This window comes from Variovorax sp. GW822-FHT04E09 (genome assembly GCF_058800845.1).
The window spans coordinates 1-54,310 of record NZ_JBXAMR010000012.1 but is presented as its reverse complement, the minus strand read 5'-3'; the positions used below and the strand labels follow the sequence as shown (position 1 = coordinate 54,310).

Here is a 54,310-nt window from a genome sequence, read left to right as displayed (position 1 = left end):
CGGGCCGCTGGTTCACCGCGAAGACCACGGCCTCGCCCTGCGCGAGCGACACCACCTCGGCGCGCGACTGCATGCGCGGGCGTTGCTCGGTCAGCACGAACTCGCCGCCCGTGAAGTCTTCGCCGGGCCGGCTCAGCAGCACCGTGAGCTGCAGCGGAAATTGCAGGTCGCCGTACAGGTCCTGGTGCAGGCAGTTGTAGTCGCCCTCGCCGTAGCGCAGCAGCAGCGGGGTGGGGCGCAGCTGGCCCGCCGCATGGCAGCGCGCGAGGTAGGCCGCGTGGTCCGGCGGGTAGTTGGCCGGCTGGCCCATGGCCGCAGCCCAGGCATTGGCCAGCGGCGCGAGGCGTTCGTACAGCGCGCTGCGAAACGCCACGAGCCTGGACGGCAGCGGGTTCGCGAAGTACTGGTACTCGCCCTGGCCGAAGCCGTGGCGCTGCATGACCACGCGGCTGCGAAAGCGCGCGCCTTCGTCGTACATGGCCGTGAGCGCGGCGCATTCCGCGGGCGTGAACAACGCCCCGATGACGGCGCAGCCGCGCGCGGCGAGGTCGGCATCGATGCGGGGCCAGTCGAGGGCGTGGATGCGGGCGGTGACGGAAGAACTCATGCGGGCAGTGTCGCGTGGCGGCCGGGTGCGGGCTCGCCGTTTTCGGACGCGGTTTTCGATGGGGCAGGGCCCGGCTTGAGCGATCATCCCGGAGACCCAGCCTGAAAGCATTCACATTCAATGAGCACCCAGAACCACACCCCCCAAGACACCGCCAACGACTGGCAACTCCCCTGGACCGGCGGCTGCCGCTGCGGCCAGGTGCGCCTGCGCATCACCGCACCGCCGCTGCTGGCCATGGCCTGCCACTGCACCGGCTGCCAGCGCATGAGCGCCAGTGCGTTCTCGCTGTCGTTGGCCATCCCCGCGCCGGGCTTCGAAGTGGTGTCGGGCGAGCCCGTCATCGGCGGGCTGCACGGCGAGGAGTCGCACCACTTCTTCTGCCCGCACTGCAAGAGCTGGATGTTCACGCGCACCGAGGGCATGGACTATTTCGTCAACCTGCGCGCCACCATGCTCGACCGGCACGAATGGGTCGCGCCCTTTGCGGAAACCTGGACCGACGAGAAGTTGCCGTGGGCCACGACGCCCGCGAAGCACAGCTTCGGCACCTTGCCTGCGATGGATGCCTTTCCGGCGATGATCGAAGCCTATGCGCGGGAAGGCGCCCGGCCCGCGAAGGGCTGATCACGCCGCGCCAGCCAGTTGCCAGCCCGCGCCTTTCAGAGCGACGCGATCGGAATGCAGATGTCGCATTCGAACGCACTCGTCTTCTCGTCGAAGGCCATGTCGGGCGCGTAGTACTCGAACGCGGGCCGGCTGTCGAACTGGAAGCCGCTCGCGGGCAGCCAGTCGCGCATGAGGCGCGTCCATGCGTCGTTGATCTCTTCGGGCAGGCCCTGGAACCGCAGCGCGGCATAGCGTCCGCCCGGCAGCACCGTCTTCTGGAAGCCGCCATCGGGCACGAAATCGTCGGGCACTTCCACGCAGGCGTCGTAGCGCGAGTGCTCGGGCGCGGTGATGCTCGGGTCGTCGTGGCTGATGCCGTAGCGCGCACGCGACCACAGCTTGTGCGCGCCGATCCAGGGCGCGGCCTTCTCGGCCCAGAACGCGCCCACCGGCGCGCCGAACGGGCCGGTGTAGCGCAGGTAGGCGATGGTGACGGGAGAGCGGGTGATCAGTTGGACATTCACGGGTGGCTCCTGATGATGCGCGGCGTTGCGCGTTGGAGATCCATTCTTCGCGAAGCCATGCAGGGCGATCTGATCAGGATTGCTATTGCGTGACGGGTCGTCGCAGGGCAAAGACCAGTCGTGCGATGCACGCCACGCGCTGGGCGTGCTGCCGAAATGCGCGCGGAACGCGCGGGTGAACGCCTCACCCGAACCGAAGCCCACCGACACCGCCGCTTCGAGCACCGACAGGCGCGGCTGTGTCGCGAGCCGCAGCGCGCCCACTTCCACGCGGCGGCGCCGGATGTAGTCGCCCAGCGTCTCGCCGGCCCACGCCGCGAAGAGGCGATGGAAGTGGTACGCCGAGAAATGCGCCACGTCGGCCAGCGCCGCGAGATCGAGTGCCTCGTCCAGGTGGTCGTCGATGTGCGTCAGCACCTTGTGCATGCGCCATTCGTACTCGGAGCGGCTGTCGTGCGGCATGGCGCGCATTCTCAACCTTGGCGGGCCTGCGCGAGCAACCAATCACTGAACAACTTCAACAACGGCCGCTGATCCGCCCGCTCCGGCGTCACCAGGTAGTAATTGCGCTCGCCCGACAAGGGCCGCGGGCAGGCCACCACCAGTTCGCCGCGCGCCAGCTCGTCGGCCACCAGCATGGTCGGCATCAGCGCCACGCCCAGGCCGTGCGAGGCCGCCGCGGCGAGGATCGAGAACAGCTCGTAGCGCGGGCCGCCACGTGCGGTGGGCGCGTCGACCTGCTGCGCGTCGAACCACTGGCGCCAGCCGTCGGGGCGCGTGCTCTGCTGCAGCAGCGGCATCTGTGCGATGGCTTCGGGCGATACGGCCTTGCCGTGGGGCAGCAATGAAGGGCTGCACACGGGCACCACGTCTTCATGCATGAGCAGCAGCGCGCGCGTGCCGGCCCAGTTCTCGACCTGCGCGGGTGTGCCGGCGTACAGCGCGGCGTCGAATTCCGCGTCGGCGAAGAGGAAGGGGCGGGTGCGCGTCTCGATGTGCACCACCACGTCGGGCTGCAGCGCCGCAAAACCGCGCAGGCGCGGCACCAGCCAGCGCGTGGCGAAGGTGGGCACCGCGGCCAGCGACAGCGAGCCGCCTTCGCCCTGGTGCGCCATGGCGTCGAGCGTGTCGCGCTCCATGGCCTCCAGGCGGCGGGCGATCTGGCGCGCGTAGGCGGCGCCGCTGGCCGTGAGCGCCACGCCGTGCCGCGTGCGGCGAAACAGCGCCACGCCCAGGAAGGCCTCGAGCGCCCCGACCTGGCGCGACACCGCGCTCTGCGTGAGCGCCAGTTCCTGCGCGGCGCGCGTGTAGCTCTCGTGGCGCGCGGCGGCGTCGAAGCACACGAGGGTCTGCAGGGGCGGGATCTTGCGGCGCATGTATGCCGGGAGTGTATGACTGGCGGATTGGTTTCACCAGTAAATCAACAAGATGTATCTCTCAAGATGTGCGTTGGACGCATATCTGGGTGAGGATTCATCGTTTGCGCCGGGCCTCCTGCGTGGCTACGATCGACCGCATTCCCCTTCTTTTGTTTCTTCTTCCTTTTCCGGAGACATCCACATGGCCGCCAAAGCGCAATTCCACTGGGACGACCCCCTTCTTCTCGACCAGCAGCTGACCGACGAAGAACGCATGATCCGCGACGCGGCCAACGCCTACTGCCAGGAGCGCCTGGCGCCCCGCGTCATCGAAGGCTTCCGCACCGGCGAAACCGACCCCGCGATCTTTCGCGAAATGGGCGCGCTCGGCCTGCTCGGCCCGACGATCCCCGAGCAGTACGGCGGCCCCGGCCTGAACTACGTGGCCTACGGCCTGATCGCCCGCGAAGTCGAGCGCGTCGACTCGGGCTACCGCTCGATGGCCAGCGTGCAGAGCTCGCTGGTGATGGTGCCAATCTTCGAATTCGGCACCGAAGCGCAGAAGCAGAAGTTCCTGCCCAAGCTCGCCACCGGCGAATGGATCGGCTGCTTCGGCCTGACCGAGCCCGACCACGGCTCCGACCCCGGCAGCATGGCCACGCGCGCCAAGAAGGTGCCGGGCGGCTACTCGCTCAGCGGTTCGAAGATGTGGATCAGCAACTCGCCCATCGCCGACGTGTTCGTCGTGTGGGCCAAGGAAGTCAGCGAAACCGGCACGGTCGGCCCGATCCGCGGCTTCGTGCTCGAAAAGGGCATGAAGGGCCTGACGGCCCCCGCCATCCACGGCAAGGTCGGCCTGCGCGCCAGCATCACCGGCGAAATCGTCATGGACGGCGTGTTCTGCCCTGAAGAAAACGCCTTCCCCGAAGTGCAAGGCCTCAAGGGCCCGTTCACCTGCCTGAACAGCGCCCGCTACGGCATCTCGTGGGGCGCCATCGGTGCCGCCGAAGACTGCTGGCACCGTGCCCGCCAGTACACGCTGGACCGCAAGCAGTTCGGCCGCCCGCTCGCCGCCAACCAGCTCATCCAGAAGAAGCTGGCCGACATGCAGACCGAGATCACGCTGGGCCTGCAAGGCAGCCTGCGCCTGGGCCGCATGAAGGACGAAGGCATCGCCGCGGTGGAAATCACCTCGATCATGAAGCGCAACAACTGCGGCAAGTCGCTGGACATCGCCCGCATGGCGCGCGACATGATGGGCGGCAACGGCATCAGCGACGAGTTCGGCGTGGCCCGCCACCTGGTGAACCTGGAAGTGGTCAACACCTACGAAGGCACGCACGACATCCACGCGCTCATCCTGGGCCGCGCCATCACCGGCATCGCCGCTTTCGCGAACTGATCAGACGCATGAGCACCAAGCCCGCAGCACTCGACGGCATCAAGGTCCTCGATCTGTCCCGCGTGCTCGCGGGCCCGTGGTGCACGCAGATCCTCGCGGACCTGGGCGCCGATGTCGTCAAGATCGAACGCCCCGGCGTCGGCGACGACACGCGCACCTGGGGCCCGCCCTTCGTGAAGGACGCGAACGGCCACGACACCGACCAGGCCAGCTACTTCACCTCCTGCAACCGCAACAAGCGTTCGGTCACCATCGACATGGCCACGCCCGAAGGGCAGGCGCTGCTGCAGCAGATGGCGGCGCAGGCCGACATCGTGGTCGAGAACTTCAAGACCGGCGGCCTCAAGCAGTACGGCCTCGACCAGGAAAGCCTGCGCGCGGCCAACCCGCGCCTCATCTACTGCAGCGTGACCGGCTTCGGCCATGACGGCCCCTACGCCGAGCGCGCGGGCTACGACCTGATGATCCAGGCCATGACCGGCATGATGAGCATCACCGGCCGACCCGACGGCGAACCCGGCGGCGGCCCGCTGCGCGTGGGCGTGGCGCTCACCGACCTCTTCACCGGCGTGTACGCCAGCACCGCCATCCTCGCGGCGCTGCAGGTACGTGACCGCACCGGCGAAGGCCAGCACATCGACATGGCGCTGCTCGACGTGGGCATGGCCATCCTCGCCAACCAGGCGAGCGCCTTCCTCAACACCGGCAAGGCGCCGGGCCGCCAGGGCAACACGCACCCGAGCCTCGCGCCTTACCAGGACTTTCCGACGCAGGACGGCGCGATGCTGCTGGCCATCGGCAACAACGGCCAGTTCGCGCGCTTCTGCGAAGCCGCCGGCCACGCCGAATGGGCCGCCGACGAGCGCTTTGCGACCAACACGCTGCGCGTGAAGCACCGCGGCGTGCTGATCCCGATGATGGAAGAACTCACGCGCACCCGCACCACCGCCGACTGGGTCGCGCTGCTCGAAGACAAGGCCGTGCCCTGCGGCCCCATCAACGACATCGCGCAGGCCTTCGACGACGCGCAGGTCCAGGCGCGCGGCTTGGCCGTCACGCTGCCGCGCGATGCGGGCGACGGCATCGCCAGCATCACCGGCGTGGCGAGCCCGCTGCGCCTCACGGCCACGCCCCCCGTGCTGCGCCGCGCACCGCCCGCGCTCGGGCAGCACACGCAAGAGGTGCTGGCCGAGATGGGCGTCGACGCCTCGCGCTTCGAGGCATTGCGCGCGGCCGGGGTGGTCTGACACACTGGCGGGCATGACGCGCCCGCCTGCTTCGCCTCCTGTTGCTTCCGCAGCCGATGCGGCCCCGTTCGCGGTGCTGCGCATCGACCACGTCGTGCTGCGCGTGCGCGACGCCGCGCGGTCCATGGCCTTCTACTGCGACGTGCTCGGCTGCACGCTCGAGAAGCGCCGCGACGACCTCGGCCTCGTGCACCTGCGCGCCGGCAGCAGCCTCATCGACCTCGTCACGCACGACGGCAAGCTCGGCAGCCAGGGCGGCGCGTTGGCCGGGCGCGAAGGCCGCAATGTCGATCACCTCTGCCTGCGCATCGAGCCTTTCGACGAAGCGGCGATCCGTGCGCGCATGGCGCGGCACGGTGTGCCGGTGCACGGCGAGGTGCAGAACAACTTCGGGGCCGAGGGCAACGGGCCTTCGATCTATCTCGAAGATCCCGATGGCAATGGCGTAGAGCTGAAGGGCCCTGCGGCCTAAGCGCCGCGCCCCATCACCGCCACCGCGAACACCACCACGCCCAGCGCGAGGTTCAGCGTCACCAGCTGGCGCACGGTGTTCAGCCGCGCGGCTGCCACGGGCCAGGCGCTGTCGTCCACCGCGCGGCGCAGGGCGCGGAACACCGAGGCGCGGATGTAGACGTAGATCGCCGCCATCACGAGCGCGATGCCCATCATGGCCTCGACGCGCCAGTGCACGGCGCGAAAGCCGCCGGTCGCGAGGATCATCGCGAAGCCGCTCACGAACAGCAGCGTGACCGACGCGTCCACCCCGATGAAGAAACGCCGCAGCGTCGCGGCCATCATGCGCAGGCGCAGCGGCGGCTCCAGCGTGGCGACGGCGGCGGGGCGCACGGCGAAGTGCATGACGGCCATGCCGCCGACCCAGAAGGCGGCGCACAGCAGGTGGACGAAGAGGGGAGCGAGGTAGGACATGGGCTCCGATCAGAACACCGAACCGGCCGCGCACGCAACGCAAGCCCCCATGCCCTTCAACCCGTCGCGCCGCGCCCGCGCGTGCTCGCGCGGGGCTTGCCGGTGCCGGTGCCCGTGCCCGCGATCGAATCGGCATAGCGCTTCATGTCCGCCACCACCTGCCGCAGCAGCGCCGCCGCGGCCGGCGGCAGCAGGCGGCCGTGCCGTGACACGATGTGCGAGCGCCCCTGCGACAGCAGCGGGTTCTTCATCGGCAGCTCGACCAGCGACGGGTGGTCGGCATTGGGCGTGAGCGAGATGCGCGTGCCCAGCGTGTAGCCCAGGCCCGCCGACACGAAGTGGCCCAGCGCGCTGAACGAGGTGGTGGTCAGCAGCGCGGGCAGTCGCACGCCCTCGCTGATCTCGGCCGCCTCGATGTGCTGGCGCACGCCGAAATTGCGATGCAGCGTGGCGCCGGGGTAGGGCAGCAGGTCGGCCAGCTTCAGCGGGCGCCCGAGCTGCGCGAGCGGGTGCGAGGCCAGCACCATGGCCTGGATCGGCTGCGCATGCGACTGGTGCGAGGTGAGCCGCTCGTCCTTCGGCGGCTGGAACAGCATGCCGATGTGGGCGCGTTCCTCGATCACGCGGCGCACGATCTCGTCGGTGCTGGCCACGTCCAGGTTCACCGTGATCTTCGGGTGGCTGGCCATGAAGATGCGCAGGCTGTGCCGCATGAGCCAGTCGACATAGCCTTCGCCGGCCACGATGTCGATGTGGCCGCTCTCGATCTTGCGGATGCTGTCCATCTGCGCCAGCAGGTGCTGCTTCTGCCCCTGCTGCCTTCGCACATAGCCGGCCAGCAGCTGGCCTGCGTCGGTGGGCACCACGCCGCGTCCGTGGCGCTCCAGCAGCGGCAGGCCGCACTCGGTCTCCAGGATGCCGATGGCGCGGCTCACGGCCGACGGGTCCATGTCGAGCACGTCGGCCGCGCCGCGCACCGAGCCGCTGTCGAGCACCTGCATGAAGTAGCGCACCCGGCGGGTGTCGAGCTTGTCGTCCATGGCGGTCGTCTCCGAGTGTTGCATTCAATGCAACGAATATCCTTATTTGCGGTCATTGATGCAAGAGGCTCGCCGCCCGAAACTCGCCGGCACCCCTCGAAAACGCCCACCCATGACCTCCGCTGCCTCCACGATTGCAGCCGTAGCGCCTTCCAGCGCCGCCGGCAAATTCAAGCTCCTCGTCGTCACCCTGGTCCTCGTGGCCGTGGCCGAACTCATTGGCCCGACGCAGTTCAGCGTCGGCCCCGGCAAGGTGGTGCTGCTGCCGATGCTGTGGGCGCTGCTCATGGCCGCCGCCTGGGGCATCGCGCACCGGCGCGTGCCGGGCGTGGTGCGCGTGGCCACGGCGCAGCAGTCGCTGGCCGGTGGCCTGCTCAACGCGGGCCTGCTGCTGTTCGTGGTGAAGCTGGGCCTCACGGTCGGCGCCGCGCTGCCGCAGGTGAAGCAGGCCGGCTGGGCGCTGCTGTTCCAGGAGTTCGGCCATGCGCTGGGCACCCTGGCATTGGGCCTGCCGCTGGCGCTGCTGCTGGGCATCAAGCGCGAGGCCGTGGGCGCCACCTTCTCGGTGGGCCGCGAGGGCAATCTCGTGATCATTGGCGAGAAGTACGGCATGGCCTCGCCCGAAGGCCGCGGCGTGCTGGCCGAGTACATCACCGGCACCGTGCTGGGCGCGCTGTTCATCGCGGTGCTGGCGGGCTTCATCGCCAGCCTGCACATCTTCGACCCGCGCTCGCTGGCCATGGGCGCCGGCGTGGGCTCGGGCAGCCTGATGGCGGCGGCGCTGGGCGCCATCGCCGCGCAGAGCCCGCCCGAGATGCTGCCGCAGCTCACGGCGATTGCCGCCGCATCGAATCTGCTGACCACCGTGGCCGGCTTCTACTTCACGCTGTTCCTGTCGCTGCCGCTGTGCTCGTGGCTCTACGGCAAGCTGGAGCCGGTGCTGGGCCGCTTCTCGAAGCATGGCGCGCAACAGGGTGCCGCGGTGGACGCGGGCGCGAACGTCTCGAGCGCCGACGTGGCCCACGCCGCGCCGACCTCGCTGCGCGACACGCTGCTGGCCTGGCTGGTGGTGGGCGGCGGCGTGCTCATCGGCAATGCCGTGACCTACAAGGTGCCGGTGCTGGTGTCGCTCGAAGGCGTGCTCGCTGTGGTGGCGATTGCCGGCGCCGTCGAAGCCATCAAGCGCTTCGTGCCGCGCCTGCCGATGGTGCTGGTGCTCTCGGTGGTGGCCACCGTGGTCGGCATCCCGGGCCTGTTTCCGTTCTCCGACGCGCTGATCGCGATCACCGCCAAGCTCCACTTCCTGGCCTTCACCACGCCGGTGCTGGCGCTGGCCGGCTTCTCGGTCGCCAAGGACCTGCCCGTGTTCCGCCGCCTCGGCTGGCGCATCGTGGTGGTGTCGCTCACCGCGACGGCCGGCACCTTCCTCGGCGCCACCTTCATCGCCGAGTTCTTCCACTGATTTCATCCCACGAGAGATACACGCCATGTACCGCGACCCCGAGATTGCCGAAGACACCCGTGCCCGCATGCTCAGCTGGCGCCGCGACATCCACGCCAACCCCGAGACCGCCTTCGAGGAACACCGCACCGCCAACGTGGTGGCCAACGCGCTGATGCTCATGGGCCTGCCCGTGCACCGCGGCCTGGCCGGCACCGGCGTGGTCGGCACGCTGAAGAACGGCGACGGCCCCAGCATCGCGCTGCGCGCCGACCTCGACGCGCTCAACATGCAGGAGCTGGGCACACAGGCGCATGCCTCGAAGTGCGCCGGCAAGATGCACGCCTGCGGCCACGACGGCCACACCGCGATGCTGCTGGGCGCGGCCGAGCACCTGTCGCGCCACAAGCCTTTCCAGGGCACGGTGCACTTCGTGTTCCAGCCCGCCGAGGAAAACGAAGGCGGCGGCCGCGTGATGGTGGAAGAGGGCCTGTTCGAGCAGTTTCCGGCCGACGCCGTCTACGGCATGCACAACTTTCCGAGCCTGCCGCGCGGGCGCTTCGCGATCCGCAAGGGCACCATGACGGCCTTTCTCGACACCTTCGAGATCGTCATCACCGGCAAGGGCGCCCACGGCGCCATGCCCGAGAACGGCATCGACTCGGTGGTGATCTCGGCCCAGCTCATCAACGCGCTGCAGACCATCGTGAGCCGGCGCACCGGCGCCACCGACGCGGCCGTGGTCAGTGTCACGCAGATCCACGGCGGCGACACCTGGAACGTCATTCCCGAAACCGTGGTGCTGCGCGGCACCGTGCGCACGCTCGACGCCGCCATCCAGGACAAGACCCAGGCGGCGATGCAGCAGATCTGCGACGGCGTGGCCGCCACGCACGGCGCCAAGGTGGCGCTGGAGTACCGCCGCGGCTACCCCGGCGTGGTCAACACGCCGGCCGAGACCGACGCGGCCATCGCGGCGGCGGCCAGCCTGGTCGACATCGAGCAGGTGCACACCGACATCCCGCCCGCCATGGGCTCGGAAGACTTCGCCTTCATGCTGCAGAAGCGCCCCGGCGCCTACATCGGCATCGGCGCGGGCGAGGGCCCGAACGACCCGAACGTGCACAACCCGTACTACGACTTCAACGACAACATCCTGCCTCTCGGTGCGGCCTACTGGGTGGCGCTGGTCAAACAGCAGCTTCCGGTCGCATGATGCGCTGATGCTCTCCGCCTTCGACATCTTCAAGATCGGCATCGGGCCGTCCAGTTCGCACACCGTCGGACCGATGCGCGCGGCGCTGCTGTTCGCGCAATCGCTCGAACGGCGCGGCCTGCTCGCGCAGGTGGCGCGCCTGCACGTCGACCTGTTCGGCTCGCTCGGCGCCACCGGCCACGGCCACGCGACCGACCAGGGCGTGATCCTCGGGCTCTTCGGCGACGCGCCCGACACCGTGCGGCCCGAGACCGTGCAGCCGCGCCTTGACGCGCTGCGCCGCACCGGCCAGCTGAGCCTGCTGGGCACAACGCCCATCGCCTTCGACCGCGTGCGCGACATCGCCTTTCGCGGCGAAGAGTCGCTGCCCGAGCACCCGAACGCGATGCGCTTCACCGCCTTCGCGGCCGACGGCGCCGTGCTCGCCGAAGGCACCTACTTCTCGGTCGGCGGCGGCTTCGTCGTCGAGGGCGGGCAGGCCGTGGCGCAAACGGCAGCGACCGCAGCGGCCGTGCCGCATCCCTTCACGACCGGCGACGAACTCATGGCGCAGTGCCGCGCGCACGGCATCTCCGTGGCCACGCTGGTGCTGCGCAACGAATGCGTGTGGCGGCCCGAGGCCGAGGTGCGCGCGGGCCTGCTGCGCATCTGGGGCGTGATGCAGCAGTGCGTGCAGCGCGGCTTCGGCATCGACAACCCGCTGGCCGCGCAGGCGCTGCCCGGCCCGCTGCGCATGCGCCGCCGCGCGCCCGAGCTGCACCGCGAGCTGCTGGCGCAGGCCGGCGCCGCCGATCCGCTCGCGGCCATGGACTGGGTCAACGCCTTCGCGATGGCGGTGAACGAGGAGAACGCGGCCGGCGGCCGTGTCGTCACCGCGCCCACCAACGGCGCGGCCGGCGTGGTGCCCGCCGTGATGCACTACTACCAGCGCTTCGTGCCGCAGGCCAGCGACGAGGGCATCGTCGACTTCCTGCTCACCGCCGCGGCCATCGGCATGCTCTACAAGACCAACGCCTCCATCTCGGGCGCCGAGGTCGGCTGCCAGGGCGAGGTCGGCGTGGCCTGCTCGATGGCGGCCGGCGCGCTCGCCGCCGTGCTCGGCGCTACGCCCGCGCAGGTCGAGAACGCGGCCGAGATCGGCATGGAACACAACCTGGGCCTGACCTGCGACCCGGTCGGCGGCATGGTGCAGATTCCCTGCGTGGAGCGCAACGCGATGGGCGCCGTGAAGGCCATCAACGCCTCGCGCATGGCGCTGCGCGGCGACGGCAGCCACTACGTCTCGCTCGACGCCGTGATCCGCACCATGAAGCAGACCGGCGAGGACATGAAGGCCACGTACAAGGAGACCTCGCTGGGGGGGCTTGCGGTGAACGTGGTGGAGTGCTGAGGCAGCAAGGCTGGCGTCGCTGCGTCAGAATGCGAGGCTCGTCGCGCCGGGCCCCGCAGCCCCCAGGTTCCCACGTCGTTTCCAAGGCGCACGACTTTCAGGAGTCGAGATGCCCATGGCCGGTCTTCCGCGCAGTTTCTTGCCCGGCGTGTTGCGCACCGCGCTGTCTGCCGTGCTGCTGCTGTGCGCCGCGCACGCCGTGCCCGCGGCCGGTGTGTTCCCCGCCGCGCAGTGGGCCACCCCGAGCGTGGCTGAACCGAGCCACTGGTCCGAAGCGAAGCTCAAGGTGGCCGATGCGTTTGCCGCATCGATCAAGTCCGACGCCTACCTCGTGATCGACAAGGGCGTGCTCGTGCATGCCTACGGCGACATCGACAAGCCGATGAACCTGGCCTCGGTGCGCAAGAGCGTGCAGAGCGTGCTCTACGGCATTCACGTCGGCCGCGGCGAGATCGACCTGGACCAGACGCTGGGCCAGCTCGGCATCAGCGACAAGGACGGGCTCAGCGACACCGAACGCACGGCCACCGTGCGGCAGCTGCTGCAGCTGCGCTCGGGTGTCTACCATCCGGCCGCCTACGAGACCGCCCAGGCCAAGGCCGAGCGACCGGCCCGGGGCAGCCATGCGCCGGGCGAGTTCTGGTACTACAACAACTGGGACGCCAACGTGCTGGGCACCATCTTCGAACGCCGCACCGGACGCAGCGTCTTCGAGGCGCTGAAGACCGACCTGGCCGAACCGCTGCAGTTCCAGGATTTCCGCTATCCGCAGGACACCGAGTCCCGGCTCGAACGCAGCTCCGAGCACCCGGCCCAGGTGATGCATCTGTCGGCGCGCGACCTGGCCCGCATCGGCCTGCTGATGGCGCGCGACGGCATGTGGCACGACAAGCGCATCGTCCCGGCCGGCTGGGTGACCGAAAGCACCACCTCGTACACGACCGTCGGACCCGGCTGGAGCGGCTATGGCTATCTGTGGTGGGTGCCGCTCAAGGGCTTCCCGTTCTGGCAGCGCGGGCCCAATCAGCTGCTCCTGGCCGTGGGTGCCGGCGGCCAGTTCATGATGGTCGATCGCAAGCGCGACCTCGTCGTGGTGCACCGTGTCGACAACAGCAAGGGCTGGTTCCAACGCAGCGAGGTCCGCACCGACCAGTTCGCCGTGCTCGCGGCACACATCCTCGCGGCTGCACCGGTGGCCTCACCTGCGGCCGCCACCCCTCCCTGAACCCCAAAGGAAAGATGAGGCTCTCATGACCCGCTCCATCGCGCAGAAGCGCGCAGACTTTCGCGCGCTCCACACCCAAGGCTGCTTCGTCATTCCCAACCCCTGGGACACCGGCAGCGCGCGCTACCTCGAAGGCCTGGGCTACCAGGCGCTGGCCACCACCAGCTCGGGCTTCGCGTGGTCGCAGGGCCATGCCGACGGCGCCCTGTCGCGCGACCAGATCCTCGCGCACCTGCGTGAACTTGTGGCCGCCACCGACCTGCCGGTGAACGCCGACTTCGAGAACGGCTTCGCCGCCGACGCGCAGGGCGTGGCCGAGAGCGTGCGCCTCGCGGTCGAGACCGGCGTGGCGGGCCTGTCGATCGAGGATTCGACCGGCAACCCCGACGATCCGCTGTTCCCCATCGACGTCGCGGTCGAGCGCCTGCGCGCCGCGCGCCGGGCCATCGACGCAGCGGGTGGCGACACGCTGCTCGTGGGCCGCGCCGAGAACTTCTTTGCCAACCGCCCCGACCTGGACGACGCCATCGCGCGCCTGCGTGCGTACGCCGAGGCCGGCGCCGACTGCCTCTACGCGCCCGGCATCAAGACGCGCGAGCAGATCGCCGCCGTGGTGGCCGCCGTCGCGCCAAAGCCGGTCAACCTGCTGGTCGGCGCGACCAGCGAGCTCACGATGGCGGACATTGCCGCGCTCGGCGTGCGCCGCGTCAGCGTGGGCGGCGGCATGGCGCGCGCGGCCTGGGGCGGCTTCATCCGCGCCGCGCGCACGCTGGCCGAGCAAGGCCGCTTCGACGGCTTTGCCGATGCCACGCCGGGCACCGAGCTGAACGCCTTCTTCCGCCCGTTCGCCGACTAGCCTCAGCATCGTGGATGCGCTGCTCGCCGAAATCCGCGCCTGCCGCGCATGCGAGGCGCACCTGCCGCTCGGGCCGCGCCCGATCGTGCAGGCCAGTGCGAGCGCGCGGCTGCTGATCGTCGGGCAGGCACCCAGCCTCACGGTGCACCAGACCGGCGTGGCGTGGAACGACAAGAGCGGCGACCAGCTGCGCCGCTGGCTCGGCATCGACCGCGAGCTGTTCTACGACGCTGCGCGCATCGCGATCGTGCCCATGGGTTACTGCTACCCGGGCCGGGGCAAAAGCGGCGACCTGCCGCCGCGCAAGGAGTGCGCGCCGCTGTGGCACGACCGCCTGCTGGCGCAGATGCCGCACATCGCGCTGACGCTGCTCATCGGCCAGTACGCGCAGCGCCACTTCCTCGGCAAGGCCGCGCGCGGCGGCGTGACGGAAACCGTCGAGGCCTTTGCGGACTACGCGCCGCGCTTCGTCCCGCTGCCGCATCCGTCGCCGCGCAACACCGCGTGGTTCCAGCACCACCCGTGGTTCGAGCGCGACGTGCTGCCGGTGCTGCGCGAGCGGGTGCAGCAGGCGCTCAGCGCGCCTTTTTCCTAGTGTGGTGTCCCGCAAATATCTGCGCATGAAATCGCGCCTTTCACGCCAGGGCGGCGTTGCAAATCCTCGCGATACCTACGGGTATCGCTGCGGTTTGCGCCTTGCCCTGACGCGAAACGCATCGATTTCATTTTGCGCAGCTATTTGCGGGACACCACACGAGGTGCCGACGGCCGCCTCGGCGGCTTCGCCTCCAGCACCAGCTCGGCCGGCAACGCATCGTTCCACGACTCGGTGAAGTAGGCGCGGTCGCTCGGCACCAGCTGCGGAAGCACTTCGCGCAACAGGCCCAGCGAGTGCTCGGCCGCCTTCAGGTCGCCCGCATGCGCCGCGTACCACGCGTGCTCGAACAGCAGGCTGCCCTGCTGCAACCCGGGGTAGCGGCGTCGCCCCGCCTGGTGGTCGGCCAGCCGCGCCTGCGCCACGTCGACCCAGCGCGCGGGCCAGTTCGCGGTGTCGAAGGCGTCGGCGAGCGGGCCCGCGAGCTTCGACATCGCGGCCGGGTCGAGCGGCTTCTGTGCGCGGAACTGCGCCAGCGTGGGCTGCGTCTCTGGCTTGCAGTGGCCGCGCGCGATGCGCATCAGGTAGATCGCGTTCCATGCCGAGCGGCCTTGGCCGTCGGTGTGGCCGCACAGCCATTCGCTGAAGGCGATCCATTGCACCGCGCGGCGCGTGGTGTCGGCCCGGTGGCCGTCGTGCGCGAGCGCCGGCAGGTCGCCCAGGCCCACGCGGTCGAACAGCCACGCGGCCATGCCCATGTTGGCCGCCACGTGCTGCGCGGCGTCGAAGGAGTGCGACTCGAAGGCCGCCGCCAGCGCCTCGCCGAAGCGCTGCAGCGACTCTTCGGCGAGCGCGGCGGCGGCCGGGCGGTCGTCGGCGGCCAGCGCGAGGGCGCGCGAGCGGCAGGCCAGCGCCCACAGGTTGCACCACTCGAAGCGCACGTCGGGGTGGTGGCGCAGCACCAGCGCGCGCGCCGGGTCTTGCGCCATGCCGCCCAGCAGCGATTGCGCCAACGGCAGGTCGCGCGCGGTGTAGGCGCACCAGGCCGAGACGATGCACTCCATCGCGCCCAGGTAGTCGTTGCCCGCCACGTGGTGCGCAAGCCGCTGCTTCTTGAGCGCCTGCAGCCGGCGGCGCGCCTGCTCGTTGTCGCCGAGCCGGCGCCACAGCATGGCCTCGTTGAGCGTGACCAGCGCGCGCTGGAAGTCGCTCGCGGCCAGCGTGCCGGCCAGGCGGATGGCTTCGAGCGCGCTGCCGCCGGTCCCGCCCGCCACCGGCGACATCAGCCGGCCCTGTCGCGCGGCCTGCTGCGAGGCGACCAGCTGCTTCCAGAAGGCGGCGTCCTGCAGGTGCACGGCGTCGGGCGGCGTGATCGCGCCGGCGGCCTGCGCCTTGCGGGCGCGCAGGCCGAGGAACGAGGCCACCTCGGCGGCGGTCGCCGGGCGGTTGTCCACGAGCAGGCGCAGGCGTTTGGCCTGCGCGGCCGGCAGCCAGAACGGGCCCTGGCTGCGCCTTTCGGCGTTGAGAAAACGCGGCTCGCGCTGCAGGTCTTCGCCCCAGCCGACCTCCAGGCCCCAGGCCTTGAAGTCGCGGAACGCGCGGCTCACGACCATGCGCAGCGTGCTGGCGTCGGACACCTCGCCGCGCAGGTCGGCCAGCCGCACGACACCGCTGCCGCCGCCGTGGGCATGGGCGTGCTGCATGCGCACCAGCAGCCACAGCGACTGGAAGGCCGCGCGCCGTCCGTCGACGGACTGCGGCGAGGTGAGTTCGATGGAAAGAAAGGCAGGGGAGGCGGTGGAGGGCACGCCCCGGATTGAACCTCAAATTGCCCGCGGCTTCCTGAAGAAACCGCAGGCGAGGTCCAGCGGGTCAGTAGCGGCTGCGGTCGACCAGCTCGGGCACTTCGCTGCGGCCGATGCCCAGGTCGCGCAGGTCGTGGTCGCTCATGCCGGCCAGCAGCAGCACGTCGTCGCGGGCGCGGCGGCGTGTCACGGCGCGGCGGCGCCAGTTGTGCAGGGCGTGCAGCAGGCGTTGATGAAAAGACGGTGGCTTCGTCGCGGTCACGGTGGGCTCCTGGTAGGGGAGCGCTCATCTTCCGGCGGCGCGTGCTATTGTGGAAGTTGAGATTTCTGACACCTTCAATCAGTATTCCTGATGCGACAGCTCAACCTCGACCAACTGCGCACCCTCATCGCCATCGCCGACCTGGGCACCTTCTCGGCGGCGGCGCAGGCGCTGCACCTGGCGCAGCCCACCGTGAGCCTGCACATCAGCGAGCTCGAATCGCGCCTGGGCGCGCAGCTGGTGGTGCGCGGCAACCGCCGCGTCACGCCCACCGCGGCCGGCGCGGCGCTGGTCGAGCGCGGGCGCAAGCTGCTGCGCGACACCGACGAGGCGGTGGAGGCCGTCAAGCGCCAGGCCGAGGGCCGCACGGGCCGCGTGCGGCTGGGCACCTCCACCGGCGTGGTGGTCGACCTGCTGCCGCAGGTGCTCGAGGCACTGGGCGTGGGCCATGCGGGCATCGACGTCGAGGTCAGCATCCTCGGCTCGGCCGAGGCGATGGCGCGGCTGGCGGCGGGCACGCTCGACATCGGCCTGGTGGCGATGCCGCAGCCGCTGCAGCGCGAGCTGGTGGTCACGCCGTGGCGCACGCAGCCCATGATGGCCTTCGTGCCGCCGCGCTGGAAGGCGCCCAAGCGCGCCACGCCGGCCTGGCTGGCGACGCAGCCGCTGATCTTCAACGACGCGACCACGCACATGTACCGGCTGTCGATGGAGTGGTTTGCCGCGGCCGGCTTTGCGCCGCGCGCGCGCATCGAACTCAACTACGACGCCGCGATCCGCAGCCTGGTGGCGGCGGGTTATGGCGCGGCGCTGCTGCCGCTGCAGCAGACCACCGACGCGGCGCTCAACGAGCGCATGCAGATCGTGCCTGTCACGCCCAAGCTCACGCGCCGCCTGGGCATCGCGCACCGCCCGCACGCCACGCTCGACGGCGCCACGCAGAGCGTGCTGAAGGTGCTGACGGCGTTCCGCCAGCTCTGAGTGCCGTCAGCCCGGCCCGGGCTTGGGGCCGCGCGTGCCCAGCGAGAGGATCTCGTTGGCGTTGACGATGGCCGCGGCAATGTCTTCCATGGTGGTGCGCTTGCTCATGGCCTGTTCGCGGATCAGGTCGTGGGCCTGGCCTTCGGACACGTCGTGCGTCTTCATGAGGATGCTCTTGGCCTCGGCCAGCTGGCGCACGCCGAGCAGCTTGGCTTCGGTCTTGCGCAGGCGCCGCGCGAGCGAGCGGCTTTCCTTGTGGGCTTCGCGCGCGACCACCAGCGCCGACAGCAGGCCGAACGAGCGCACCGGCGACGGCAGCACGGCCTTGGCGCGGATTTCGAGCACGGCCTCGACGATGGTCGGGTTCTCGTAGGTCACGACGGCGATGACGGCGGGGGCGTCCTCGCTCTGGGTCCATTCGAAGCGCAGGTTGATGAAGTCGGGCTGCACGGCCATGAAGGCCACGTCGATGCCCTCGGGCAGGTGCTGCACGGGCGGCCAGAAGGCCTGCACCTGGCAGCCGATGCGCTGCAGTTGCTGGGTGAGCTGCCGGCCGTCTGCGTCGTCGGGGTGGATCACCGCGATCTTCAGCAGCCGCAGCTCCTTGAGCTGCGGTGGCGTCACCCGCAGGGTGTGTCGCTTGGGGGCTGTGCTGTCCACGGTCAGGGCTTTCGCGGGACGCGCCTTGAAGCCTCGCCGGCAACGGGAAGAAAGCAGCGCGACCTCATCCTAGAGCTCCAGCGCATCGAGCCGTGCCGTCCAGTCGCCCAGCGAGTGGGTGACGAGGTACGGGTCCGGGTACACCGGGCGCGTCGCCTGGCGCACGATGGTGAACTGTCCGTGCGCGTCGACGCGGCCGATGCGCGGGTACAGGCAGGTGTGGTGGTTGGTCGGGTCGATCTTCACGCGGCCCTGCGGCGCATCGAATTCGCTGCCCAGGATGTGCGGCAGGATCTCCGCGATGCCGTCGGTGCCCGCCTGCCGGAAGGCGTTGGCGAAGATGTGCATCTGGAAGTACGAGGCCTCCCAGCACAGGTTGGGCACGCAGCCGTCGCCGAAGCGCGCGCGCAGACGCGCCAGGCAGCGCTGGTTGGCGGGCGAATCGATCGACTGGAAATACGGCGCCGCCGTGAAGTGGCCCGTGGCCACGCCGGGGCCCATCTGCGAGATCTCGGCCTCCGAGGTGGTGAGGCTTGAGATGGGCATCGTCTTCGGGTCGAAGCCGGCCTCGGCATAGGCGCGGTACAGGCTCGCGGTGGAATCACCCACCACCGTCGAGAAGATGAAGTCGGGCCGCTTGTCGCGGATGTCGTCCATGATCGCGCGGTAGTCCTTCTCGGTGGCGTCCAGCGCCACGTAGCGCTCGCCGAGCTTTTCGCTGCCGGGGCGCTGCATCACCAGCTCGCCCATGATGCGGTTCGACTCGTAGGGGTAGATGTAGTCGGAGCCGATCAGGTACACGCGCGCACCGAAGTTCGTGGTCATGAACTCGGCCAGCTGCACGCTGTTCTGGTTGGGCGCCGCGCCGGTGTAGATCACGTTGCCCGAGTACTCGAAGCCTTCGTACAGCGTGGGGTAGAACAGCAGCTTGTTCCACTTCTCGATCACCGGGATCACGGCCTTGCGGCTGCTCGACATGTAGCAGCCGAAGAGCACGTTCACGCGGTCCTGCACGATCAGCCGCTCGGCCAGCTGGGCGTAGCGCACGGGGTTCGATTGCGGGTCGTAGCGCACGGCCACGAGCTCGCGGCCGTCGACGCCGCCGGCCGCGTTGATCTCCTCGATGGCCAGCAGCGCGCCCTGCAGCTGCGACAGGCCGATGGTCGAGGTGACGCCGGTCTCGGAATACAGAATGCCGACGCGAAGAGGGTCCCTGTCAGCCACTGGGGTGTCTCCTGGATGTGTGGGCCCTCATTGTGTGCTCCTCCCTGGCTTTCTTCATTCCGTCGGTCAATGGGCGGCGGCCAGCCGCGTGCTCATGCGGGCCAGCCGTGCGGGCAGGCTGCGCGCGTCGTCGGCGATGCAATAGTTGCGCCAGCCGAAGATGCGCCGCACGTACGCATCGGCCGCGCCGTCCACCGCGATGCAGGCGCTGCGCACGCCGGCATCGCGCGCCTCGGCCACGGCCTGGCGGGCGTCTTCGATCAGGTACTTCGGGTCGTGCACGTCGATGTCCGACGGCGCGCCGTCGGTCACCAGCAGGATCGCGCGCGGCCCGGCCGGCTCGGCCTGCAGGTGCGAGGCCGCATGGCGCAGCGCGGCGCCCATGCGCGTCGAGTAGCGCCCGCGCACCGCGCCGATCATGGCGCGAGAGGGCGCGGCCAGCGGCTGGCCGAACTCGAGCAGGCGGTAGTAGTACACCTCGGCGCGCGTGTTCGACGAGAAGCCGTGGATGGCGAGCCGGTCGATGCCGCGTGCGTTCGAGGCGGCGAGCAGCAGCGCAGCCTGCTTCTCCAGATCGAGCAGCGACACGGCGCCATCGCCGTGGCCCGCGTCGTTGGCCGACTCCGACAGGTCGAGCAGCACCAGCACGCTCGAGGGGCGCGGTCCCTTGCCGGGGCGCATGAACAGCCGCGCATCGGGCCGCAGGCGCAGGCGGCGATCGACCAGCACCTCGATGGCCGCGTTCAGGTCGATGTCGTCGCCTTCCCACTGCCGGCGCAGGCGGTGCGTGCGGTCGAGGTGGCGTGCGCGGGGCAGGGCGAGCGGCACGATGCGCTCATGGCCCGCCGCTCCCGAAGTGCCCGCCGCACCCAGGCCCTGCCACGCGGGCAGCTTCTCGATCACCGTGCACCAGTCGGGGCGCAGGCGCTCCTGCGTGCGGTCCCATTCGGGGTAGGTGTAGCGGCCGAGTTCCATGTCGGCGATGCCTTCGGGCGGCGCGTCGCTGCCTTCGTTCGGTGCATCGGAAGGTGGCGGTGGCCGCACGCCCGTCTGCTGCAGCGCGATGGCCTCGTCGGGCGGCGTCTCGGCCTCGCCGAAATCCCACAGGTAGCTGTTGTCGTCGCGCCAGGGCGCGGGCACGGCGTAGTCCTGCGGCTCGAAGCGCACACGCATCTGGCCCAGGTCGTTGGCGAGGATCGAGGCGACGGCGCGGAAGGCGTCGTAGTCTTCCAGCCCCGCGCGCGAGACCGTCTCGTCGAACAGGCGGCGCGCCTTGTTCACCCAGTGGTTGTCGTCCTGCGCATTGGCGCGCAGCAGCACGCGGTCCATGCGCGCGACCAGCGCGGCAAAGCGCAGGTCGAGCGGATCGGGCGCGGGCGGCAGCGCGGCGACGAACCAGCCGTGCAGGCCGGGAAAGTCGCGGCACAGCAGCCGCTCGACGCGCGCATCTTCAAGGGCCGAGACCACCGCGATGCCCATCGGCTTGAGCGTGCGCGCCGGCCGCGCAGGCGTCGAGTGGCGCAGGTGCGCGACCGCATGCGCCACCATCGCGCGGTGCAGGCGCACGGCCTCGTCGCCCTCGGGCAGCAGCAGCCGGCGCCCCGTGAGCACCGCCCGTGCGCCGGCCAGCGGCTGCACGTCGACATCGACGCCGGCCAGCCCGCGCGCCAGCAGCGAGAGGGCGCCGTGCCGGTCGTTCATCCGAACTGCGCCTCGACAAAGCCTTGCAGCGCGCTCGCCATGTCGGGGTCGTCGGTGAGGGCGCGCGTCATCGTCATGTCGCAGCTGTCGCGCGGCGACACGCCGTCGCGGATCAGCACGCCCGCGTAGATCAGCATGCGCGTCGACACGCCCTCGTCGAGCCCGCGGTGCTTGAGCTCGCGCGAGCAGTGCGCAATGGCCACCAGCTTCGCGGCGAGCGCGGGGTCGACACCGGCCTCGTGCGCAACGATCTCCGCTTCGAGCGCGCCGTCGGGGTAGTCGAACTCCAGCGCCGCGAAGCGCTGGCGCGTCGAGGGTTTCATGTCCTTCGCGCTGCTCTGGTAGCCGGGGTTGTACGACACCACCAGCTGGAAGTCGGGGTGCGCGTGCACCAGCTCGCCCTTCTTGTCCAGCGGCAGGATGCGGCGCGCGTCGGTCAGCGGGTGGATCACCACCGTGGTGTCCTGCCGCGCCTCCACCACCTCGTCGAGGTAGCAGATGCCGCCGTGGCGCACTGCGAGCGTCAGCGGCCCGTCGTGCCAGGCCGTGCCGTTCGCGTCGAGCAGGTAGCGGCCCACGAGGTCCGACGCCGTCATGTCCTCGTTGCAGGCGAGCGTGACCAGCGGCCGCCCGAGCGACCACGCCATGTGCTCCACGAAGCGCGTCTTGCCGCAGCCCGTCGGCCCTTTCAGGATCAGCGGCATGCGGTGGCGGTACGCGTGCCGGTACAGCGCCACCTCGTGGCCCGCGGGCCGGTAGAAGGGCTCGGTCTCGATGCGGTAGGCGGCGAGCGGATCGTGCACGGGAGCGTTCATGGCGTGGCGAGCAGTTCCTGCAGGGCGTTGTCGATGAAGCGGGTGTCGACCGGGCTGCTGCCGCCGCCCGCGAAGTGGCCCCACACGCCGGGGATCGGGCGGCACTCGGCATTCGGCATGTGCGACACCTCCCACGCGTTGTCGGCCACGGGAAAGTACAGGTCGCGCTCGGCCGGCATCACGATCGCGCGCGCCTGGATGGCGCCCAGCGCCTTCTTGAAGTCGCCCTTGAACACCGGGTTGTCGCTGATGTCGCCGTGCTGCCACGACCACAGCATCGCCAGCAGGTTGTTGGCGTCCTTCTTCAGGAAGAAGCCTTCCCAGTAGCCGACCAGGAAATCTTCGAGCGAGCTGAAGCCCAGCTCGCGCCACAGCTCTTGCATGTAGAAGGGTTGCGACAGGCCCCAGCCCGCGTACACGCGCCCCACCGCGCGCAGCCCGCGCGTCGGCGGCGTGGTGTACCAGCCGCCGTTCCACGCGGCATCGGCCGTGAGCGCGGCCTTCACGCCTTCGAGGAACACGATGTTGTGCGGCGCCGTCTTCGCCGAACCGCAGAAGGGCGCGATGCGCTTCACCATCTCGGGGTACAGGCACCCCCACTGGTTGGTCTGCTGCGCGCCCATCGACCAGCCCACCACCAGCGCGAGCTGTTCGATGCCGAACTGCTCGGTCACCAGCCGGTGCTGCAGCGTCACGTTGTCGTAGAGCGTGACGTTCGGAAAGCGCACCAGGTTGTAGGGCTCGGGCGTGTTGCTCGGCGAGGACGAGAGGCCGTTGCCCAGCATGTTGGGCACGATGATGAAGTACTTCGCCGGGTCCAGCGCCATGCCGGGGCCGATGAGCCACTCGTTGTCGTAGTGCTGGCCCGAGTACCAGGTCGGATAGACGATGGCGTTGCTCTTCTGTGCGTTGAGCGTGCCGTAGGTCTTGTAGGCGAGCTTCGCGCCGCGCAGGGTGGCCCCCCGCTGCAGCGCGACATCGCCGAGTTCGAAGATGTCGTGGTCCATGGGGCGGCGCTTCAGCGGTGCTTGGCCGGTTCGTTCGGAATGCCCTCGATCGGGCACTCGGGCGTGCCGACCGTGCTGCGCGTGAACGACTCCACCATCTCGCGCGTGCCCTCGGGGTCGTTGATCCACTGCGTGTAGAAGTTGTAGGGGCAGGCCGCCACGCCCTTGTCGCCGTCGCCCGAGTTGATGGTGCCGGTGTAGCCGCGGTGCACCAGCTTGAACAGGTGGTTCTGCGACTGGCCGTTCTTGCGCGCGTCGCGGATCAGGCCCATCGACAGCTCGGCGTAGTTGATGCCCATCTCTTCCTCGCCGCATTCGCCGAGCGTGCGGCCGTCGAAGCCGATGAGCGCCGAGTGGCCGAAGTACGAGTACACGCCGTCGAAGCCGGCCGCGTTGGCCACCGCCACGTAGGTGTTGTTCATGAACGCCATGGCCTTGGAGACCATGATCTGCTGCTCCTTGGCCGGGTACATGTAGCCCTGGCAGCGGATGATGAGCTCGGCGCCGCGCATCGCGCAGTCGCGCCAGATCTCGGGGTAGTTGCCGTCGTCGCAGATGATCAGGCTCATCTTCATGCCCTTGGGGCCTTCGCTCACGTAGGTGCAGTCGCCCGGGTACCAGCCCTCGATGGGCACCCACGGCATGATCTTGCGGTACTTCTGGACGATCTCGCCCTGGTTGTTCATGAGGATCAGCGTGTTGTAGGGCGCCTTGTTCGGGTGCTCCTCGTGGCGCTCGCCGGTGAGCGAGAACACGCCCCACACGTTGGCGCGCCGGCACGCGTCCGCGAAGATCGCGGTCTCCTCGCCGGGGATGGCCGAGGCGGTGTCGTACATCTCCTTGGCGTCGTACATGATCCCGTGCGTGGAGTACTCGGGAAAGATCACCAGGTCCATGCCCGGCAGGCCTTTCTTCATGCCGACCAGCATCTCGCCGATCTTGCGTGCGTTGTCCAGCACCTCGGCCTTGGTGTGCAGGCGGGGCATCTTGTAGTTGACGACCGCGACGCCGACGCAATCGTTGCTGCTCGAAATATCACCATGTCTCATGACGCTGCTCCTGAAGGGGTGGTTGAAGAAAAAGAGGAAGGGCTCACACGGTCAGGAAGGACCTGACCTTGTCCTGGTCGAGCGTGGCCCGCGCTTCGTCGTGCACGATGCGGCCGCGGTCGATGACGAGAAAGCGGTCGGCCAGGTCGAGCGCGAAGCTCAGCACCTGCTCCGACACCACGACGGCGAAGCCGCGTTCGGCGCGCAGCACGTTCAGCGTCTGCGCGATCTCCTTGATGATCGAAGGCTGGATGCCCTCGGTGGGTTCGTCGAGGATCAGCACCTTCGGCTCCGAGATGAGCGCGCGCGCAATCGCCAGCATCTGCTGCTGGCCGCCCGAGAGATTGCCGGCCTTGCGCTGCTTCATGTCCCGGAGCACGGGGAAGAAGGTGTAGAGGTAGTCGGGCACCGTGCGATGACCCGACTTCGCGGCACCGGCGAGGATGTTCTGCTCCACCGTGAGGAACGGGAACACCATGCGCCCCTGCGGCACGAAGGCCAGGCCCTGCGCCACGCGCTGGTAGCTGGGCAGCGTCGTGAGCTCGGTGCCGCCCAGGCGGATGTGGCCGCCGCGCGCGGGCAAGAGGCCGATGAGCGACTTCAGCAGCGTGGTCTTGCCCATGCCGTTGCGGCCCATGATAGCGACCGCCTCGTCGGGCGCGACGCGCAGCGACACATCGCGGATGACGTGCGATTCGCCATACGCCACGTTGAGATCGGAGACTTCGAGCATGTGGATATCTCCTTTTCTCAATGGCCGAGGTACACGTCGATCACGCGCGGGTCGGCCTGCACCTCGGCCGCCGTGCCTTCGCTCAGCAACTTGCCCTGGTGCAGCACCGTGACGCGGTGCGCGATGCGCTTGACGAAGTCCATGTCGTGCTCGATCACGACCACCGACTTGCCGGCCGAGATGCGCCGCAGCAGGTCACCGGTCTGCTCGCGCTCGCGCGGGCTCATGCCGGCCACGGGCTCGTCGAGCAGCAGCAGCTCGGGCTCCTGCATGAGCAGCATCCCGATCTCGAGCCACTGCTTCTGCCCGTGGCTGAGCTGCCCGGCGCGGTGGCCCAGGCGATCGGCCAGGAAGACCTGCTCGGCCATCGCATCGATGCGCGCACGCACGGCGGGCGTGCGGCGAAAGGTCAGCGACTGCAGCAGGCCGTGCATGCGCGGCAGCGAGATCTCGAAGTTCTCCAGCACCGTGAGGTCTTCGTAGACCGAGGGCGTCTGGAACTTGCGGCCCACGCCGGCGCGCACGATCTCGTACTCGTTCAGGCGCCCGAGGTCCTGGCCGTTGAACAGCACGCGGCCCGCGCTGGGCTTGGTCTTGCCGCACACCATGTCCAGCAGCGTGGTCTTGCCGGCGCCGTTCGGGCCGATGATCACGCGCAGCTCGTTGCGCTCGACCGAGAGGCTCAGCCCGTCCACGGCCTTGAAGCCGTCGAAGGACACGGTGAGGTCCTCGATGCGCAGGATCTGCTCGCTCGACGGCGGCACCGCCGAAGCGGCCTGCGGCAGCCCGCCGTTGGGCATCGTCATCGTGGCGTTCATGGCGCCACCTCCGTGGCAGTACGCCGACGCATGAGCTTCTCGCCCAGGCCCGCGAGCCCGTTCGGCATCGCCCACACCACGAGGATGAACACCGCGCCCAGCACGTACAGCCAGCCTTCGGGAAAGGTCTCCGACAGGTACGACTTGAGAAAGCCGATGAGCAGCGCGCCGATCACCGCGCCCGGAATCGACAGCCGCCCGCCGACCGCCGCGTAGATCACCATCTCGACCGAGGCCACGACGCCGATCACGCCCGGTGCGATGAGCCCCACCTGCAGGCTGTAGAACGCCCCGCCGATGGCCGACAAGACGGCGGCCACCGCGAACACGAAGGCCTTCATGTGCGCCGTGTTGTAGCCGCTGAAGCGCACGCGGTCTTCCTTGTCGCGGATGGCGATCAGCAGCTTGCCGAAGCGGCTGCGCACGATGGCGAGCGACACCATCATCACGAGCGCAATGGCCGCCACCTCGACGAAGTACATCGTGCGCCTGGCCTCGTCGGTCGCGATGTCCCAGCCCAGCAGCGTGCGGAAATCGGTGATGCCGTTGGCGCCGCCGGTGTCGCCCTGCTGGCCGACCACCACCACCGTGAGCGTGAGCGCCAGCGACAGCGTGACGATCGCGAAGTACACGCCGCTCACGCGCCGCTTGAAGATCGCGTACGAGAACACATAGGCCAGCACGGCGGGCACGACGAGGATGCCCACCACCGTCCAGCCCAGCGAGTGGAAGGGCTGCCACCACGCGGGCAGCTGCTCGACGCTGCTCCACACCATGAAGTCCGGCAGCTCGGGCGCCGAGGCCTCGAGCTTGAGGAACATCGCCATCATGTAGCCGCCCAGGCCGAAGAACATGCCCTGGCCCAGGCTCAGCACGCCGCCGTAGCCCCAGGTGAGCACCACGCCCACCGCGACGAACGCGAAGGCCAGGTACTTGCTCACGAGGTTCAGGCGGAACGGGTCGAGCGTGAGCGGCAGCACCACCGCCAGCAGCACCAGCACCGCGAGCAGGGCGCTGATGTCGCGCTTGCGTTGAGGAGAAAGACCGTGCATGCCTCAGCTCCTCGACCGCGTGGCGAACAGGCCGTTGGGCCGGAAGTACAGCACCGCGATCACCAGCAGCAGGATCGTGGCCTTGGCCATCGAGCCGCTCATCAGGTACTCGAGCCAGGTCTGCGACTGCGCGATGGCAAAGCCCGAGAGCGCGGTGCCGATGAGGCTCTGCACGCCGCCGAACACCACCACGATGAACGAGTCGACGATGTACAGCTGGCCAGTGCCGGGGTTGGTCGAGCCGATCATCGTGAACACCGAACCGGCGATGCCCGCCAGGCCCGAGCCCAGCGCGAAGGTCATCGCGTCGACGCGGTGCGTGTCGATGCCCACCGCGCCGGCGATGGCGCGGTTCTGCGTCACCGCGCGCACCTTCAGCCCCCACGGCGTGCGGTACAGCAGCAGGTACACGCCGACCGCCACCAGGGCCGTGAGCCCGACGATGAAGATGCGGTTCAGCGGCAGCTGGATGCCCGCCGTCGGCTCCCACGCCCCCGCCAGCCACGAGGTCAGCGGCACGCTCACTTCCTGCGCGCCGAAGATCGAGCGGTAGGCCTGCTGCAGCATGAGGCTCAGGCCCCAGGTGGCCAGCAGGGTGTCCAGCGGGCGGTCGTAGAAGAAGCGGATGAAGCCCCGCTCCAGCACATAGCCGAACGCGAAGGTCACAGCGAACGCGAACGGAATCGCGGCGAACAGGTACAGGTCCATGAAGCCCGGCGCGTAGTGCGCGAAGAAGCGCGCCGCCAGGTAGGTCATGTAGGCGCCCAGCGCCATCAGCTCGCCGTGCGCCATGTTGATGACGCCCATCAGGCCGAACACGATGGCCAGCCCGATGGCCATGAGCAGCAGGATGGTGAACAGGCTCACGCCGTTGAACACCTGCATCACCGCGATGTCGAAGTTCATCGCGTTCAGACCTTCGGGAAGGGGTTGGGCTCGACCAGCTGCGGCGATTCCCACACGATGTCGAACTGCCCGTCGGGCCGCGCGCGGCCCACGCGCACCTTCTTCCACACATGGTGGTTGGTGGCGTGGATGCGCACCGTGCCCTCGGGCGCCTCGATCTCCACGCCCGCGGCGGCGGCCGTGACCTTGTCCACGTCGAAGGACTTGGCCTTTTCCACCGCCAGCTTCCACAGGTACACGCTGTTGTAGGCCACCTCCATCGGGTCGCCGATCACGCGGTCCTGCCCGTACTTCGCCTTGAAGGCCTTCACGAACTTCTCGTTGGCCGGCGACTTGATGCTCTGGAAGTAGCCCATGCAGGCGTAGTAGCCGGCGGCGTTGTCGCGGCCGATGCCGTCGATCTCGTTCTCGGACACCACGGTCGAGAGCAGCACCTGCTTGGCGCCGTCCAGGCCCGCCGCGCGCAGCTGCTTGTAGAAGGCCACGTTGGAGCCGCCCACCACCGTGCTGTAGATGCAGTCGGGCTTGGCGGCCTTGATCTTGTTGATGATCGACGAGAACTCGGTGTGGCCCAGCGGTGCGTACTCCTCGCCGAGCACCTTGCCGCCGGCCTTCGCGATGGCGGGCTTGGCGATCTTGTTGCAGGTGCGCGGGTAGATGTAGTCGGAGCCGACGAGGAAGAAGTTCTTGCCCTTCTCGCGCGCCATCCATTCCACGGCCGCGATCACCGACTGCGTGGCTTCCTGCGAGGGGTAGAACACGCGCTTGTCCTGCTCCTGGCCTTCGTAGTAGGTCGGGTAGAACAGCAGGCCCTTGGCCTGGTTGAGCACCGGCAGCAGCGCCTTGCGCGAGGCCGAGGTGTAGCAGCCGATGATGGCCGCCACCTTGTCGCGCTCCAGCAGCTTGCGGGCCTTCTCGGCGAACACCGAGTTCTCGCTCGCACCGTCTTCGACCACGGCCTCGATCTTCTTGCCCATCACGCCGCCGGCGGCGTTGATCTCCTCGATGGCCAGCTTCTCGGCATCGACCAGCGAGGCCTCGGCGATGGCGATGGTGCCCGAGAGCGAATGCAGCAGGCCGAGCTTCACGGTGGCGCCGTCCTGCGCGCGCGCCAGGCCGGCCACGCCGCCGGCGGCGCCCAGCACGATCATCGAGCCGCCCGTCTTCACGATCTGGCGGCGGTTGAAAGCGTTCGTCATGTCAAATTCCTTTGCTTTGGTTTTGTGCGAGTCATCAGGAACATCCGACCTTCGGAACCGCGTTTGGGGTGTCTCCTCCCGCCGCGCGGCCCCTGCAAACGAGCGCTGTGCTGCCAGTGCTTTTTCTTCGGGCAAAGCTGCGCCACCGGATGACGCGCATCCGTTTGAAAAAGGCGTTGTTGCGACCGAAAAAACAAAAAAGCCCGAACCGGTGGTGAAACCGATTCGGGCTTAATTGCCCGACACCTCGCTGGCAGCACTGGCAGCGGGCGTCGTATGACTGGGAACGATTGCTCGTTGGGGCGGATTCTTCTCAACTCACCCCGGCGTGAACATACGCTCTTTCGCTAATTGGCGAAAGGGCGGCGCGTGTGCTATTCGCGCGCAGCGCCTGAACACATCAGCTGCGCGGGCGTGCGTAGTCCGACTCGATCCACGCGGTCGCGCTCGAGGTCGTGAGCCGGAACGCGGGCGACACGTTCACGCTCGCCAGTTCCGAGTCGTCGGCATCGTCGTAGGCCGTGAGCGTGGCCGAGGGGTTGTCTTCGTCGGGCACGATCGACAGGGCCACGCGAATGCGCTGGTCGTTGCGCGCGGTGACCGTCACGCTCTTGTTGAGCGTGGCGTGCAGCTGCTGCTCGTGGCGGCGGATCACCTCGGCGGCGGTCTTCACCAGCGTGTGGAAGGCGGGGGTGTCCAGCGGCTTGGGGTTCTTCTTGTCGCGGCCCATGGTCCAGGGGCCGACGAGCGCGGGCTCGGGGTCGCCGTGGCGGGTCATCTCGACGGCCCAGCCGTCGTCTTCCTCGTTCTTGATGATGCGGGCGGTCCAGAGGTCGTCGCGCCAGAGGCGGGGTTCCTGCAGGGGGAGGTGGTCGGGGGAATCGGTCGTCGTCATTCAGGGAGAAGCTTTGGGTCTTGCGCGGGGCATTGTCGCCCGGGGCGCGGGGGCCGCCGCCGCGCCAACGTACTGTTGCAAGCCCTCGACCAGCGCATCGAAGGCCACGCGGCAGCGCGGGCTGTGGCGCAGGTCCTCGTGCATCGTGACCCAGGTGTCGAGCTTGAGCGAGAGCGCGCGCGGCAGCAGGCGCACCAGCGCGGCGTCGCGTTTCGCCAGGCCCACCTGGCACACGCCGATGCCCGCGCCCGCGCGGATGAGGGCCAGCTGCGCGAGGTCGCTGTCGGTGCGCAGCGCAAAGGCATCGCGCGTGAAACCCGTGACCGACTTGAACGACTTGATCGCCTCGCGCACGAAGGCCGAGGGCTGGTCGTAGCCGATGAGCGCGTGCGCCGCCAGGTCGTCGGGCGTGCGCGGCGTGCCGTGGCGCGCGAGGTAGCTCGTGTGCGCATGGAAGCCCAGCTCGATGTTCCCGATGCGGCGTGCCACCAGCTGCGCCTGCCGGGGCCGCACCATGCGCACGGCGATGTCGGCCTCGCGCCGCAGCAGGTCCTGCACGCGGTTGGTCGACACCAGCTCGACCTTCAGCGCCGGGTGCGCCTCGCGCAGCCGCGCCACCACGGGCGGCAGCACCTCCACCGCGACCACCTCGCTGACCGACACCCGCACCACGCCGCGCACGCCGTCGCCCTGGCTGCTGGCCGCGCGCTGCAGCGAGGCCGCGGTGCTTTCCATGGCCTCGGCATGCGTGCGCAGCGCCAGTGCCACTTCGGTGGGCAGCAGGCCCACCTGCGAGCGGGTGAAGAGCACCACGCCGAGTGCTTCTTCGAGCGCCGCCACGTGGCGCCCCACGGTGGGTTGCGTGATGCCGAGCGCGCGCGCCGCGCCCGAGAGCGAGCCTTCGCGCAGCACGCCGAGGAAGGAGCGGTGCAGCTCCCAGCTGATGTTCCAGGTCATACGGAAATGTATGGCCGATGGTGCATGTTCGGCAATTCCATTCGAACCCCATCCTGCCCAGAATTCACCCATCGATCACTGTTCAGGAGCATTTCATGGCACGCAACGACAACACGGTTCTGGTGCTCGGCGCCACGGGCGGCATCGGCGGCGAGGTGGCCCGCCAGCTGTGCGATGCGGGCTGGGAGGTGCGCGCTTTGAAGCGCGGCGCGGTCGAAGGAAAGCGCGAGGGCATCACCTGGCTGACCGGCGACGCGATGGACGCGCAGGCCGTGCGGCGGGCCGCGAAGGGCTGTTCGGTCATCGTGCACGCCGTCAATCCGCCGGGCTACCGCGGCTGGTCGGAGCTGGTGCTGCCGATGCTCGACAGCACCCTGGCCGCCGCGAAGGCCGAGGGCGCGACCGTCGTGCTGCCCGGCACGGTCTACAACTTCGGCCCCGATGCCTTCCCGCTGCTGGCCGAAGACTCGCCGCAGCGCCCGCTCACCGCCAAGGGCGCGATCCGCGTCGAGATGGAAAGGCGCCTCGAAGAAGCCAGCCGCGAGGGCGCGCGCGTGCTGATCGTGCGCGCCGGCGACTTCTTCGGCCCGAAGGCCGGCAACAACTGGTTCTCGCAGGGGCTGGTGAAGGCGGGCCAACCCGTCCGGGCCGTCAGCTGCCCCGGCGACCCCGGTGTCGGCCACCAGTGGTCGTACCTGCCGGACGTGGCCCGCACCATGGTCGAGCTGCTGGCGCGGCGCGACCGGCTCGCGCCCTTTGCGCGCTTCCACATGGCCGGCCACTGGGACGCCGACGGCACGCGCATGAGCGACGCGATCCGCAAGGTGGTGGCCCGGCGCACCGGCGCCCAGGTGCGCGTGTCGGCCTTCCCGTGGTGGTTGCTGGCGCTGGCCTCGCCCTTCGTCGTCACCTTTCGCGAACTGCGCGAGATGCGCTACCTGTGGCGCACGCCCGTGGGCATGGACAACGCGAAGCTGGTGGCCTTCCTGGGCCGCGAGCCGCACACGCCGCTCGAGGAAGCGGTGGAGGCCGCGCTCGACGGCATGGGCTGCCTGCCCGGGGCGCCGGTGGCCGTCGCGGCGTGAATGCAGGTCAGAACACCGACAGCCCGGTGCGCGCCACGAACAGCTCCAGCGCCTTCATGCCCAGCAGCGAATTGCCGGTGGCATCGAGCGCCGGCGACCACACGCACAGCGTGAGCTGGTCGGGCACCACCGCGACGATGCCGCCGCCCACGCCGCTCTTGCAGGGCAGGCCGATCGAGAAGGCCACGTCGCCGGCCGCGTCGTAGGTGCCGCAGGTGAGCATGAGCGAGTTGATGCGGCGCGTCTGCCGTTCGCCCGTGACCTCGGGCTCGCCGGCGATCGGGTGCGCGCCGTCGCGGCACAGGAAGGCGGCGGCGCGCGCGAGCTGGCGGCAGCTCATGCGCAGCGCGCACTGGTGGAAGTAGGTGTCGAGCACCTCGGCCACGTCGTTGTCGATCTTGCCGAAGCTCTTCATGAAGTTGGCCAGCGCGACGTTGCGAAAGCCCGTATCGGCCTCCGACTGCGCCACCTCGCCGTCGAAGTCGATGCGCTCGCCGCACAGGCTGGTCATGAGCGCGAGGATGTCGGCCTTGGCACTGCCGCCCCTGGCCTTGGCCTGGCTCACGAGCCGGTCGGCCACCGCGATGGCGCCGGCATTGATGAAGGGGTTGCGCGGCTTGCCTTGTTCGTTCTCCAGCTGCACCAGCGAGTTGAAGGGGTTGCCCGAGGGCTCGCGCCCGATGCGCTCCCACAGCGCGTCGCCCATGCGCTGCATGGCGAGCGTGAGCGTGAAGAGCTTGGACACGCTTTGAATGGAGAAGGGCGTCTCGAAGTCGCCCGCGCCGGCTTCCTCGCCGTCGCAGGTGCGCAGCGCGATGCCGAACTGCCGCGCATCGACGCGCGCCAGCGCCGGGATGTAGCTGGCCACGGTGCCGCCCTGGCCGAGCTGCAGGCGCAGGGTGGCGACGATCTCGTCGAGGACGGGCTGGAACCGGTGGAGTGTCTTGCTCATGCCGGGCGTTGTACCGCAGGCCGCCGGTTCACCAGCACGATGCCCAGCGCCACGCCGATCAGCGCCACCACCAGCTGCAGCGTGAGCGGCTCCTTCAGCAGCGCCACGCCGAAGATCAGCGCGAACAGCGGCGTGAGAAAGGTGAAGGACGACATCTGCGTGGCCGGGTAGTGCCGCAGCAGCCACATCCAGGTGAGGTAGCTGGCGAAGGCGCCGACCACCGTCTGCAGGCCGATGGAGGTCCAGGCCCAGGCGGAGTACGAGAAGCCCCAGGTCTCGCCCAGCGCGAGCGACAGCAAGGGGCACACGGCGGCCGTCACGGCGACTTGGTAGAACAGCGTTTTTTCGGCGCTGGCCGTGGCCAGGCGCGTGGTGCGCAGCGTGAGCGTGGTCAGGCCCCAGAGCATGCCGGCCGCCAGCGCCATGCCGTCGCCGATGAGCTGCGACGAGCTCATGTGGCCGAAGCCTTCGCTGAAGGCCAGCACCACGCCCGCGAAGGCGATGAACAGGCCCAGCCACTGGAAGCCGCGCAGCCGCTCGGCCGGCACCCAGCGCGGCAGCAGCAGCGAGACCCAGAACGGGGCCGTATAGAGGAACACCGTGAGCCGCGAGGCGCTGGTGTGCTGCAGGCCCAGGTAGATGCCGGCGAACTCGCCCGCGAACAGCAGGCCGGCCAGCAGCCCGGGCCACAGCGTGCCGTCGCGCTCGAACAGCGGCACGCGCCGCACCACGCACCACAGCCACAGCAGCGCCACCGCGCCGACCATGCGCACCGTGGCCTGCCACAGCGGCGGCACCTCGGTCACGGTGGTCTTGATGAGGATCTGCTGCAGGCCCCAGAACGCGCAGCAGACGATGAGCAGGCCGATGGCCAGGGAGTCGAGGTGGGTCTTGCGCTGGATCATTCGCGGTCAATCGGTGGCGGCACAGGCGGCGGAAGGGCCGCGGAATTCATCCGATGATCGTAGCGCGCCGGCGCCAAAGCCGTGCGCCAGCGCTCAGTGCCCGGCCAGCGGGTAGGGCGGCTTGCCGCGCGTGCCCACCATCAGGTCGGGCACCACGGTTTCGACGTCGGCCACGGTGCGCGCCGCGCGTTCGAGCCTGCGGACCAGCGCCGCGTCGGGCACGCAGCCCTGCAGGTAGACCCAGCGGCGCTGCACCGTGACCCACACGCTGCTGCGGCGCACGCCCGGCACCGCGAGCAGTGCGGCACGCACCTTGGGCGCGAGCGGCTTGTCGTAGCGGTAGGCGTTGCTGTCGGTGCACTGGCCCGCGAGCCAGCAGCTGGTGCCGCGCTCCAGCCGCGAGTGGGTCTGCGCGCGACGTTCCTCGGCGGTGTAGTAGGGGCCCTGCGGCATGGGGCAGGCCGGCAGGCCCGCGGCGACCTGGAAGAAGGGGTCGTCGAACCAGTTCTGCCGCAGCGGCGATGGCTCGGCGGTGCCCTGCGCCGTGGCGATCCGCGCGGCGAGCAGCAGGACGGCCAGCAGCGCGGGGCGTTTCACAACGGGTGCTCGGTGTAGAAGCGCCCGCCGTGGAACAGCAGCGGCGAGGCGTCGGGGTCGTGCGTGCAGCGCTCCACCTCGCCCACGAAGATCACGTGGTCGCCTTCGTCGTAGCGGCTGCGGTTGAAGCACTCGAAGCTGGCCGCCGCGCCCTGCAGCACCGGCGCGCCGCCCAGGCCGTCGGTGTAGGCCACGTCGGCCCAGCGGTCGATGTTCTTGGTGGCGAAGCGCTCCGCCAGCGCCTTCTGGTTGGCGGCCAGGATGTTGACCGCGTAGTGCGAGCCGGCGCGCAGCGCCGACATCGACGCCGCCGCGCGCGCCAGGCTCCACAGCACCAGCGGCGGCGCGAGCGACACCGAGTTGAACGAGTTGGCCGTGAGGCCGACCAGGCTGCCGTCGGCCGCGCGCGCGGTGACGATGGTCACGCCGGTGGCGAACATGCCGAGTGCCTTGCGGAATTCGCCGGGCGAGAAGGAGGGGGGCTGGGCCCGGCGGGAGGTGGTCACGGGAGAACGGACGGCAAGGCGGTGAACGGCGGAGAAGGGGCCATTTTGGCTCAGGCCCCGGCGACCTGCTTGGCGGGCCCGAGCAACTCGGTCACCAGCCGGGTATAGACCGTGGCGGCCGCCGAGGGCGTGCGGCCCGCCAGCGTCACCAGGCTGTAGTGGGTGCGCATGCGCGACAGGCCCGCCACCGGCAGCGGCGCGAGCGCGGCGGTCTCGGGCGCGAGGCCGGGCGCGTGGGGCGCGAGGATCACCGCGTGGGCCGTGAGCGCGAGGTGCCGCAGCGTGTCGGCGTCGTCGCAGGTCACGTTGAACACGCCGCGGTCGGTGCGGCGGATCTGCCGGTCGAAATGCGCGGCCACCTCGGCCGGCAGGTTGGGGCCGGCCACCGGGTAGTCCATGAGCTGCTCGAGCGTGACCGGCGCCGGCTGCCTGAGCAGCGGATGCCGGGGCCGCACGAAGAAGGACACCGGCACGTTGGGCAGCCGCGCCAGCTTCAGGCCGGGCTGCTTCTTCAGGTCGCGGGTGTCGGCGATGAACAGGTCGATCTGGCGCCGGTGCAGGCGCTCGCTGAGGGTGGGGGTGTCGGCCACCTCCATGCGCATCAGCAGCTGCGGGTGGCGCTGCGTCATGAGCGACAGCGCCGCGCGCCCCAGCAGGCCGGCCGCGAACGGGCCCAGGCCGACGTTGAGGCTGCCGAGCGTGAGGCCTTCGAGCTGCTGCACCTCGCGCTGGATCTGCCGCGCGTCGGCAACCAGCTCGCGGGCCCGTGCCAGCACCAGCTCGCCGGCCTGCGTGAAGCGCACGGTGCCGTAGGCGCGGTCGACCAGGCGGGCCTTCAGCGCCTGCTCCAGCGCGTCGATGCTGCGCGAGAGCGCGGGCTGCGACAGGTGCACGGCCTGCGCGGCACGCCCGAAGCTGCCTTGCTCGGCGAGGGCGATCAGGTGCTGGAGGTGGCGCAGCTGCATTTTGCGTTTCGGTTCAAAAGCAAGCGCACATTTTGCATTTGCCAAGGGGTTGGGCGCTTCCGAAAATCGGCCGCTGCCTTCCGTGCTTCCGTCGTCCGACAGACCCAACCCCGAGACATCGATGACCCGCATTGCTCCTGCCGCTTCTTTCGCGCCCCGCCGTTTCTCTCTGGCCCTTGTCGCCTGGGCCTGCGCCTTCACCGCCACCGCGCAGCCGGTGGTGGTCGCGCCCAAGGCGGCCGAGCCCGTCACGCTGAAGGCCAACGCCGACATGGCGAAGGCGCTGCCCTTCGCGAACAAGCAGGACTTCGAGGACGCGATGCGCGGCTTCATCGGCACCGTGCCCGACGCACTGGTGAGCGGCAGCGGCCCGCGCCCGGTCTGGAACATGAAGCCCTACGACTTCCTGAAGGCGAACGAGGCGGCCGACACGGTCAACCCGAGCCTGTGGCGGCAGGCGCAGCTCAATGCGATCCACGGCCTGTTCAAGGTGACCGACCGCATCTACCAGGTGCGCGGCTTCGACCTGGCGAACGTCACCATCGTCGAAGGCGACACCTCGCTGATCGTGATCGATCCGCTGCTGGCCGCCGAGACCGCGCGCGCCGCGCTGGAGCTGTACTACCAGCACCGCCCGAAGAAGCCGGTCGGCACGGTGATCTACACGCACGGCCATGCCGACCACTTCGGCGGCGTGAAGGGCGTGGTCAGCGAGGCCGATGTGGCCGCGGGCAAGGTGCAGGTGATCGCGCCCTCGGGCTTCATGGAGTCGGCGGTGGCCGAGAACATCCTGGCGGGCAACGCGATGAACCGGCGCTCGCAGTACCAGTTCGGCACGCTGCTGCCGCCGGGCGCGCGCGGCCAGGTCGACACGGGCCTGGGCAAGGCGCTGGCGCGCGGCAGCGTGACGCTGATCGCGCCCACCTCGACCATCGAGAAGACCGCCGAGGAGCGCACCATCGACGGCGTGCAGATCGTGTTCCAGCTGGTGCCGGGCTCGGAGGCGCCGTCCGAGATGCTCATGTACCTGCCGCAGTTTCGCGTGCTCAACATGGCCGAGGACGTGACGCACAACATGCACAACCTCTACACGATCCGCGGCGCCGAGGTGCGCGACGGCAACCTGTGGGCCAAATACATCGACGAGGCCCGCGTGGCCTTCGGCGACAAGACCGACGTGCTCATCGCGCAGCACCACTGGCCCACCACGGGGCGCGAACGCATCGTCGACCTGCTGAAGAAGCAGCGCGACATGTACAAGTTCATCAACGACCAGTCGCTGCGCCTGCTGAACCACGGCTACACGGCGTCCGAGATCGCCGAGACGCTGCGCATGCCTGCGAGCCTGGAGCAGGAGTGGTCCACGCGCGGCTACTACGGCACGCTGCGCCACAACGCGAAGGCGGTCTACCAGAAGTACCTGGGCTGGTACGACGCCAACCCGGCCAACCTGAATCCGCTGCCGCCGGTGGCGCAGGCGAAGAAGACGGTCGAGTACATGGGCGGCGCCGACGCGGTGGTGGCGCGCGCGCGCGAAGACTTCAAGAAGGGCGAGTACCGCTGGGTGGCCAGCGCGATGAGCCAGGTGGTGTACGCCGACCCGGCCAACCGCGCGGCACGCGAACTCGGCGCCGACGCGCTCGAGCAGCTGGGCTACCAGTCGGAGGCGGGCACCTGGCGCAGCGCCTACCTGGTGGGCGCGATGGAGCTGCGCAACGGCGTGCCGAAGATTCCGGGCGGCAGCAGCGCGAACGGCGACACGCTGAAGGCGGTGAGCAACGAACTCTTCTTCGACTTCCTCGGCGTGCGGCTCGATGCGGCCAAGGCCGAGGGCAAGACGATGGTGGTCAACTGGAACTTCACCGATTCGAACCAGAAGTTCGTGCTGACGCTGGAGAACTCGGCGCTCACGCACGTGAAGAACCAGCAGGCGGCCGGGGCGGACGCCACCGTCACATTGAGTCGGGCGACGCTCGACGCGATCACGCTGAAGCAGACGACCTTTCCGGAGGCCGTGCAGTCGGGGCTCGTGAAGATCGACGGCAACCGGGCGAAGCTGGGCGAGCTGTTCGGGATGCTCGACAACTTCGACCTGATGTTCCCGGTGGTCGAGCCCCGCAAGTAGGCAGGCTTCAGCCGAAGAACCAGTAGCAGACCGCAATCGCCGCCACCACCCCCGCCAGCTCCGCCAGCAAGGCACAGGCCACGGTGTGCCGGGCGCGCTGGATGCCCACCGCGCCGAAGTACACCGCCAGCACGTAGAAGGTGGTTTCGGTGCTGCCCTGGATGGTGGCGGCCACCAGCGCGGGAAAGCTGTCGACGCCCTGGGTCTTCATGGTCTCGATGAGCATCGCGCGGGCCGCGCTGCCCGAGAAGGGTTTGACGAGCGCCGTGGGCATGGCGTCGACAAAGCGCGCGTCCCAGCCACCCGCCTGCACCAGCCAGCGCAGGCCGTCGAGCGCGAAGTCGAGTGCGCCCGAGGCGCGCAGCACGCCCACCGCGCACAGCATCGCGACGAGGTAGGGCAGCAGGTGCTTCGCGATGTCGAAGCCTTCCTTCGCGCCTTCGACAAAGGCCTCGTAGACCTTCACGCGCCGGATCGCGCCGGCCGCCAGGAACACGATGATCACGCCGAACAGCGTGAGATTGCCCAGCAGCGACGACAGCGAGGCGATGGCCGCCGCCGACAGCGTGCCCAGCAGCGCCATGAAACCGCCCAGCAGCAGCGCGCCGGGCACCAGGTAGGCCAGCACCACCGGGTCCCACAGCCGCAGGCGCTGCACCACCGCCACCGACAGCAGGCCCACCAGCGTCGAGGCGCTCGTGGCCAGCAGGATCGGCAGGAACACCAGCGTCGGGTCGCTCGCGCCCTGTTGTGCCCGGTACATGAAGATGGTGACGGGAAGCAAGGTCAGTGACGAGGCGTTGAGCACCAGGAACAGGATCTGCGCGTTGGTGGCCGTCACGGGGTCGGGGTTCAGGCGCTGCAGTTCGCGCATGGCTTTCAGGCCGATCGGGGTGGCGGCGTTGTCCAGCCCCAGCGCGTTGGCCGCGAAGTTCATCGTGATGAGCCCGAGCGCCGGGTGCCCCGCCGGCACGCCCGGCATCAGCCGCCGGAACAGCGGCCCGAGCAGGCGCGCGAGCCATCCGACGAGGCCGGCGGTTTCCGCGATGCGCAGGAAGCCCAGCCACAGCGTGAGCGTGCCGAACAGCAGCACCATCACCTCGACGGCCAGCCGCGCCATCGCGAACAGGCTTTCGACCAGCGCCGCGAACACGGTCGGGTCGCCGCCGACGAGCCACCGTCCCAGCGCTGCGAGCGCCGCCATCCCGAAGAACCCCAGCCACAACCCATTGAGCACGCGTTTTTTCCTTCTTTTCGTTGGCTGCCGTGTGTGCCGTTGATCATAGGGCGGCATGCCGCCCCGGCCGGGCTCTGCGGCGCTACAGTGCGACCCATGGCCGCCGCGCTGTTCCGCCTCCGTCGCTTCGTCGCCCTGGTGTCGAGCGGGCTGGCCATCGCCTGGCTCGCGGGCTGCGCCAGCCTGCCGCCGCCGCAGCCGCACCCGGTGCTCACGAACGCGATCACCGACGTGGCCGACACCGACCTGGGCCGGCTGGCCGCCCAGGACGCGCCGCAGGGCGGGGCGGCGGGGCTGTCGGGCTTCCGGCTGCTGCCCGAGGCGGCGTTCGCGTTCGACGCGCGCATCTCGCTGGCGCGGCATGCGCAGAAGTCGCTCGACGTGCAGTACTACCTGATCAGCAACGACGACGTCGGCCTGCTGTTCCTCAAGGAGCTGCGCGAGGCCGCCGCGCGCGGCGTGCGCGTGCGGCTGCTGGTGGACGACCTGTACACGGCAGGCGAGGACGAGGTGTTCAGCAGCCTCTCGGCCTTCCCGAACATCGAGGTGCGGCTGTTCAACCCGCTGCCCTCGCGCGCCGGCTCGCTGCCCGCGCGGCTGCTGTTCTCGCTGGGCGACTTCGGGCGCATCAACCACCGCATGCACAACAAGCTGCTGGTGGCCGACAACAGCTTCGCGGTCTCGGGTGGGCGCAACATCGCCAACGAGTACTTCATGCGCAGCACGGCGGCGAACTTCATCGACATGGACGTGCTCTCCAGCGGGCCGATCGTGCGCCGCATGTCCGAGGGCTTCGACCGCTACTGGAACAGCGAGCACGCCTGGCCCATCGAGCGCATCGCGCCGCGGCGCGTGCCGGTGGAAGAAGCCCAGCGGCGCTTCGACACCCTGGCGCGCGCGGCCGTGCCCGACGTGCCCATGCGCCAGCGCGACATCCTGAACAAGTCGCCGCTCGGCGAGCAGCTCACCACCGGCCGCATCGACCGCTACTGGGCCCCGGCCACGCTGTTCGTGGACGACCCCGACAAGATCACGCGCAAGGCCGAGGCGGCCTACGGCGGCAGCGTGACCGAGGGCGCGCTCGGCGTGATCCAGGCGGCGAAGCACGAAGTCAAGATCGGCTCGCCGTACTTCATTCCGGGCGCGCGCGGCATGGCGATGATGAAGGCGACCATCGAGCGCGGCGGGCGCATCACGGTGGTCACCAATTCGCTGGGCGCCACCGACGAACCGCTGGCCTACGCGGGCTACGAGCGCTACCGCGCCGACATGCTGAAGATCGGCGTCACCATCTACGAGATTGCGCCCACGCTCACCGGGCGCTCGGGGCGCTTCGGCGACTTCGGCAAGTCGATCAGCCGGTTGCACGCCAAGCTGGCCATCGTGGACGACGAGCGCTTCTTCGTCGGCTCGATGAACCTCGACCACCGCTCGGCCGCCGTCAACACCGAGATGGGGCTGGTGATCGACAGCCCGCGGCTGGTGCAGGACTACGACAAGCTCATGAACGGCGAGCGCGTCAACCTGGGCTACCGGCTGCGGCTCGCGCCGGGCGGTCGGCGCGTGCAGTGGCTCGAATACGACGACGCCGGCGGCGACATCGTGCACGAGGACGAACCGGGGGAATTCCTCTGGCTGCGCTTCAAGAACTGGTTGCTTTTACCCATCGTGGGCGAGGAGCTGCTCTAGGGTTTGTCATGACCGATCCAGTGAGGTGCGTTACATTTCTGTTTGAAATGTGAACTTTTGTCACCGACTATTGGAGGCTTTGATCATGACCGTCCCCGTGCCGCGCGAGTCGACCGCGCCGCTTTCCACCAGCCGCCGCCGTGCCCTTTCCGGGCTGGCCGCCACGACGGCCGCCGCGGCCGGCGTCGGGCTGGGATTTCCGGCGTTCGCGCAGAACCGTGCGATCCGCATCGGGACGACCTTCGACAACAGCAGCGTCGAAAAAGCCAACGGCCAGGGGCTGTACCAGGGCTCCACCGCGTTCTTCAACGCGCTGAACAAGGCCGGCGGCATCCACGGCAGCAAGGTCGAGCTCGTGATGGCCGACGACACCTTCAAGCCCGAGGTGGCCAAGGCCAACGCGCTGGCTTTCGAAAAGGACGGCTCGGTGCTCGCGCTGGTGCACCCGCTGGGCACGCGCCAGACCGCCGAGGTGATGGATGCGGTGCCCGGCATGGCCGTGGTCGGCCCGATCACCGGCACCATCGCGCTGCGCAAGAAGACCTCGCCCAACACCTTCTGGGTGCGCGCCAACTACGACCAGGAGGTCGACAAGCTGGTGAGCACGGCCGCCGTGCTGGGCCAGACCCGCATCGGCCTCGTGCATTCGAACGACCCGCTGGGCCAGTCGGTGCTGGCGGCGTTCAAGAACGCGCTGGCCAAGGCCAAGCTGGAGCCGGCGGTGATCGCCACCACGCCCAACACCACGAGCATGGAAGTGGGCCCGGCCGCCGAGGCCATCGCCAAGGCCAAGCCGCAGGTGGTGGTGGTCGGCCTGGCCGGCACGGCGCCGGTGTTCCTGAAGGCGCTGCGCGGCGCGGGCAACAGCAGCTCGGCCTATGGCTTGTCGATCACGGCCAGCGCGCTGTCGGCCATGGGCGACCTGGCACGCGGCCTGGGCTTCGTGATCGTGGTGCCGTCGCCGTACTCGACCAAGTTCGAGATCGTGCGCCGCTACCAGGCCGACATGGTGGCCAACGGCACCAAGGATTTTTCGCTCACCAGCCTGGAGGGCTACATGAACGCCGCCGTGCTGGCCGAGGGCCTGCGCCGCGCCGGCCCCGCGCCGACGCGCGCCGCCGTGCTCGGAGGCATGGCGAGCATCGAGAACTTCGACCTGGGCGGCGTGAAGATCAACTACGGCCGCTCCAACCGCGAAGGCGGCCAGTTCGTGGACGTGGCCGTGATCGGCAGCCGCGGGCAGATGCTGAGCTGATGCGGTCGAGGCGTACCGCGCGCTGCGGCGCGCGGTACGCCTGCCGGTACGCCGGCACACGCGCGGCCCTGTCGCGGGCCGGCGTGCTTACAGTGCGGCCATGACCCTCGAACTCATCCTGGGCCTCGGCCTGCTGGCCCTGGTGCTGCTGGACCTGGCCCTGTTCTTCCTCGTGCGCTGGGCCGTGCTGCGCGAGTACCTGGGCCCGCTGGTGGCCAGCCTCGTCTACGGCCTGTGCCTGGCCGTGCTGCCGTACTTCGTGTGGTGGGGCCTGGGCACCCACGTGCTGTTCGGCAAGGACACGACCTTCCTGGCGCCCGTGGTGGACGTCGGCCTGGCCTTCATCCTCTACACCTGCGTGTGGCTGTCGTGGGGCGTGAGCCTCATCGCCGGCGGACTGGCGTCGTGGCGTTTCTTCGTGCGGGCCCGGAGGATCGGCCTGGCCTGACGGCTCAGCCGGCCGGCGCTTCGGCGATGCCGACGCCCAGCAAGCCTTCGAGCAAGTCCTTGTCGGCCGCGAGCGCCGCGCTCGGGCCGGCGTGCACGACGGTGCCGCGCTCCAGCACGATCGCCTGGTGCGTCATGTCCAGGGCCAGCACCGGGTGCTGCTCCACCACGATCGAGGCCAGGCCTTCGGATTCGCACAGGCGCCGGATCGCCGCCGCCAGCTCTTCCACGATGATCGGCGCGAGGCCTTCCATCGGCTCGTCGAGCAGCAGCAGCTTCGGGTTGGTCATGAGCGCGCGGCCGATGGCCAGCATCTGCTGCTCGCCGCCCGAGAGCTGGTTGCCGTAGTTGCCGCGCCGCTCGCGCAGGCGCGGAAAGAACTCGTAGACGCGTTGCAAGGTCCAGCTGCCGGGACGGGCGATCACCGTGAGGTTTTCTTCCACCGTGAGCGAGGGGAACACCTCGCGCTCCTGCGGCACCCAGCCCAGCCCGGCGCGCACGCGCTGGTGCGCGGGCCAGCGCGTGATGTCGGCGCCCTGCCAGCGGATCGCACCCTGCATCACGCGGGTGTTGCCCATCAGCGTTTCGAGCAGCGTGGTCTTGCCCACGCCGTTGCGCCCGAGGATGGCCAGGCTTTCGCCGGGCCGCAGCGAGAAGTCGAGGCGGTCGAGGACCACGGCGTTGCCGTAGCCGGCGGTGACGCGGTCGAAGGCGAGGGCGGCGGTTGCGGTGTCAGCCATGGTGGTGCGAGCTTCCCAGGTAGACCTCGCGCACGCGCGGGTCGGCGCCGATCTCGGCGGGCGTGCCTTCGGTGAGGATGCGGCCGCCGACCAGCACCGAGATGCGGCGCGCAAAGCGGAACACGAGCTTCATGTCGTGCTCGATGAAGAGCACGCTGATGTCCGCCGGCAGCGCCGCGATGGCTTCGAAGAGTTCGCCGCTCTCGTCCTCCGGCACGCCGGCGGCGGGCTCGTCGAGCAGCAGGATGCGGGGCTTGGCGGCGAGCGCCAGCGCAATCTCGAGCAGCCGCTGCTTGCCGTAGGCCAGCTCGGCCACGGGCACGTCGGCCAGGGCGTCGAGCTTCAGCGTGGCGAGCAGCGCATGCGCTTCGTCGAACACGGCCGTGCAGCCCTTGAGCGGCCGCCACCAGGTGGCGCCCAGGCCTTCGCGCTCGCTGATGGCCAGCACCACCGACAGCAGCGGCGTGAGGCTGGGGAACAACGTGTTGATCTGGAAGGTGCGCGCCAGCCCCATGCGGGCGCGCTTGTCGCCGGGCAGGCGCGTGATGTCGCGCGGGCCCAGGTGGATCTGGCCGCTGGTGGGCTTGAACACGCCTGTGAGCAGGTTGATGAGCGTGGTCTTGCCGGCGCCGTTGGGGCCGATCAGCGCCTGCCGCGCACCGGGCTCGAGCGACAGGTTGACCTCGCTCACGGCCTGGAAGGCGCCGAAGCGGATGCCCAGGTTCTGCGTGCGCAGGGCGTGCGTGGTGGTGGAGGTGGTGGAGCTCATCGCGCCTTCCCCGTGCGCACCACGCGCGAGAGCGCGCCCATGATCCCGCCGCGTCCCAGCATGACGGCCGCGATCAGGAAGATGCCGAGCCAGAACATCCAGTACTGCGGGTTCATGTCGGCGAACCAGTCGTGCACCAGCATGTAGACGATGGCGCCGATGAGCCCGCCGTACAGCCGCCCGGTGCCGCCGAGCACGAGGATGATCAGCACTTCGGCCGAGCGGTTGAAGCTGATCGATTCGATGCCCACGAACTGCGTGGTCTGCGCCAGCAGCGCGCCCGCCACGCCGGCCACCGCGGCCGACATCGCATAGGCCATGCGCAGGCGCGCTTCCACCGGCGAGCCGATGGCCGTCATGCGCTTGCGGCTGTCGTGGATGCCGCGCAGCGCCAGGCCGAAGGGCGAGCGCAGCACCAGCCGCACCAGCAGGAACATCGCGAGCACCACGCCGAAGGCATAGCCGAACGCGGTCTTGCCGTAGAGGTCGAAGTCGAACAGGCCCAGCACCGGCGCGATCACCACGCCCTGCAGGCCGTCGGTGCCGCCCGTGATGCCCGAGAGCCGGTTGGCCAGCTCGAACAGCAGCACGCACACGCCGATGGTGATCATCAGCCGCGTGAGGTCGGCGCCGCGCACTACGAGGTAGCTCAGCACGTAGCCCAGCAGGCCGCACACGGCGAGCGCGAACGCCAGGCCGGTGAAGGGCTCGCTCCAGCCGTACTTGGCGAGCAGGCCGGCCGCGTACGCGCCCGCACCGAAGAAGGCGGCGTGGCCCACCGTGAGGATGCCCGCGTAGCCCAGCGCCATGTCCAGCGACACGGCGAAGAGCCCGAAGATCATGATCTGGCTCATCAGCGTGAGCTTGTCGGGCAAGAGGAAGAAGCTCGACGCGAGCGCGAGCCAGAAGGCGATTTCGGCCACGCGCAGCTGCGCGGGGGAGAGGCTCAGCGGCTTCATGCGAGCCCCTTCTTGGCGACGATGCCGTTCGGGCGCACCAGCAGCATGACGATCATGAACACGTAGATGAGAAAGGCGCCCGTTTCAGGCAGGTAGTACTTGCCCGCCACGTCGACGATGCCGACCAGCAGCGCCGCGATGAACGGCCCGGTGACGGTGCCCGCACCGCCCACGCACACCACCATCAAAAAGTAGACGAGGTACTTGAGCGGGAACGACGGCTCCAGCCCCAGCATGCCCAGGCTCAGCGCGCCGCCCAGGCCCGCCAGGCCGCAGCCCAGCGAGAAGGTCAGGAAGAACAGGCGCTGCACGTGGATGCCCGTGCCGCCCGCCACGCGCTGGTTGTCGACCGCGGCGCGCACCATCGCGCCGTAGCGCGTCTTGCCCAGGCCCAGCAGCAGCGCGACCAGCACGGCCACGCCGCAGCCGATCAGGAACAGGCGGTAGCGGCCCACTTCGAGGCCCAGCAGCGACACCTGGCCCTCGAGTGCCTTCGGCAGCGTGAAGGGCTGCATCGTCGGGCCGAAGAAGTAGGTGAAGGCGGCGATCGAGACGAACACCACGCCGATCGACAGCAGCACCTGGTCCAGCGGGTGCGCGCGGTACAGCCGCCGGTAGAACACGAACTCCAGCACCGCGCCCACCACCGCCGCCGCCACGAAGGCCGCCGCCAGCGAGAGCCCGAAGCCCAGGCCCCCCTGGTTCATGAGCACGCTGGCCGCGTAGCCGCCCACCATCGCGAAACTGCCGTGCGCGAGGTTGACGAAATTCATGAGTCCCATCGTGATGGACAGGCCCACGCCGATGAGAAACAGGAGCATGCCGTAGGCCACTCCATCGAAGATCACGATGCCCATGAATTTCCTGCTTGCTGCGTGCTGGCTGGCGTTGGCTTACTTGGGAGCGGCTTCCTTGGCCGGGTCCTTGACGCGCTCGAACTTGTCGAACTCCACGTTCACCAGCTGGCCGTTGGCGCGCTCGGTCTTGCGGATGTAGACGGTCTGCACGATGTCGCGCGTGGCCGCGTCGATCTCGATCGGGCCGCGCGGGCTCTCGAAGCTCAGGCCTTTGAGCGCGTCCATGAACTTGTCGCCGGCGGTGTCGCCCTTGGTCTTGGCCAGCGCCAGGTCGATGGCGGCCATGGTGTCGTAGGCGGTCACGGCGAAGTAGCTGGGGCGCAGCTTGACGCCGTTGTCGGCGGCGAAGTCCTTCACGAACTTCTGGTTCTTGGGCGAGTTGTGCGCGAACGAGTAGTGGTGGCTGGTGACCAGGCCCAGCGCCACGTCGCCGGTGGCGTCCAGGTAGCTGTCGTCGGTGGCTTCGCCGGTGGCAAAGAGCTTGATGCCGGCCTGCTCCATGCCGCGCTCCTTCCACACCTTGAGGAAGGCCGGTGGCATCACGCCCGAGGGGAAGAAGAAGAACACGGCCTGGGGCTTGGCGTCCTTGATGCGCTGCACGTAGGCCGAGAAGTCGGGGTTGTTCATCGGCGTGCGCACCTCGCCCGAGACCTTGCCGCCGCCGGCGGTGAAGGCCTTCTTGAACGCGGTCTCGGCATCGACACCCGAGGCGTAGTCGGCGACCACGGTGTAGGCGTCCTTCACGCCCTGCTTGAGCATGTAGCGCGCCATCGGGTCGGTGACCTGCTGCACGGTGAACGACAGGCGCGCCACGTAGGGCGAGCTGGTGGTGATGGACGAGGAGGCGGCGTTCATCACCAGCGTGGGGATCTTGGCCTGCGTGGCGATGGCGCCCACGGCGTAGGCGTTGGGGCTGAAGTCCAGGCCGGTGAGGATGCTCACCTTGTCGCGCACGATGAGCTCCTGCGCGATGCGCTTGGCGGCGTCGGGCGCCGGGCCGGCGGTGTCCTTCTTGATGATCTCGACGGTGCGCCCGCCCACCTTGCCGCCGTGCTCCTTCAGGTACAGCGCGATGCCGGCGTCGAACTGGCGGCCGTAGTCGGCGTAGGGGCCGGAGTAGGTCGCGATGAGGCCGATGCGCAGCGGCTCCGTGGTCTGGGCTTGAGCAGCACCCGCCATGCCGAGGCCGGCGAGCAGCAGGGTCGAGAGGAGGGTTCGCTTGGTCATCGTCGTCGTCATGAAAAAACGCCTTTCAGTGGGAGTGGAATGCGCCGCGCGGGCGCCGCTGGCTTGTAACCGGATGTTTGGCAGCGGGCGATGATGCCCGACGCGTTGGTCAGACCTGTGTATCGGGCACACGCACCGTGAGGCCATCGAGGGCGGCGCTCACGCTGAGCTGGCAACTCAGGCGCGAACCGGGCCGGCGCTCGGACGCGACGGCATCGAGCAGCGCGCTTTCCATGTCGTCGGGCGGCGGCAGCAGTTCGAGGAACGCGTCGTCGACGTAGACGTGGCAGGTCGCGCACGAGCAGCAGCCGCCGCACTCGGCATCGATGCCGCGCACGTTGCCGCGGATGGCGGTCTCCATCACGCTGGCGCCGACCTTGGCGTCGACCTCGCGCGTGGTGCCGTCCTTGAGGATGTAGTGGATCGTGGGCATTGAAGGGTTCAGAACATGTCGAAGTACTCGCGGTGTTCCCACTCCGAGACTTCGAGGTTGAAGCGGGCGATTTCCGCTTCCTTGATGTGGCACAGGTAGTCGACGAAGGTCTTGCTCATCTGCGTGTTGAGCATTTCGTCGCGGCGCAGGCAGGCGAGGGCGTCGCCGAGCGATCGCGGCAATTGCTCTGCCGGCGTTTCGTACGGTGCGTCGGCCGAGGGGCCTGGGTCGGTCTTGTTGCGGATGCCGTCCAGGCCCGAGAACAGCTGCGATGCGAGGTACAGGTACGGGTTGGCCGTCGGTTCGCCCACGCGGTTCTCGATGCGCGAGGCGTTCTGGCCCGGGCCGCCGAGCACGCGCAGCATCGCGCCGCGGTTGTCGCGGGCCCAGATCGCGCGGTCGGGCGCGAGCGAGAAGGGGCGGTAGCGGCGGTAGCCGTTGATCGTCGGGCTGGCCAGTGCCGCGGCGCCGCAGGCGTGCGCCTTCAGGCCGCCGAGGTAGTGCATGCCGATCTCGCTGAGGTCGCGCCCGCCGGGCTCGGGCATGAAGGCGTTCACGCCGTCGCTCTTGCGGCGCAGCGACTGGTGCAGGTGCCAGCCGCTGGACATCACGTTCGGGATCTTCGGGCGGCACATGAAGGTGGCATGCAGGCCGGCGCGCTGGCAGATCTGCTTGATGGCGCTGCGCAGCAGCACCATCGTGTCGGCGGGCGTCACGCCGGCCGTGGGGCCGAAGGTGAGCTCGAACTGGCTCGGGCCGAACTCGATCTCCAGCGAGCGCAGCGGCAGGCCGAGCGCCACGAGCTGCGAGCGCAGCAGTTCCATGAGGCCGTCGACGCGGTCGTAGCGCAGCTCGGTCAGGTACTGGTGGCCGTGCGAGAGCAGCGACACGCGCGGCGGTTCGCCGGGCTGGCCCGAGTCGGGCAGGCCCATGCGCGCGTCTTCGAGCTTGAAGACGTGGAACTCGACCTCGAGGCCGGCGATGAAGTCCAGCCCCAACTCGTCGAGCTGCGTCACCGCGCGCTGCAGGATCTGCCGCGTGGCGAAGGGGCAGGGCCGGCCGTCGGCCATGTAGGCGTCGCACAGGATCCAGCCGGTGCGCGGCGCCCAGGGCAGCACCTTGAAGGTGGCGGGGTCGGCCACGATGGTGAAGTCGGCGCCGCCCTGCAGGCCCTCGATGGCGAAGCCGCCGCCCTGCGTGAACACGGGGAACACGGTCTTGTGCGAGGTGTCCTTGGCCAGCAGGGTGGAGGTGAGGTTCACGCCCTCCCACAGGGCCGAGCGCGCCTCGCCCGCGACCAGGGTCTTGCCGCGCAGCAGGCCGTGCTGGTCGGGCCAGGCGAAGCGGACGGTGTCCACCTCGCCGCTGTCGATGCGGCGCACGAGTTCGCGCGCCTGCGCATGCTGGTCGGCCGACCAGAGACCGAAGCGGTCGACGAAGGTGTTGGTGCTGCTCATGGCGGCGTGCTCAGGCCGTGGCGGCCAGGCGTGCGGACGCCCAGTCGGACTTCAGGCGGCGCGCGCGGTCGGCGTCCTGCCAGTAGGCCTCGGTGGCGGCTTCATCGACCACCTTGCCGATGCCGTCGATCGACGGCGGGCCGGTCATGGCGCTGGCCTGCGCGGCGTCGATGAGCATCGGCGCGGTTTCGCCGGCGAGCGTGGCCTCGATGGCCTTCACCAGCACGCGGCGGTAGGCAATGATGCCCTTGTCGGTGCTGCCCAGGTGCTCGCGCGTGCGGTCCTGGATGGCGCCTTGCGACTCCACCGCCCACTGGTCGTGCACGTTGATGTCGTCGCCCATGCCGGTGTAGGTTTCGGTCAGCTGTTCCTCGATGCTGAAGCCGTAGTTGTTGCGCTTGTTCTTGCGCGAGGTGTAGTCGGGCAGCTCGTACAGCTTCAGGCGCTGGTCGCGCATCTGCTGTTTGTCGACCGGGCCGGTGAAGCTGGTGAACACGGCATACCAGTAGCAGTGCGTGTCGTCCACGGGCACGTGCCACTGCGAGATGGTCATCTCGGCGCTCATCGGGATCACGAAGGCCTGCGGGAACACCACGTTGGTCACGCGCACGTGGGTGGTGTCTTCGGAGAGCTTGCGCAGCGCCTTCAGGCGGAAGCCGTAGTCGGTGGGTTCCACGCTGATGTCGGGGCGGTCGTACTCGCGCAGCACCTTGGTGATGGGCATGTCGGAGTCGGCCGAGGCGCCGCGGAACTGCTTGCCGTAGCTTTCCGATGTGTCCTCGTCCTCGAAGAAGCGGTGCAGGTACGAGGCGTGCGCGGGGTCGATGCCCACTTCGAGCGCCTGCAGCCAGTTGCATTCGAAGAGGCCCTTGAACGCGAAGGTGTGGCTGTCGGGGGCGACGAAGCAGTCGAAGTCGGGGAAGGCCGGGGGCTCGCCCTCGCCGATGTACGCGAAGACGATGCCGGCCTTCTCGACCACCGGGTAGGCCGACTGCTTGATGCGGCTGCACAGCTTGCTGGTGGCGGGCTCGGCGGGGGTCTCCAGGCAGTTGCCCTTGGCGTCGAACAGCCAGCCGTGGAAGGCGCAGCGGATGCCGCCGTTTTCCAGCCGGCCGAAGGCCAGGTCGGCACCGCGGTGCGGGCAGTCGCGGTCGAGCATGCCGAGCTGGCCGCTCTCGTCGCGGAACAGCACGAAGTCCTGGCCCATGAGCTTCACGGGCTTGACCGGGCGCGGGCCCGCCAGTTCGTCGGCCAGGGCCACCGGCTGCCAGTAGCGGCGCAGCAGCTTGCCGGCGGGCGCGCCGGGTCCGACGCGGGTGATGAAATCGTTTTGCTCGGCGCTGATCATCGTGCGGGCTCCATCGAGAGGTCTTTGTCAGAAGGCCTGCAGGCATTGCATGCAGTTGTATGCATTGTCTTGGTGATTTTTGACAAAGGTCAAACTTTCATCGGCCGATTCGCCCTTTTTTGGGGCTTGAAGCGGCCATATATAGGGTTAACTCTGAGGTGATTGTGTATTTTTGACACACTTCTGTTTGCAGTGCATGCAACAACCGCGCCCGTTTGGCTATGCTGCGTGCAGTGGCGGGCGGGTCTCCTAGAATCCGCCCATTCATCCCTCTCCTTGTTGCCCTGGCGCCTCCCGATGGACTCCCAACAATCCCGCGTGCTCGTGCAACTGCGCGACCTGATCCTCAAGGGCGAATTCGTGCCTGGAGAGCGGCTGGCCGAGATCCCGCTGGCCGAGAAGCTCGGGGCCTCGCGCACGCCGGTGCGCCTGGCGCTGGCCAGCCTCGAGCACGAAGGGCTCATCGAGCAGTCGCCCAGCGGCGGCTACCAGATGCGCCGCTTCACCTCGCAGGAAGTGGCCGATGCCATCCGTGTGCGTGGCGTGATCGAAGGCTTTGCCGCCCGCCTGCTGGCGGAAGACGGTGTGTCGCGCCAGTTGCTGCGCGATCTGAAGGACTGCCTGGAAGACGGCGACCGCGCCGTCAACAAGCCCAGCATGGAGATCGACGACTACGCGGCGTACGTCGAGATGAACGACCGCTTCCACCGGCTGATCCTCGAAGGCTGCGGCAACCTTGCGCTCAAGCGCGTGATGGACATGCTCGGCGGCCAGCCCTTCGCCGCGCCCAGCGCGATGCTGCCCATGCAGTCGTCAATGGAGGAGGGCCAGCAATGGATGCGCCAGGCGCACCGCACGCACCATGCGATGGTGCAGGCCATCGAGCGCGGCCAGGGCTCGCGGGCGCAGGCGCTCGGCGAAGAGCACGTCGAGATCGCGCGCATGAACCTCGATTACGCGCTGGAGCGGCCCGAGCTCGCGGCCGAACTCATGCCGGGCATCCGGCTCGTGGCCAAGGGGCGCACCGCCTGAGCGGCGAAACGCCCGGTCAGCGGATTTCGATCAGCAACTGGGGCTGGTAGCCCTCTTGCTCGCCGTTGCTGCGGTAGCCCAGCGGGTTGGCGACCACGCGGCAGCCGTCCTTCACATAGTCGAACGGGCAATGCAGGTGGCCGTGCAGCCACAGCTGCGCATGCGGCAGCAGCTCGTCGAGCGAATTGCAGAAGCCTGCGGTGCCGGGCGTAAGCCCGTAGCGCGGATCGGCGCTCGCGAGGCTGGGTGCGAAATGGGTGATGGCCACCGTCGTGCCGTCGTAGGGCTGGGCCAGCGCGTCGCGCAACCAGGTCTGGCAGGTGAGTGCTTGCTCTCTCATTTCGGCAGACATGAAAGGCTTGCCGTTGCGCGTGCCGGCCATCTTCTCGAGGTAGAAGTCGGCCGCGCGCATCGCCTTGCCGCGCTTCTTGAGCGCCTCGGCGAGGCCGTCGCGGGGCTCGATCAGCGCGTCGAAATCGGCCCACAGCGTGGTGCCGATGAAGCGGATGCCCTCGATGACCAGCGTCTCGCGCTCCAGCCAGAGGATGCCGAGCTCGTCGCACAGCGCCCGCAGGCGCGCATGCGTCGCGTCGAAATCGAGGTTGTCGTACTCGTGGTTGCCCGGCACGTAGACCACCGGCGTCGGCCAGCCCTTGCGCGGCGAGAAGCGGCCCAGCCCGAAATCGGTGTCCGTCAGGCGGGAGCCTTCCTGGTAGGAGCCGATGTCGCCCCCGAGCACCAGCAGGTCGGCGCCCGGGATGGGGTCGGCATGAAAGTTGGGGTGGGATTCCAGGTGGAGGTCGGAGAGCAGTTGCAGCTTCATCGTCGGGTCAGTCTAGGTGAATCGCACTATGCGTGAGATGCATAACCTGGGGCTTGCTTTACTAGGGATTACCCTTAATCTACATCCATCGTTAATCAACCCCGTCGCAGCCACAAGCCGCGCACCGTCATGTTCAGTCTTCTTGCCCAAGTGGCCCGTTTCTTCCGTTCGTCGCCGAGCCAGACCCCCGCCAGCCACGCTGCCGCGCTGATGGAAAGCGCCGACAGCCGTGCCGGTCGCGGTGCGCACCACGCGCAGGAGCTGCGTGCGGCGGCTTCCGCCTGGCTCAGCGTCGTCAGGTAATTCGCTGACGCGCGCCGCCCCGTGCGGCGCACCCGGGATCCAAGGGCAGGTCACGCCTGTCCGTGGACCGAGCCCGCGAACGCCGCGGCCGCCGAGCGCAACAGCGCCGTACGCAGCCACTCGTGCGAATGCCCATGCTGGGCGCGCCGGTGCCAGATGGCATCCACGTGCACCGGCGGCTGGTCGAAGGGCAGGTCCCGCACCACCAGCTGATTCTCGATGCCCGTCACGCTCACGAAGTGACGCGGCAGCACCGCCAGCAGGTCCGAATTCGCGACCACGCGCCCGGCGGTGAAGAACTGGTTCACCGTCACCGCGATCCGCCGCTCGCGCCCCATGGCGCCCAGCGTCTGGTCGATGAAGCCGTACGGCCGCCCTGAAAAACTCACCAGCAGGTGCCGCGCTGTGCAGTAGCTGTCGAGCGTCAGCGGTGCGCCGGCGAGCGGATGGCCGCGGCGCATCACACAGACATACTGGCCCAGGTAGAGCCGCTGGGTCTCGAACGGCACCCCCACCCCCGACTGGCCGCGCGCCGCGAGGCTCGCGATCACGGCGGGAAAGTACCCGATCGCCATGTCGACTTCTTCGTGCTCCAGCATGCGGCGCGGGTCGCGCGTGGTCAGCGGCAGCACGCGCAGCGAGATGGCCGGGGCTTCTTCTTCCGCAATCTTCACCAGGCCCGGCATGAGTTCGGCGGCCGTGGCGTCGGCCATGGCCAGCAGGAAGGTCGTGTCGGCGGTGCCGGCATCGAACTCGCCGGGCGCCAGCGTGTGCTGCAGCTGGCGCAAGGCGTCGCGCACCGTCGGCCAGAGGGCTTGCGCGCGCGGCGTGGGTTCCACGCCCGCACCGGAACGCCGCACCAGCTCGTCGCCCAGCAATTCGCGCAGGCGGCGCAGCGAGTTGCTTACGGCCGGCTGGGTGATCGCGAGGTTGCGGGCGGCGCGCGTGAGGTTGCGCTCCGCCATCACCTCGTCGAAGACGCGCAGCAGGTTGAGGTCGAATGTGCGGAAATTGACGTCCATCAGCGATATGAATGATAAACATCAGAAAGATAAAGTGGCGGAACACTGGGGTATTCCCTAATATCGGGTCATCGGCCTTGTTCGCCACCACTGATTACCACTTATCCCCAGGAGGGATGCATCATGACCAGCTTTGTCCACGTTGACCAACCCACCGAACATCCCGGCGTCCGTCGCGCCGAAGTTCTCTTCGGCCAGATCCAGGCCGCCCGTGCCGGTGCCCATGGCGCCCGTCCGCTGATCGCACTGTTCGTGCTGGCCCTCGCGGCCGCCGTGCTCGTGGTCGCCGACAAGATCGTCTCCAACTGGGACGAAGGCGCGCTGCTCGCCGCATGGACCGTGTTCTGCGTTGCCGCCATCGCCCTGTTCGCGCTCTTCGTCGGCTCGGTCCGCAAGAGCAGCCTGGCCACCCTGTGGCGCGAAGCTGCAGAGCGCCGTGCGCAAGCGCGTGCAGACGCCCGCTTCCTGGCGACCGCGCAAAGCGACCCGCGCATCATGCAAGAGTTGCAAGCCGCGGTGTGGCGCCAGCAGTCGGACGACGTCGTGTCGGTTGAGGCCGTCGCCAAGGTCGACGCACTGGCTCGCATGAACCGTCGTTCGCAAGAAGTGCGCATGCCCACGCTGTACGAAGCGATGCGCCGCATGAACAGCTCGCGCTATTACTAAACGAGGCTGAACCGGGCGCTGAGCGGCCGGCTGTAGTTGAGTTGGTTCAAAGGCCCGTCGGACGTATGTCCGACGGGCCTTTTTCATTGGGGGCTGAGCCGATGCAGGTGGGTGAATGTTTCTGATGTCATGGGGGCGCTGCGGGAGTTGCTCGATGGCGCCCTAGTTGGGGGAGCGTACGCCTCTATATATATGGGGGCGAATGGAGTCGCTCCTGGGGAGCGCAGTGAGATCAAGCGGTGCCTGAAGACGCGGCAAGCTGTGGAGCGGTCTCACTGCAAGATTCTTTTCATCTCGCGTTGGCTTCGGCACCCAAAATGACATACACTGGCAGGCTTCGCTGCTGAATACCTCTGGTGTTTGAAGCGACTGGTGCTCTCAGGAGCGTTGGTTGTGGATGGTGAAGAAAG

Annotated in this window: 55 protein-coding genes (1 of these 55 cut by a window edge); 19 read left to right on the top strand and 36 right to left on the bottom strand. The window is 69.1% G+C overall.

Annotated elements, in window-relative coordinates; genetic code table 11:
• A protein-coding gene (locus tag AC1RL8_RS29805) for a 2OG-Fe(II) oxygenase (protein WP_492686845.1) crosses the window boundary here: on the bottom strand, window positions 1–607 show its 5' portion. 107 nt of this gene lie to the left of the window's left edge; only the first 607 of its 714 coding nucleotides appear in the window; it begins with the start codon at window positions 605–607; its stop codon lies off the left edge, out of view.
• Window positions 608–727: 120 nt separating this feature from the next.
• On the opposite strand from AC1RL8_RS29805, the gene AC1RL8_RS29800 reads away from it, so the two are divergent.
• The gene (locus AC1RL8_RS29800) at window positions 728–1,234 is read left to right on the top strand and encodes a GFA family protein (protein WP_369630816.1); all 507 of its coding nucleotides are present in this window, start codon (window positions 728–730) and stop codon (window positions 1,232–1,234) included.
• 35 nt (window positions 1,235–1,269) lie between these two features.
• Here AC1RL8_RS29800 and AC1RL8_RS29795 read toward each other — a convergent pair whose 3' ends face one another.
• A complete protein-coding gene (locus tag AC1RL8_RS29795; protein WP_492686846.1) occupies window positions 1,270–2,202 on the bottom strand; it encodes an AraC family transcriptional regulator in 933 nt (310 codons plus the stop codon).
• 11 nt (window positions 2,203–2,213) lie between these two features.
• Window positions 2,214–3,116 carry a LysR substrate-binding domain-containing protein gene (locus tag AC1RL8_RS29790; protein ID WP_492686847.1) on the bottom strand — a complete coding sequence of 301 codons (903 nt, stop codon included), beginning with the start codon at window positions 3,114–3,116 and terminating at the stop codon, window positions 2,214–2,216.
• 184 nt (window positions 3,117–3,300) lie between these two features.
• Here AC1RL8_RS29790 and AC1RL8_RS29785 point away from each other — a divergent pair, with 184 nt between their 5' ends.
• The 3 genes from AC1RL8_RS29785 to AC1RL8_RS29775 are packed head-to-tail and all read left to right on the top strand — an operon-like array spanning window position 3,301 to window position 6,219.
• Window positions 3,301–4,500 carry an acyl-CoA dehydrogenase gene (locus tag AC1RL8_RS29785; protein WP_492686848.1) on the top strand — a complete coding sequence of 400 codons (1,200 nt, stop codon included), beginning with the start codon at window positions 3,301–3,303 and terminating at the stop codon, window positions 4,498–4,500.
• An 8-nt stretch (window positions 4,501–4,508) separates the two neighbouring features.
• Window positions 4,509–5,747 carry a CaiB/BaiF CoA transferase family protein gene (locus AC1RL8_RS29780; protein ID WP_492683189.1) on the top strand — a complete coding sequence of 413 codons (1,239 nt, stop codon included), beginning with the start codon at window positions 4,509–4,511 and terminating at the stop codon, window positions 5,745–5,747.
• Window positions 5,748–5,760: 13 nt separating this feature from the next.
• On the top strand, window positions 5,761–6,219 hold the full coding sequence (locus tag AC1RL8_RS29775; RefSeq protein WP_492686849.1) for a VOC family protein: 459 nt from the start codon (window positions 5,761–5,763) through the stop codon (window positions 6,217–6,219).
• Here AC1RL8_RS29775 and AC1RL8_RS29770 read toward each other — a convergent pair.
• Together AC1RL8_RS29770 and AC1RL8_RS29765 are read right to left on the bottom strand one after the other, a co-directional pair.
• Entirely contained in the window at window positions 6,216–6,674 is a 459-nt protein-coding gene (locus tag AC1RL8_RS29770; protein ID WP_492686850.1) for a CopD family protein, read from the bottom strand. The two genes, AC1RL8_RS29775 and AC1RL8_RS29770, sit on opposite strands and share 4 nt — an antisense overlap.
• Window positions 6,675–6,730: 56 nt before the next feature.
• Window positions 6,731–7,714, bottom strand: a complete 984-nt coding sequence (locus tag AC1RL8_RS29765; RefSeq protein WP_492686851.1) for a LysR family transcriptional regulator — start codon at window positions 7,712–7,714, stop codon at window positions 6,731–6,733.
• A 112-nt stretch (window positions 7,715–7,826) separates the two neighbouring features.
• Between AC1RL8_RS29765 and AC1RL8_RS29760 the strand changes: the two genes are divergently transcribed.
• From AC1RL8_RS29760 to AC1RL8_RS29735, 6 genes are all read left to right on the top strand, one after another.
• Window positions 7,827–9,176: a DUF3100 domain-containing protein gene (locus tag AC1RL8_RS29760; RefSeq protein WP_492686852.1), complete on the top strand. Its 1,350-nt coding sequence runs from the start codon at window positions 7,827–7,829 to the stop codon at window positions 9,174–9,176.
• Between the two features lie 25 nt (window positions 9,177–9,201).
• A complete protein-coding gene (locus tag AC1RL8_RS29755) occupies window positions 9,202–10,371 on the top strand; it encodes a M20 aminoacylase family protein (RefSeq protein ID WP_492686853.1) in 1,170 nt (389 codons plus the stop codon).
• Window positions 10,372–10,375: 4 nt separating this feature from the next.
• Entirely contained in the window at window positions 10,376–11,761 is a 1,386-nt protein-coding gene (locus AC1RL8_RS29750; protein ID WP_492686880.1) for an L-serine ammonia-lyase, read from the top strand.
• Window positions 11,762–11,876: 115 nt separating this feature from the next.
• Window positions 11,877–12,986 carry a serine hydrolase domain-containing protein gene (locus AC1RL8_RS29745; RefSeq protein ID WP_492686854.1) on the top strand — a complete coding sequence of 370 codons (1,110 nt, stop codon included), beginning with the start codon at window positions 11,877–11,879 and terminating at the stop codon, window positions 12,984–12,986.
• A gap of 25 nt (window positions 12,987–13,011) precedes the next feature.
• On the top strand, window positions 13,012–13,842 hold the full coding sequence (locus AC1RL8_RS29740) for an isocitrate lyase/PEP mutase family protein (RefSeq protein WP_095743102.1): 831 nt from the start codon (window positions 13,012–13,014) through the stop codon (window positions 13,840–13,842).
• 10 nt (window positions 13,843–13,852) lie between these two features.
• Window positions 13,853–14,437 carry a uracil-DNA glycosylase family protein gene (locus AC1RL8_RS29735; RefSeq protein ID WP_492686855.1) on the top strand — a complete coding sequence of 195 codons (585 nt, stop codon included), beginning with the start codon at window positions 13,853–13,855 and terminating at the stop codon, window positions 14,435–14,437.
• Window positions 14,438–14,577: 140 nt separating this feature from the next.
• Here the strand turns inward: AC1RL8_RS29735 and AC1RL8_RS29730 are convergent, their stop codons facing one another.
• Both AC1RL8_RS29730 and AC1RL8_RS29725 read right to left on the bottom strand, forming a co-directional pair.
• Complete coding sequence (locus tag AC1RL8_RS29730; RefSeq protein WP_492686856.1) at window positions 14,578–16,245, bottom strand: hypothetical protein; 1,668 nt, start codon at window positions 16,243–16,245, stop codon at window positions 14,578–14,580.
• Window positions 16,246–16,309: 64 nt separating this feature from the next.
• Window positions 16,310–16,504, bottom strand: coding sequence for a YjiS-like domain-containing protein (locus AC1RL8_RS29725; RefSeq protein WP_492686857.1), 195 nt, complete (start codon window positions 16,502–16,504; stop codon window positions 16,310–16,312).
• 90 nt (window positions 16,505–16,594) lie between these two features.
• Between AC1RL8_RS29725 and AC1RL8_RS29720 the strand changes: the two genes are divergently transcribed.
• Window positions 16,595–17,485, top strand: coding sequence for a LysR family transcriptional regulator (locus AC1RL8_RS29720; protein WP_070061367.1), 891 nt, complete (start codon window positions 16,595–16,597; stop codon window positions 17,483–17,485).
• Window positions 17,486–17,491: 6 nt separating this feature from the next.
• Here the strand turns inward: AC1RL8_RS29720 and AC1RL8_RS29715 are convergent, their stop codons facing one another.
• From AC1RL8_RS29715 to AC1RL8_RS29655, 13 genes are all read right to left on the bottom strand, one after another.
• The gene (locus AC1RL8_RS29715; RefSeq protein WP_095948498.1) at window positions 17,492–18,145 is read right to left on the bottom strand and encodes an ANTAR domain-containing response regulator; all 654 of its coding nucleotides are present in this window, start codon (window positions 18,143–18,145) and stop codon (window positions 17,492–17,494) included.
• Between the two features lie 69 nt (window positions 18,146–18,214).
• Window positions 18,215–19,369 (bottom strand): transporter substrate-binding domain-containing protein, encoded by a 1,155-nt coding sequence (locus AC1RL8_RS29710; RefSeq protein ID WP_062470403.1) that lies wholly within the window; start codon window positions 19,367–19,369, stop codon window positions 18,215–18,217.
• Window positions 19,370–19,435: 66 nt separating this feature from the next.
• Window positions 19,436–21,070 carry a nitric oxide reductase activation protein NorD gene (locus AC1RL8_RS29705; RefSeq protein WP_492686858.1) on the bottom strand — a complete coding sequence of 545 codons (1,635 nt, stop codon included), beginning with the start codon at window positions 21,068–21,070 and terminating at the stop codon, window positions 19,436–19,438.
• Window positions 21,067–21,885 (bottom strand): CbbQ/NirQ/NorQ/GpvN family protein, encoded by an 819-nt coding sequence (locus tag AC1RL8_RS29700; RefSeq protein WP_492686859.1) that lies wholly within the window; start codon window positions 21,883–21,885, stop codon window positions 21,067–21,069. The genes AC1RL8_RS29705 and AC1RL8_RS29700 overlap by 4 nt, the downstream gene beginning before the upstream one ends.
• Entirely contained in the window at window positions 21,882–22,892 is a 1,011-nt protein-coding gene (locus AC1RL8_RS29695) for an alpha/beta fold hydrolase (protein ID WP_492686860.1), read from the bottom strand. The genes AC1RL8_RS29700 and AC1RL8_RS29695 overlap by 4 nt, the downstream gene beginning before the upstream one ends.
• Window positions 22,893–22,903: 11 nt before the next feature.
• Entirely contained in the window at window positions 22,904–23,941 is a 1,038-nt protein-coding gene (locus AC1RL8_RS29690) for an aliphatic amidase (RefSeq protein WP_119556141.1), read from the bottom strand.
• Window positions 23,942–23,984: 43 nt separating this feature from the next.
• A complete protein-coding gene (gene urtE, locus AC1RL8_RS29685; RefSeq protein WP_492686861.1) occupies window positions 23,985–24,674 on the bottom strand; it encodes an urea ABC transporter ATP-binding subunit UrtE in 690 nt (229 codons plus the stop codon).
• Between the two features lie 17 nt (window positions 24,675–24,691).
• A complete protein-coding gene (gene urtD / locus AC1RL8_RS29680) occupies window positions 24,692–25,474 on the bottom strand; it encodes an urea ABC transporter ATP-binding protein UrtD (RefSeq protein WP_070061447.1) in 783 nt (260 codons plus the stop codon).
• A 14-nt stretch (window positions 25,475–25,488) separates the two neighbouring features.
• Window positions 25,489–26,544, bottom strand: coding sequence for an urea ABC transporter permease subunit UrtC (urtC, locus tag AC1RL8_RS29675; protein WP_492686862.1), 1,056 nt, complete (start codon window positions 26,542–26,544; stop codon window positions 25,489–25,491).
• Window positions 26,545–26,547: 3 nt separating this feature from the next.
• A complete protein-coding gene (urtB, locus tag AC1RL8_RS29670; RefSeq protein WP_492686863.1) occupies window positions 26,548–27,450 on the bottom strand; it encodes an urea ABC transporter permease subunit UrtB in 903 nt (300 codons plus the stop codon).
• Window positions 27,451–27,455: 5 nt separating this feature from the next.
• On the bottom strand, window positions 27,456–28,649 hold the full coding sequence (gene urtA, locus AC1RL8_RS29665; RefSeq protein ID WP_487850437.1) for an urea ABC transporter substrate-binding protein: 1,194 nt from the start codon (window positions 28,647–28,649) through the stop codon (window positions 27,456–27,458).
• A gap of 400 nt (window positions 28,650–29,049) precedes the next feature.
• Window positions 29,050–29,544 carry a hypothetical protein gene (locus AC1RL8_RS29660; protein WP_095948507.1) on the bottom strand — a complete coding sequence of 165 codons (495 nt, stop codon included), beginning with the start codon at window positions 29,542–29,544 and terminating at the stop codon, window positions 29,050–29,052.
• Window positions 29,545–30,501 (bottom strand): LysR family transcriptional regulator, encoded by a 957-nt coding sequence (locus AC1RL8_RS29655; protein ID WP_492686864.1) that lies wholly within the window; start codon window positions 30,499–30,501, stop codon window positions 29,545–29,547.
• A 95-nt stretch (window positions 30,502–30,596) separates the two neighbouring features.
• Here AC1RL8_RS29655 and AC1RL8_RS29650 point away from each other — a divergent pair, with 95 nt between their 5' ends.
• Window positions 30,597–31,586, top strand: coding sequence for an NAD-dependent epimerase/dehydratase family protein (locus AC1RL8_RS29650; protein ID WP_492686865.1), 990 nt, complete (start codon window positions 30,597–30,599; stop codon window positions 31,584–31,586).
• 7 nt (window positions 31,587–31,593) lie between these two features.
• Here the strand turns inward: AC1RL8_RS29650 and AC1RL8_RS29645 are convergent, their stop codons facing one another.
• The 5 genes from AC1RL8_RS29645 to AC1RL8_RS29625 all read right to left on the bottom strand — a co-directional run bounded on the left by AC1RL8_RS29645 (window position 31,594) and on the right by AC1RL8_RS29625 (window position 35,511).
• Complete coding sequence (locus AC1RL8_RS29645; RefSeq protein WP_492686866.1) at window positions 31,594–32,538, bottom strand: glutaminase; 945 nt, start codon at window positions 32,536–32,538, stop codon at window positions 31,594–31,596.
• Window positions 32,535–33,443, bottom strand: a complete 909-nt coding sequence (locus AC1RL8_RS29640; RefSeq protein ID WP_492686867.1) for a DMT family transporter — start codon at window positions 33,441–33,443, stop codon at window positions 32,535–32,537. The genes AC1RL8_RS29645 and AC1RL8_RS29640 overlap by 4 nt, the downstream gene beginning before the upstream one ends.
• Window positions 33,444–33,536: 93 nt before the next feature.
• A complete protein-coding gene (locus tag AC1RL8_RS29635) occupies window positions 33,537–34,040 on the bottom strand; it encodes a BON domain-containing protein (RefSeq protein ID WP_492686868.1) in 504 nt (167 codons plus the stop codon).
• On the bottom strand, window positions 34,037–34,546 hold the full coding sequence (locus tag AC1RL8_RS29630) for a flavin reductase family protein (RefSeq protein WP_354346178.1): 510 nt from the start codon (window positions 34,544–34,546) through the stop codon (window positions 34,037–34,039). The genes AC1RL8_RS29635 and AC1RL8_RS29630 overlap by 4 nt, the downstream gene beginning before the upstream one ends.
• A 50-nt stretch (window positions 34,547–34,596) precedes the next feature.
• Window positions 34,597–35,511 carry a LysR family transcriptional regulator gene (locus AC1RL8_RS29625; protein ID WP_492686869.1) on the bottom strand — a complete coding sequence of 305 codons (915 nt, stop codon included), beginning with the start codon at window positions 35,509–35,511 and terminating at the stop codon, window positions 34,597–34,599.
• 121 nt (window positions 35,512–35,632) lie between these two features.
• Here AC1RL8_RS29625 and AC1RL8_RS29620 point away from each other — a divergent pair, with 121 nt between their 5' ends.
• The gene (locus tag AC1RL8_RS29620) at window positions 35,633–37,636 is read left to right on the top strand and encodes an alkyl/aryl-sulfatase (RefSeq protein WP_492686870.1); all 2,004 of its coding nucleotides are present in this window, start codon (window positions 35,633–35,635) and stop codon (window positions 37,634–37,636) included.
• A gap of 7 nt (window positions 37,637–37,643) precedes the next feature.
• On the opposite strand, the gene AC1RL8_RS29615 is transcribed toward AC1RL8_RS29620, so the two are convergent.
• On the bottom strand, window positions 37,644–38,873 hold the full coding sequence (locus AC1RL8_RS29615; RefSeq protein WP_062470462.1) for a nucleoside recognition domain-containing protein: 1,230 nt from the start codon (window positions 38,871–38,873) through the stop codon (window positions 37,644–37,646).
• 96 nt (window positions 38,874–38,969) lie between these two features.
• On the opposite strand from AC1RL8_RS29615, the gene AC1RL8_RS29610 reads away from it, so the two are divergent.
• The 3 genes from AC1RL8_RS29610 to AC1RL8_RS29600 all read left to right on the top strand — a co-directional run bounded on the left by AC1RL8_RS29610 (window position 38,970) and on the right by AC1RL8_RS29600 (window position 42,265).
• Complete coding sequence (locus tag AC1RL8_RS29610; protein ID WP_062470465.1) at window positions 38,970–40,562, top strand: phospholipase D family protein; 1,593 nt, start codon at window positions 38,970–38,972, stop codon at window positions 40,560–40,562.
• Window positions 40,563–40,647: 85 nt separating this feature from the next.
• Window positions 40,648–41,817, top strand: coding sequence for an ABC transporter substrate-binding protein (locus tag AC1RL8_RS29605; protein WP_095747388.1), 1,170 nt, complete (start codon window positions 40,648–40,650; stop codon window positions 41,815–41,817).
• 100 nt (window positions 41,818–41,917) lie between these two features.
• Window positions 41,918–42,265, top strand: a complete 348-nt coding sequence (locus AC1RL8_RS29600) for a hypothetical protein (RefSeq protein ID WP_492686871.1) — start codon at window positions 41,918–41,920, stop codon at window positions 42,263–42,265.
• A gap of 4 nt (window positions 42,266–42,269) precedes the next feature.
• On the opposite strand, the gene AC1RL8_RS29595 is transcribed toward AC1RL8_RS29600, so the two are convergent.
• The 8 genes from AC1RL8_RS29595 to AC1RL8_RS29560 form a co-directional block, all read right to left on the bottom strand.
• Complete coding sequence (locus tag AC1RL8_RS29595; RefSeq protein ID WP_492686872.1) at window positions 42,270–43,004, bottom strand: ABC transporter ATP-binding protein; 735 nt, start codon at window positions 43,002–43,004, stop codon at window positions 42,270–42,272.
• Window positions 42,997–43,773 (bottom strand): ABC transporter ATP-binding protein, encoded by a 777-nt coding sequence (locus AC1RL8_RS29590; protein WP_492686873.1) that lies wholly within the window; start codon window positions 43,771–43,773, stop codon window positions 42,997–42,999. Before AC1RL8_RS29590 ends, AC1RL8_RS29595 begins: the two co-directional genes overlap by 8 nt.
• Window positions 43,770–44,732, bottom strand: a complete 963-nt coding sequence (locus AC1RL8_RS29585; RefSeq protein ID WP_307696760.1) for a branched-chain amino acid ABC transporter permease — start codon at window positions 44,730–44,732, stop codon at window positions 43,770–43,772. Before AC1RL8_RS29585 ends, AC1RL8_RS29590 begins: the two co-directional genes overlap by 4 nt.
• On the bottom strand, window positions 44,729–45,589 hold the full coding sequence (locus AC1RL8_RS29580; RefSeq protein WP_492686874.1) for a branched-chain amino acid ABC transporter permease: 861 nt from the start codon (window positions 45,587–45,589) through the stop codon (window positions 44,729–44,731). The genes AC1RL8_RS29585 and AC1RL8_RS29580 overlap by 4 nt, the downstream gene beginning before the upstream one ends.
• 36 nt (window positions 45,590–45,625) lie before the next feature.
• On the bottom strand, window positions 45,626–46,828 hold the full coding sequence (locus AC1RL8_RS29575; RefSeq protein ID WP_492686875.1) for an ABC transporter substrate-binding protein: 1,203 nt from the start codon (window positions 46,826–46,828) through the stop codon (window positions 45,626–45,628).
• 97 nt (window positions 46,829–46,925) lie between these two features.
• Entirely contained in the window at window positions 46,926–47,249 is a 324-nt protein-coding gene (locus AC1RL8_RS29570; RefSeq protein WP_062470484.1) for a 2Fe-2S iron-sulfur cluster-binding protein, read from the bottom strand.
• 8 nt (window positions 47,250–47,257) lie between these two features.
• Window positions 47,258–48,706, bottom strand: coding sequence for a glutamine synthetase family protein (locus AC1RL8_RS29565; protein ID WP_492686876.1), 1,449 nt, complete (start codon window positions 48,704–48,706; stop codon window positions 47,258–47,260).
• Between the two features lie 10 nt (window positions 48,707–48,716).
• Window positions 48,717–50,054, bottom strand: coding sequence for an aromatic ring-hydroxylating dioxygenase subunit alpha (locus AC1RL8_RS29560; RefSeq protein ID WP_354346201.1), 1,338 nt, complete (start codon window positions 50,052–50,054; stop codon window positions 48,717–48,719).
• A 297-nt stretch (window positions 50,055–50,351) separates the two neighbouring features.
• Between AC1RL8_RS29560 and AC1RL8_RS29555 the strand changes: the two genes are divergently transcribed.
• Window positions 50,352–51,086 carry a GntR family transcriptional regulator gene (locus tag AC1RL8_RS29555; RefSeq protein ID WP_062470492.1) on the top strand — a complete coding sequence of 245 codons (735 nt, stop codon included), beginning with the start codon at window positions 50,352–50,354 and terminating at the stop codon, window positions 51,084–51,086.
• Window positions 51,087–51,102: 16 nt separating this feature from the next.
• Here the strand turns inward: AC1RL8_RS29555 and AC1RL8_RS29550 are convergent, their stop codons facing one another.
• Window positions 51,103–51,909 carry a metallophosphoesterase gene (locus tag AC1RL8_RS29550; RefSeq protein WP_492686877.1) on the bottom strand — a complete coding sequence of 269 codons (807 nt, stop codon included), beginning with the start codon at window positions 51,907–51,909 and terminating at the stop codon, window positions 51,103–51,105.
• A 129-nt stretch (window positions 51,910–52,038) separates the two neighbouring features.
• On the opposite strand from AC1RL8_RS29550, the gene AC1RL8_RS29545 reads away from it, so the two are divergent.
• Window positions 52,039–52,212, top strand: a complete 174-nt coding sequence (locus tag AC1RL8_RS29545) for a hypothetical protein (RefSeq protein WP_167394953.1) — start codon at window positions 52,039–52,041, stop codon at window positions 52,210–52,212.
• Between the two features lie 50 nt (window positions 52,213–52,262).
• Here AC1RL8_RS29545 and AC1RL8_RS29540 read toward each other — a convergent pair whose 3' ends face one another.
• Window positions 52,263–53,234, bottom strand: a complete 972-nt coding sequence (locus AC1RL8_RS29540; protein WP_492686878.1) for a LysR family transcriptional regulator — start codon at window positions 53,232–53,234, stop codon at window positions 52,263–52,265.
• Between the two features lie 123 nt (window positions 53,235–53,357).
• On the opposite strand from AC1RL8_RS29540, the gene AC1RL8_RS29535 reads away from it, so the two are divergent.
• Window positions 53,358–53,900: a hypothetical protein gene (locus tag AC1RL8_RS29535; protein WP_159274334.1), complete on the top strand. Its 543-nt coding sequence runs from the start codon at window positions 53,358–53,360 to the stop codon at window positions 53,898–53,900.
• Window positions 53,901–54,310: the final 410 nt, after the last annotated feature.

What these genes read in the sequence shown, in the direction of transcription:
- AC1RL8_RS29800 (WP_369630816.1), top strand. Translation starts at nt 728, where the DNA reads ATGAGCACCCAGAACCACACCCCCCAAGACACCGCCAACGACTGGCAA.
- AC1RL8_RS29795 (WP_492686846.1), bottom strand. Translation starts at nt 2,202, where the DNA reads ATGCCGCACGACAGCCGCTCCGAGTACGAATGGCGCATGCACAAGGTG.
- AC1RL8_RS29790 (WP_492686847.1), bottom strand. Translation starts at nt 3,116, where the DNA reads ATGCGCCGCAAGATCCCGCCCCTGCAGACCCTCGTGTGCTTCGACGCC.
- AC1RL8_RS29785 (WP_492686848.1), top strand. Translation starts at nt 3,301, where the DNA reads ATGGCCGCCAAAGCGCAATTCCACTGGGACGACCCCCTTCTTCTCGAC.
- AC1RL8_RS29780 (WP_492683189.1), top strand. Translation starts at nt 4,509, where the DNA reads ATGAGCACCAAGCCCGCAGCACTCGACGGCATCAAGGTCCTCGATCTG.
- AC1RL8_RS29775 (WP_492686849.1), top strand. Translation starts at nt 5,761, where the DNA reads ATGACGCGCCCGCCTGCTTCGCCTCCTGTTGCTTCCGCAGCCGATGCG.
- AC1RL8_RS29770 (WP_492686850.1), bottom strand. Translation starts at nt 6,674, where the DNA reads ATGTCCTACCTCGCTCCCCTCTTCGTCCACCTGCTGTGCGCCGCCTTC.
- AC1RL8_RS29765 (WP_492686851.1), bottom strand. Translation starts at nt 7,714, where the DNA reads ATGGACGACAAGCTCGACACCCGCCGGGTGCGCTACTTCATGCAGGTG.
- AC1RL8_RS29760 (WP_492686852.1), top strand. Translation starts at nt 7,827, where the DNA reads ATGACCTCCGCTGCCTCCACGATTGCAGCCGTAGCGCCTTCCAGCGCC.
- AC1RL8_RS29755 (WP_492686853.1), top strand. Translation starts at nt 9,202, where the DNA reads ATGTACCGCGACCCCGAGATTGCCGAAGACACCCGTGCCCGCATGCTC.
- AC1RL8_RS29745 (WP_492686854.1), top strand. Translation starts at nt 11,877, where the DNA reads ATGGCCGGTCTTCCGCGCAGTTTCTTGCCCGGCGTGTTGCGCACCGCG.
- AC1RL8_RS29740 (WP_095743102.1), top strand. Translation starts at nt 13,012, where the DNA reads ATGACCCGCTCCATCGCGCAGAAGCGCGCAGACTTTCGCGCGCTCCAC.
- AC1RL8_RS29720 (WP_070061367.1), top strand. Translation starts at nt 16,595, where the DNA reads ATGCGACAGCTCAACCTCGACCAACTGCGCACCCTCATCGCCATCGCC.
- AC1RL8_RS29705 (WP_492686858.1), bottom strand. Translation starts at nt 21,070, where the DNA reads ATGAACGACCGGCACGGCGCCCTCTCGCTGCTGGCGCGCGGGCTGGCC.
- AC1RL8_RS29700 (WP_492686859.1), bottom strand. Translation starts at nt 21,885, where the DNA reads ATGAACGCTCCCGTGCACGATCCGCTCGCCGCCTACCGCATCGAGACC.
- AC1RL8_RS29695 (WP_492686860.1), bottom strand. Translation starts at nt 22,892, where the DNA reads ATGGACCACGACATCTTCGAACTCGGCGATGTCGCGCTGCAGCGGGGG.
- AC1RL8_RS29690 (WP_119556141.1), bottom strand. Translation starts at nt 23,941, where the DNA reads ATGAGACATGGTGATATTTCGAGCAGCAACGATTGCGTCGGCGTCGCG.
- urtE (WP_492686861.1), bottom strand. Translation starts at nt 24,674, where the DNA reads ATGCTCGAAGTCTCCGATCTCAACGTGGCGTATGGCGAATCGCACGTC.
- urtD (WP_070061447.1), bottom strand. Translation starts at nt 25,474, where the DNA reads ATGCCCAACGGCGGGCTGCCGCAGGCCGCTTCGGCGGTGCCGCCGTCG.
- urtC (WP_492686862.1), bottom strand. Translation starts at nt 26,544, where the DNA reads ATGCACGGTCTTTCTCCTCAACGCAAGCGCGACATCAGCGCCCTGCTC.
- urtB (WP_492686863.1), bottom strand. Translation starts at nt 27,450, where the DNA reads ATGAACTTCGACATCGCGGTGATGCAGGTGTTCAACGGCGTGAGCCTG.
- urtA (WP_487850437.1), bottom strand. Translation starts at nt 28,649, where the DNA reads ATGACGAACGCTTTCAACCGCCGCCAGATCGTGAAGACGGGCGGCTCG.
- AC1RL8_RS29660 (WP_095948507.1), bottom strand. Translation starts at nt 29,544, where the DNA reads ATGACGACGACCGATTCCCCCGACCACCTCCCCCTGCAGGAACCCCGC.
- AC1RL8_RS29655 (WP_492686864.1), bottom strand. Translation starts at nt 30,501, where the DNA reads ATGACCTGGAACATCAGCTGGGAGCTGCACCGCTCCTTCCTCGGCGTG.
- AC1RL8_RS29650 (WP_492686865.1), top strand. Translation starts at nt 30,597, where the DNA reads ATGGCACGCAACGACAACACGGTTCTGGTGCTCGGCGCCACGGGCGGC.
- AC1RL8_RS29645 (WP_492686866.1), bottom strand. Translation starts at nt 32,538, where the DNA reads ATGAGCAAGACACTCCACCGGTTCCAGCCCGTCCTCGACGAGATCGTC.
- AC1RL8_RS29640 (WP_492686867.1), bottom strand. Translation starts at nt 33,443, where the DNA reads ATGATCCAGCGCAAGACCCACCTCGACTCCCTGGCCATCGGCCTGCTC.
- AC1RL8_RS29625 (WP_492686869.1), bottom strand. Translation starts at nt 35,511, where the DNA reads ATGCAGCTGCGCCACCTCCAGCACCTGATCGCCCTCGCCGAGCAAGGC.
- AC1RL8_RS29620 (WP_492686870.1), top strand. Translation starts at nt 35,633, where the DNA reads ATGACCCGCATTGCTCCTGCCGCTTCTTTCGCGCCCCGCCGTTTCTCT.
- AC1RL8_RS29610 (WP_062470465.1), top strand. Translation starts at nt 38,970, where the DNA reads ATGGCCGCCGCGCTGTTCCGCCTCCGTCGCTTCGTCGCCCTGGTGTCG.
- AC1RL8_RS29605 (WP_095747388.1), top strand. Translation starts at nt 40,648, where the DNA reads ATGACCGTCCCCGTGCCGCGCGAGTCGACCGCGCCGCTTTCCACCAGC.
- AC1RL8_RS29600 (WP_492686871.1), top strand. Translation starts at nt 41,918, where the DNA reads ATGACCCTCGAACTCATCCTGGGCCTCGGCCTGCTGGCCCTGGTGCTG.
- AC1RL8_RS29595 (WP_492686872.1), bottom strand. Translation starts at nt 43,004, where the DNA reads ATGGCTGACACCGCAACCGCCGCCCTCGCCTTCGACCGCGTCACCGCC.
- AC1RL8_RS29590 (WP_492686873.1), bottom strand. Translation starts at nt 43,773, where the DNA reads ATGAGCTCCACCACCTCCACCACCACGCACGCCCTGCGCACGCAGAAC.
- AC1RL8_RS29585 (WP_307696760.1), bottom strand. Translation starts at nt 44,732, where the DNA reads ATGAAGCCGCTGAGCCTCTCCCCCGCGCAGCTGCGCGTGGCCGAAATC.
- AC1RL8_RS29580 (WP_492686874.1), bottom strand. Translation starts at nt 45,589, where the DNA reads ATGGGCATCGTGATCTTCGATGGAGTGGCCTACGGCATGCTCCTGTTT.
- AC1RL8_RS29575 (WP_492686875.1), bottom strand. Translation starts at nt 46,828, where the DNA reads ATGACGACGACGATGACCAAGCGAACCCTCCTCTCGACCCTGCTGCTC.
- AC1RL8_RS29570 (WP_062470484.1), bottom strand. Translation starts at nt 47,249, where the DNA reads ATGCCCACGATCCACTACATCCTCAAGGACGGCACCACGCGCGAGGTC.
- AC1RL8_RS29565 (WP_492686876.1), bottom strand. Translation starts at nt 48,706, where the DNA reads ATGAGCAGCACCAACACCTTCGTCGACCGCTTCGGTCTCTGGTCGGCC.
- AC1RL8_RS29560 (WP_354346201.1), bottom strand. Translation starts at nt 50,054, where the DNA reads ATGATCAGCGCCGAGCAAAACGATTTCATCACCCGCGTCGGACCCGGC.
- AC1RL8_RS29555 (WP_062470492.1), top strand. Translation starts at nt 50,352, where the DNA reads ATGGACTCCCAACAATCCCGCGTGCTCGTGCAACTGCGCGACCTGATC.
- AC1RL8_RS29550 (WP_492686877.1), bottom strand. Translation starts at nt 51,909, where the DNA reads ATGAAGCTGCAACTGCTCTCCGACCTCCACCTGGAATCCCACCCCAAC.
- AC1RL8_RS29545 (WP_167394953.1), top strand. Translation starts at nt 52,039, where the DNA reads ATGTTCAGTCTTCTTGCCCAAGTGGCCCGTTTCTTCCGTTCGTCGCCG.
- AC1RL8_RS29540 (WP_492686878.1), bottom strand. Translation starts at nt 53,234, where the DNA reads ATGGACGTCAATTTCCGCACATTCGACCTCAACCTGCTGCGCGTCTTC.
- AC1RL8_RS29535 (WP_159274334.1), top strand. Translation starts at nt 53,358, where the DNA reads ATGACCAGCTTTGTCCACGTTGACCAACCCACCGAACATCCCGGCGTC.